The 57671-nt window shown below is 39.2% G+C and carries 53 protein-coding genes, 2 pseudogenes and 2 riboswitches (2 of these 57 only partly in view); of the genes and pseudogenes, 40 read left to right on the top strand and 15 right to left on the bottom strand.

Annotated elements, in window-relative coordinates; genetic code table 11:
• On the bottom strand, positions 1 to 172 hold the 5' end (the start) of the coding sequence (locus ACIQXH_RS07805) for a C40 family peptidase (protein ID WP_402872482.1). It extends 1013 nt beyond the left edge of the window; 172 of the gene's 1185 nt are visible here — the first part of the coding sequence; it begins with the start codon at positions 170 to 172; its stop codon lies off the left edge, out of view.
• 472 nt (positions 173 to 644) lie between these two features.
• Positions 645 to 746: riboswitch (purine riboswitch) on the top strand.
• Positions 747 to 934: 188 nt separating this feature from the next.
• Here ACIQXH_RS07805 and ACIQXH_RS07800 point away from each other — a divergent pair.
• A complete protein-coding gene (locus ACIQXH_RS07800) occupies positions 935 to 2128 on the top strand; it encodes a NupC/NupG family nucleoside CNT transporter (protein ID WP_402872485.1) in 1194 nt (397 codons plus the stop codon).
• 290 nt (positions 2129 to 2418) lie between these two features.
• Here ACIQXH_RS07800 and ACIQXH_RS07795 read toward each other — a convergent pair whose 3' ends face one another.
• Entirely contained in the window at positions 2419 to 2793 is a 375-nt protein-coding gene (locus tag ACIQXH_RS07795) for a Na-translocating system protein MpsC family protein (RefSeq protein ID WP_402872487.1), read from the bottom strand.
• A gap of 246 nt (positions 2794 to 3039) precedes the next feature.
• Positions 3040 to 3180, top strand: a riboswitch (cyclic di-AMP (ydaO/yuaA leader).
• 493 nt (positions 3181 to 3673) lie between these two features.
• Between ACIQXH_RS07795 and ACIQXH_RS07790 the strand changes: the two genes are divergently transcribed.
• From ACIQXH_RS07790 to ACIQXH_RS07770, 5 genes are all read left to right on the top strand, one after another.
• Positions 3674 to 3748, top strand: a complete 75-nt coding sequence (locus ACIQXH_RS07790; RefSeq protein ID WP_402873169.1) for a potassium-transporting ATPase subunit F — start codon at positions 3674 to 3676, stop codon at positions 3746 to 3748.
• Between the two features lie 25 nt (positions 3749 to 3773).
• Positions 3774 to 5447: a potassium-transporting ATPase subunit KdpA gene (kdpA, locus tag ACIQXH_RS07785; protein WP_403122915.1), complete on the top strand. Its 1674-nt coding sequence runs from the start codon at positions 3774 to 3776 to the stop codon at positions 5445 to 5447.
• Between the two features lie 22 nt (positions 5448 to 5469).
• The gene (kdpB, locus tag ACIQXH_RS07780) at positions 5470 to 7509 is read left to right on the top strand and encodes a potassium-transporting ATPase subunit KdpB (protein WP_403122912.1); all 2040 of its coding nucleotides are present in this window, start codon (positions 5470 to 5472) and stop codon (positions 7507 to 7509) included.
• A gap of 24 nt (positions 7510 to 7533) precedes the next feature.
• Positions 7534 to 8091 carry a potassium-transporting ATPase subunit KdpC gene (gene kdpC, locus ACIQXH_RS07775; RefSeq protein ID WP_403122910.1) on the top strand — a complete coding sequence of 186 codons (558 nt, stop codon included), beginning with the start codon at positions 7534 to 7536 and terminating at the stop codon, positions 8089 to 8091.
• 65 nt (positions 8092 to 8156) lie between these two features.
• Positions 8157 to 10481: a universal stress protein gene (locus ACIQXH_RS07770; protein ID WP_403122908.1), complete on the top strand. Its 2325-nt coding sequence runs from the start codon at positions 8157 to 8159 to the stop codon at positions 10479 to 10481.
• Between the two features lie 198 nt (positions 10482 to 10679).
• On the opposite strand, the gene ACIQXH_RS07765 is transcribed toward ACIQXH_RS07770, so the two are convergent.
• Positions 10680 to 11462 (bottom strand): SDR family oxidoreductase, encoded by a 783-nt coding sequence (locus ACIQXH_RS07765; RefSeq protein WP_403122905.1) that lies wholly within the window; start codon positions 11460 to 11462, stop codon positions 10680 to 10682.
• Between the two features lie 200 nt (positions 11463 to 11662).
• On the opposite strand from ACIQXH_RS07765, the gene ACIQXH_RS07760 reads away from it, so the two are divergent.
• Entirely contained in the window at positions 11663 to 12004 is a 342-nt protein-coding gene (locus ACIQXH_RS07760) for a winged helix-turn-helix transcriptional regulator (RefSeq protein ID WP_403080180.1), read from the top strand.
• 370 nt (positions 12005 to 12374) lie between these two features.
• Here the strand turns inward: ACIQXH_RS07760 and ACIQXH_RS07755 are convergent, their stop codons facing one another.
• Both ACIQXH_RS07755 and ACIQXH_RS07750 read right to left on the bottom strand, forming a co-directional pair.
• A complete protein-coding gene (locus tag ACIQXH_RS07755) occupies positions 12375 to 12860 on the bottom strand; it encodes a DinB family protein (protein WP_403080178.1) in 486 nt (161 codons plus the stop codon).
• An 84-nt stretch (positions 12861 to 12944) separates the two neighbouring features.
• The gene (locus ACIQXH_RS07750) at positions 12945 to 14360 is read right to left on the bottom strand and encodes a PQQ-dependent sugar dehydrogenase (protein ID WP_403122902.1); all 1416 of its coding nucleotides are present in this window, start codon (positions 14358 to 14360) and stop codon (positions 12945 to 12947) included.
• A 236-nt stretch (positions 14361 to 14596) separates the two neighbouring features.
• On the opposite strand from ACIQXH_RS07750, the gene ACIQXH_RS07745 reads away from it, so the two are divergent.
• On the top strand, positions 14597 to 15265 hold the full coding sequence (locus tag ACIQXH_RS07745; RefSeq protein WP_402872511.1) for a YybS family protein: 669 nt from the start codon (positions 14597 to 14599) through the stop codon (positions 15263 to 15265).
• 241 nt (positions 15266 to 15506) lie between these two features.
• On the opposite strand, the gene ACIQXH_RS07740 is transcribed toward ACIQXH_RS07745, so the two are convergent.
• Positions 15507 to 16697, bottom strand: a complete 1191-nt coding sequence (locus tag ACIQXH_RS07740; RefSeq protein WP_402872514.1) for an oxalate decarboxylase family bicupin — start codon at positions 16695 to 16697, stop codon at positions 15507 to 15509.
• Positions 16698 to 16851: 154 nt separating this feature from the next.
• A complete protein-coding gene (locus tag ACIQXH_RS07735) occupies positions 16852 to 17745 on the bottom strand; it encodes a LysR family transcriptional regulator (protein WP_402872517.1) in 894 nt (297 codons plus the stop codon).
• A 235-nt stretch (positions 17746 to 17980) separates the two neighbouring features.
• Between ACIQXH_RS07735 and ACIQXH_RS07730 the strand changes: the two genes are divergently transcribed.
• From ACIQXH_RS07730 to ACIQXH_RS07695, 8 genes are all read left to right on the top strand, one after another.
• A complete protein-coding gene (locus ACIQXH_RS07730; RefSeq protein ID WP_402872520.1) occupies positions 17981 to 19783 on the top strand; it encodes an assimilatory sulfite reductase (NADPH) flavoprotein subunit in 1803 nt (600 codons plus the stop codon).
• Positions 19784 to 19808: 25 nt separating this feature from the next.
• The gene (gene cysI, locus ACIQXH_RS07725; protein WP_403080173.1) at positions 19809 to 21539 is read left to right on the top strand and encodes an assimilatory sulfite reductase (NADPH) hemoprotein subunit; all 1731 of its coding nucleotides are present in this window, start codon (positions 19809 to 19811) and stop codon (positions 21537 to 21539) included.
• A gap of 1083 nt (positions 21540 to 22622) precedes the next feature.
• Positions 22623 to 23300, top strand: a complete 678-nt coding sequence (locus ACIQXH_RS07720) for a GntR family transcriptional regulator (protein ID WP_402872526.1) — start codon at positions 22623 to 22625, stop codon at positions 23298 to 23300.
• A 26-nt stretch (positions 23301 to 23326) separates the two neighbouring features.
• Entirely contained in the window at positions 23327 to 24223 is an 897-nt protein-coding gene (locus tag ACIQXH_RS07715; protein WP_403080169.1) for an isocitrate lyase/PEP mutase family protein, read from the top strand.
• On the top strand, positions 24216 to 24665 hold the full coding sequence (locus tag ACIQXH_RS07710; RefSeq protein ID WP_402872532.1) for a GlcG/HbpS family heme-binding protein: 450 nt from the start codon (positions 24216 to 24218) through the stop codon (positions 24663 to 24665). The genes ACIQXH_RS07715 and ACIQXH_RS07710 overlap by 8 nt, the downstream gene beginning before the upstream one ends.
• 11 nt (positions 24666 to 24676) lie before the next feature.
• Entirely contained in the window at positions 24677 to 26098 is a 1422-nt protein-coding gene (locus ACIQXH_RS07705) for an FAD-dependent oxidoreductase (protein ID WP_402872534.1), read from the top strand.
• A 13-nt stretch (positions 26099 to 26111) separates the two neighbouring features.
• Entirely contained in the window at positions 26112 to 26840 is a 729-nt protein-coding gene (locus ACIQXH_RS07700) for an SDR family NAD(P)-dependent oxidoreductase (RefSeq protein ID WP_403122899.1), read from the top strand.
• A 76-nt stretch (positions 26841 to 26916) separates the two neighbouring features.
• The gene (locus tag ACIQXH_RS07695; RefSeq protein ID WP_402872540.1) at positions 26917 to 28230 is read left to right on the top strand and encodes an MFS transporter; all 1314 of its coding nucleotides are present in this window, start codon (positions 26917 to 26919) and stop codon (positions 28228 to 28230) included.
• A 335-nt stretch (positions 28231 to 28565) separates the two neighbouring features.
• Here the strand turns inward: ACIQXH_RS07695 and ACIQXH_RS07690 are convergent, their stop codons facing one another.
• A complete protein-coding gene (locus ACIQXH_RS07690) occupies positions 28566 to 29588 on the bottom strand; it encodes an NAD(P)H-dependent amine dehydrogenase family protein (RefSeq protein WP_402872543.1) in 1023 nt (340 codons plus the stop codon).
• Between the two features lie 143 nt (positions 29589 to 29731).
• A complete protein-coding gene (locus ACIQXH_RS07685; RefSeq protein ID WP_402873173.1) occupies positions 29732 to 30637 on the bottom strand; it encodes a LysR family transcriptional regulator in 906 nt (301 codons plus the stop codon).
• Between the two features lie 316 nt (positions 30638 to 30953).
• On the opposite strand from ACIQXH_RS07685, the gene ACIQXH_RS07680 reads away from it, so the two are divergent.
• From ACIQXH_RS07680 to ACIQXH_RS07650, 7 genes are all read left to right on the top strand, one after another.
• Positions 30954 to 31925 (top strand): TAXI family TRAP transporter solute-binding subunit, encoded by a 972-nt coding sequence (locus ACIQXH_RS07680; protein ID WP_403080166.1) that lies wholly within the window; start codon positions 30954 to 30956, stop codon positions 31923 to 31925.
• Positions 31926 to 31986: 61 nt separating this feature from the next.
• Positions 31987 to 32508, top strand: a complete 522-nt coding sequence (locus tag ACIQXH_RS07675; RefSeq protein ID WP_402959164.1) for a DUF1850 domain-containing protein — start codon at positions 31987 to 31989, stop codon at positions 32506 to 32508.
• Entirely contained in the window at positions 32501 to 34489 is a 1989-nt protein-coding gene (locus ACIQXH_RS07670) for a TRAP transporter permease (RefSeq protein ID WP_403122896.1), read from the top strand. The genes ACIQXH_RS07675 and ACIQXH_RS07670 overlap by 8 nt, the downstream gene beginning before the upstream one ends.
• A gap of 264 nt (positions 34490 to 34753) precedes the next feature.
• Positions 34754 to 36826 carry a gamma-glutamyltransferase gene (gene ggt / locus ACIQXH_RS07665; protein WP_403080165.1) on the top strand — a complete coding sequence of 691 codons (2073 nt, stop codon included), beginning with the start codon at positions 34754 to 34756 and terminating at the stop codon, positions 36824 to 36826.
• A 224-nt stretch (positions 36827 to 37050) separates the two neighbouring features.
• The gene (locus ACIQXH_RS07660) at positions 37051 to 37206 is read left to right on the top strand and encodes a hypothetical protein (RefSeq protein ID WP_402959161.1); all 156 of its coding nucleotides are present in this window, start codon (positions 37051 to 37053) and stop codon (positions 37204 to 37206) included.
• 23 nt (positions 37207 to 37229) lie between these two features.
• Entirely contained in the window at positions 37230 to 37898 is a 669-nt protein-coding gene (locus ACIQXH_RS07655) for an SOS response-associated peptidase (protein ID WP_402872563.1), read from the top strand.
• 326 nt (positions 37899 to 38224) lie between these two features.
• On the top strand, positions 38225 to 38563 hold the full coding sequence (locus ACIQXH_RS07650) for a hypothetical protein (protein WP_403080163.1): 339 nt from the start codon (positions 38225 to 38227) through the stop codon (positions 38561 to 38563).
• A gap of 115 nt (positions 38564 to 38678) precedes the next feature.
• On the opposite strand, the gene ACIQXH_RS07645 is transcribed toward ACIQXH_RS07650, so the two are convergent.
• Positions 38679 to 38840 (bottom strand): Spo0E family sporulation regulatory protein-aspartic acid phosphatase, encoded by a 162-nt coding sequence (locus ACIQXH_RS07645; RefSeq protein ID WP_402959208.1) that lies wholly within the window; start codon positions 38838 to 38840, stop codon positions 38679 to 38681.
• A 233-nt stretch (positions 38841 to 39073) separates the two neighbouring features.
• Here ACIQXH_RS07645 and ACIQXH_RS07640 point away from each other — a divergent pair, with 233 nt between their 5' ends.
• Positions 39074 to 39346: an HU family DNA-binding protein gene (locus ACIQXH_RS07640; protein WP_402872569.1), complete on the top strand. Its 273-nt coding sequence runs from the start codon at positions 39074 to 39076 to the stop codon at positions 39344 to 39346.
• Positions 39347 to 39486: 140 nt separating this feature from the next.
• Here ACIQXH_RS07640 and ACIQXH_RS07635 read toward each other — a convergent pair whose 3' ends face one another.
• Positions 39487 to 39687: a cold-shock protein gene (locus ACIQXH_RS07635; RefSeq protein ID WP_402872572.1), complete on the bottom strand. Its 201-nt coding sequence runs from the start codon at positions 39685 to 39687 to the stop codon at positions 39487 to 39489.
• 698 nt (positions 39688 to 40385) lie between these two features.
• On the opposite strand from ACIQXH_RS07635, the gene ACIQXH_RS07630 reads away from it, so the two are divergent.
• The 5 genes from ACIQXH_RS07630 to ACIQXH_RS07610 all read left to right on the top strand — a co-directional run bounded on the left by ACIQXH_RS07630 (position 40386) and on the right by ACIQXH_RS07610 (position 43851).
• Positions 40386 to 41780 carry a sugar phosphate nucleotidyltransferase gene (locus ACIQXH_RS07630; RefSeq protein WP_402873178.1) on the top strand — a complete coding sequence of 465 codons (1395 nt, stop codon included), beginning with the start codon at positions 40386 to 40388 and terminating at the stop codon, positions 41778 to 41780.
• A gap of 72 nt (positions 41781 to 41852) precedes the next feature.
• Complete coding sequence (locus tag ACIQXH_RS07625; RefSeq protein ID WP_402872575.1) at positions 41853 to 42617, top strand: glycosyltransferase family 2 protein; 765 nt, start codon at positions 41853 to 41855, stop codon at positions 42615 to 42617.
• A gap of 196 nt (positions 42618 to 42813) precedes the next feature.
• Positions 42814 to 43044: a GDP-mannose 4,6-dehydratase gene (locus ACIQXH_RS07620; protein WP_402872577.1), complete on the top strand. Its 231-nt coding sequence runs from the start codon at positions 42814 to 42816 to the stop codon at positions 43042 to 43044.
• 82 nt (positions 43045 to 43126) lie between these two features.
• Positions 43127 to 43231 (top strand): GDP-mannose 4,6-dehydratase, encoded by a 105-nt coding sequence (locus ACIQXH_RS07615; RefSeq protein WP_402959154.1) that lies wholly within the window; start codon positions 43127 to 43129, stop codon positions 43229 to 43231.
• 254 nt (positions 43232 to 43485) lie between these two features.
• On the top strand, positions 43486 to 43851 hold the full coding sequence (locus tag ACIQXH_RS07610) for a GDP-mannose 4,6-dehydratase (protein ID WP_403080187.1): 366 nt from the start codon (positions 43486 to 43488) through the stop codon (positions 43849 to 43851).
• Here ACIQXH_RS07610 and ACIQXH_RS07605 read toward each other — a convergent pair.
• Positions 43831 to 44729 (bottom strand): annotated as a pseudogene (locus tag ACIQXH_RS07605) (glycosyltransferase family 2 protein); the annotation flags it as partial. The gene ACIQXH_RS07610 and the pseudogene ACIQXH_RS07605 overlap by 21 nt on opposite strands.
• A 320-nt stretch (positions 44730 to 45049) precedes the next feature.
• Here ACIQXH_RS07605 and fbpA point away from each other — a divergent pair.
• From fbpA to ACIQXH_RS07550, 11 genes are all read left to right on the top strand, one after another.
• Positions 45050 to 45211, top strand: coding sequence for a Fur-regulated basic protein FbpA (gene fbpA / locus ACIQXH_RS07600; RefSeq protein ID WP_402872581.1), 162 nt, complete (start codon positions 45050 to 45052; stop codon positions 45209 to 45211).
• 61 nt (positions 45212 to 45272) lie between these two features.
• A complete protein-coding gene (locus ACIQXH_RS07595; RefSeq protein ID WP_403080161.1) occupies positions 45273 to 45473 on the top strand; it encodes a Fur-regulated basic protein FbpA in 201 nt (66 codons plus the stop codon).
• Between the two features lie 188 nt (positions 45474 to 45661).
• Positions 45662 to 46093: a hotdog family protein gene (locus ACIQXH_RS07590; protein ID WP_402872589.1), complete on the top strand. Its 432-nt coding sequence runs from the start codon at positions 45662 to 45664 to the stop codon at positions 46091 to 46093.
• 5 nt (positions 46094 to 46098) lie between these two features.
• The gene (locus tag ACIQXH_RS07585; RefSeq protein ID WP_403122892.1) at positions 46099 to 47430 is read left to right on the top strand and encodes a sigma-54 interaction domain-containing protein; all 1332 of its coding nucleotides are present in this window, start codon (positions 46099 to 46101) and stop codon (positions 47428 to 47430) included.
• A gap of 409 nt (positions 47431 to 47839) precedes the next feature.
• A complete protein-coding gene (locus tag ACIQXH_RS07580) occupies positions 47840 to 48994 on the top strand; it encodes an acyl-CoA dehydrogenase family protein (protein ID WP_402959150.1) in 1155 nt (384 codons plus the stop codon).
• Positions 48995 to 49010: 16 nt separating this feature from the next.
• A complete protein-coding gene (locus ACIQXH_RS07575; RefSeq protein WP_402872598.1) occupies positions 49011 to 49415 on the top strand; it encodes a hotdog family protein in 405 nt (134 codons plus the stop codon).
• 14 nt (positions 49416 to 49429) lie between these two features.
• Positions 49430 to 50230 (top strand): 1,4-dihydroxy-2-naphthoyl-CoA synthase, encoded by an 801-nt coding sequence (menB, locus tag ACIQXH_RS07570; protein ID WP_402872601.1) that lies wholly within the window; start codon positions 49430 to 49432, stop codon positions 50228 to 50230.
• Positions 50231 to 50248: 18 nt separating this feature from the next.
• Positions 50249 to 51886 (top strand): AMP-binding protein, encoded by a 1638-nt coding sequence (locus ACIQXH_RS07565; RefSeq protein WP_402872603.1) that lies wholly within the window; start codon positions 50249 to 50251, stop codon positions 51884 to 51886.
• A 51-nt stretch (positions 51887 to 51937) separates the two neighbouring features.
• Positions 51938 to 52684 carry an SDR family NAD(P)-dependent oxidoreductase gene (locus ACIQXH_RS07560; protein ID WP_402872605.1) on the top strand — a complete coding sequence of 249 codons (747 nt, stop codon included), beginning with the start codon at positions 51938 to 51940 and terminating at the stop codon, positions 52682 to 52684.
• Positions 52685 to 52798: 114 nt separating this feature from the next.
• Positions 52799 to 53977, top strand: coding sequence for an acyl-CoA dehydrogenase family protein (locus ACIQXH_RS07555; RefSeq protein WP_402872608.1), 1179 nt, complete (start codon positions 52799 to 52801; stop codon positions 53975 to 53977).
• A gap of 4 nt (positions 53978 to 53981) precedes the next feature.
• A complete protein-coding gene (locus tag ACIQXH_RS07550; RefSeq protein ID WP_402989518.1) occupies positions 53982 to 54731 on the top strand; it encodes an SDR family NAD(P)-dependent oxidoreductase in 750 nt (249 codons plus the stop codon).
• A 205-nt stretch (positions 54732 to 54936) separates the two neighbouring features.
• On the opposite strand, the pseudogene tnpA reads toward ACIQXH_RS07550, so the two are convergent.
• The 3 genes and pseudogenes from tnpA to ACIQXH_RS07535 form a co-directional block, all read right to left on the bottom strand.
• Positions 54937 to 55419 (bottom strand): annotated as a pseudogene (gene tnpA / locus ACIQXH_RS07545) (IS200/IS605 family transposase).
• Between the two features lie 225 nt (positions 55420 to 55644).
• The gene (locus tag ACIQXH_RS07540; protein WP_402872616.1) at positions 55645 to 56658 is read right to left on the bottom strand and encodes a FecCD family ABC transporter permease; all 1014 of its coding nucleotides are present in this window, start codon (positions 56656 to 56658) and stop codon (positions 55645 to 55647) included.
• Positions 56658 to 57671, bottom strand: partial view of a FecCD family ABC transporter permease gene (locus ACIQXH_RS07535; RefSeq protein ID WP_402872618.1) — the 3' portion only. 27 nt of this gene lie beyond the right edge of the window; the window shows 1014 of its 1041 coding nt (coding positions 28-1041); its start codon lies off the right edge, out of view; the stop codon is at positions 56658 to 56660. The genes ACIQXH_RS07540 and ACIQXH_RS07535 overlap by 1 nt, the downstream gene beginning before the upstream one ends.

Here is a 57671-nt window from a genome sequence, read left to right as displayed (position 1 = left end):
AAAGTTTATTTTGCGATTTTAATTTTTGAACGGTTGTATGATTTGCTTTAGCAATTTTATATAGACTATCACCTGATTTTACATGGTATGTACTAGCATAAGCTGAATTGCTGGCAAATAGGGTACCTATGATAGAACCCGCGATAATGAAAGATTTTTTTGAACTATTCATAAAAAGGAAGATTCCTCCTGATATTCTATAATATTATTGCACTATTTTTATAGCGCAATAATATTATAAGGCAATTAACCCAATAAAATATTAAAAATAGAAAAAAATTCTGATTTAAACATTAAATTATCATTGCTTATATTACAGGGATGTTACGAAGTGTCGGAATGTTGATGTGAGCAAGTGAAGGGTGAACCCTATTACCTATAAGGTTTCAATAATTTAGAAAATATATATATTGCAAGTCAATGATTTATTTTTGTTAAAGGTACCCTTAAATGGATTGATTGCTACATTGCAATTTTGAAAAGGTAAAATGTAACACAATATACAAGATGGCCTTATATATTTTAAACGATATACTTCGCCATAAATTGTCTGAAAAGAGTATAGTAGTAGAATGATTCCGACTATTTTAAAGCATATTGTAATAGTTAATACTTTCATTTAGAATAATACCCATTACTACGAATCATCATCATATAAATATCCTTGTATAATATCAGTGATAAGGTCTGATAGTTTCTACCTGGCTGCCATAAAAAGCCGGACTACAGGGAAGCATGAATAAAAGAGATGAAACAGTTATAGGTAGCATTTTGTAAGTCACTTTGTGATTCTTGCAGAAGGTCCCACTATTACTTTGTTTTTTTGAAGAGGCTCTTATTTTTCATGCTTTCTGTCCAGTGGCCGAAAGCATGAAAAATAAGGGCTTTTTTATGTATGCATTCAACAGTAAAAGATAAAGGAAGAGGGTGCCGTATGTATTTCTTATTGAATATTCTAGGGGTATTGGTTGTCATGGGTATCGTATACTTGTGCTCACCTAATAGAAAAAACGTGAAGTGGAAAATCATTCTTACGTTGCTTGGCATTGAATTGATTATTACATGGTTCATGTTGTCGACCACCATCGGAACATGGGTCATTAAACAGATTGCTACTTTCTTCACCTGGTTGATTGCATGTGCTAATGAAGGAATCTCTTTCGTTTTTCCTTCTGTTATGGCAAACGAACAAGTGGATTTCTTTTTCAGTGCGTTGATGCCGATCATTTTCATTATTACGTTTTTTGATATTCTATCGTATTTCGGCATACTGACCTGGATAATAGATAAAGTCGGTTGGCTCATTTCGAAAGTGTCCGGTTTACCGAAACTGGAGAGCTTCTTTTCTATTCAGATGATGTTTCTTGGAAATACGGAGGCTCTCGCTGTTATCAGGATGCAATTAAGTTCTTTAAAGGATCAGCGTTTGCTGACCTTTGGAATTATGAGTATGAGCAGTATAAGCGGTTCGATTATAGGTGCGTATTTATCCATGGTTCCGGCTGAATTTGTATTCGTCGCTATTCCATTGAATTGTTTAAATGCCTTGCTTATAGCCAATATGTTAAATCCTGTTACTGTCAGTAAAGAGGAAGATGTCGTATATATTCCTACAAAAGAGGAACGTAAAGACTTCTTTTCAACCATTTCAAACAGTATGCTAGTTGGAGTCAAGATGGTGATCGTCATTATGGCCATGGTAATCGGCTATGTCGCATTAACGGCTAGTCTTAACGGTATTTTAGGGCTTGCGGTAGATGGATTAACAATCCAAAAAATCTTCTCTGTCATCTTTAGTCCATTCGCTTTCTTGTTTGGATTAAATTGGGAAGATACGATGTATGTTGCTCAATTAATGGGAATCAAACTGGCAACGAATGAATTTGTAGCCTTGCTCGATTTGAAAACACAGATTAGCGGTTTGGCCCCGCATACAGTAGCTGTGGCCGTTACGTACCTGACCTCATTTGCAAACTTTAGTACAGTCGGCATGATTTACGGAACGTTCAATTCGATTCTAGACGAGGAGAAATCGAATATCATTGGAAGAAATGTTTGGAAGCTATTGCTTAGTGGAATGGCAGTCTCCATGCTTAGTGCCATGATTGTTGGATTGTTTGTTTGGTAACGCTGTGTATTATAGTTTTACTAGAAAACCTTAAATATTGTGGCTTTAATACGTGAATGAAAAACAAATTAGCCAAGTGATTTTTAGGTATAAATGATGTTAATCCCTTAATCGGTAAGATTAAGGGATTGCTTTTTTTACATGAGTATAAAAAGAAACCAATAGTCACGTTTCCGATAAGGTGAAGGCGTGAAATACATTAGAGATGTCATAATAAAAGCATGAAGAGCAGAAATTTTGTCCATGTTTCTGCTCTTCCAATTGAGTCAATGTCAACTAAATCACCCCACTCATTTTAGATTTTCTAGGTATTTCTCCAAATCCTTATCAACTATGAAAACTTCGATTCGTTCACCCGTTTTGGTACTAATGTCACTGTGTGAAGAAAGGACTTTACAACCTGTTAGATCCTCGACAATTTTTTCATAATCCTGACTGTACATTTCACGTAGAAGAGAGCGCATTTTTTTTACAAGCTTCTTTCCAGAATCCTGACTGACGAGGTGTTTTTCTTCGACAGTCAAGACTCCTTTAAAACGAGTGATCAGCATGTCATTAATGATGTAGGTTTTAACTTCTTGTGGCCCTCTGCCAATTAAATCACGCTGGAATTTAATGAATGCTGCACTAATTTCGGCTTCAATTTTCTTTTTTTGGTTTAACATAATGCCTCCGATTTTTTTCATCGATCGTATATGGGATTCATCATAATGCCGGATTCAAGTTTTTGTCAATGCAAGTTTGTATATATATTAAAATATTAGAAATATATAGGATTAATGAGTAAATAATACTTTTATATAGAAAAACAGAAGTATATGGTCGAATATGAATCTATTTGCGAATATATGGAATTTTAATGGGGTTTACAAAGGTTTGCTGATGAGCGTAGAATATGCTCATCAATAACAATTTGATATCGGCCAAATCTCAAGTAATTGAGAACGGAGGACCCATTATTTATGGGGTTAATTCTGCTTTTGCAGAAGGGATGTGAACTCTTTCGCCATCCTACCCGTCAGCTAACTTCGTCGGCTAAAGCGAAGGAGGTCATAAGACCACCTTGATCCAGGAGGCTTTTTTGTTGTGTTTGTAGCAAAATAGCAACCTGTCATTTCAGTAGGTCTTTTTTATTATGCCTATAATTACATGAAAAGGTTTCTTGGAAGACAGATCGCAAAGAGCGCTGAAAAGCTTGCTGGGCGATAAGTAGACCAATGAGTACTTTTTCTCCACTAATACTGTTTGCTTTTGCAAATATTCTTGTTTGGATTGTGAATCATTTTTTTCACTATTGAAACTAGGATAGCCATGCAATGCGGACTATTGGAGAAGGAGTAAGCATTGGTCTATTTTTTGTGTTCTTTTGGCACCAATTTCTCCACTAATCGTGAAGGAGGTAAATTGTAAAGATTTTTAAAAAAGTGAAAGGAAGGTTCGGATGGATGCTATAACTATCTTTCTAATGGGTACACCCTTTTTACTTTTCTATGGATTCATTCATTTTGTAACAAAGTTATAACGAAAAAAGGAGAGGAGTAGAACATGTTATTCATTCTTATTGTCCCAGCGGTTACCGTGTATTTAATTCACGCTTTATTATACCCAGAGAAATATTAATAGAACGATAACGGAGGAAATGTAAATGGATTTTTTACAAATCATTGTGGTGTTGTTTTTGGTAGTGATCCTAGCCATACCATTGGCCCAATATTTAGCGGCAGTATATTCCTTTGAAACCACAAGGCAAGATCGTATGTTCGGGTGGTTAGAACGAGGCATTTTTAAAATATCTGGTATTAAGACATTTGATATGAATTGGAAGCAATATGCACAGGCATTACTCCTAAGTAACTTAGTCATGTTTGTCATCTCATACATGATTGTACGGCTTCAGGGAGTTTTACCGGGTAATCCAAGTGGGATAGCCAACATGGATCCGTCATTGGCATTCAATACGGCAGCAAGTTTTCTTACTAATACCAATTTACAGCACTATAGCGGAGAATCCGGACTTTCGTATTTATCACAAATGATTGTCATCATCTTCTTGATGTTCACGACACCAGCAACCGGTCTTTCCTTATGCATCGCTTTTTTCAGGGGTTTGACCGGTCAGAGGAGTTTAGGGAACTTTTATGTAGATTTAATTCGTTCGATCACTCGGGTGCTACTGCCTCTCTCCATTTTTGTCAGTTTGGTTCTGGTATCCCAGGGGGTACCACAGACCCTTGGTTCTACGGTAATGGCTACTACGTTAGAGGGAGCCACCCAACATATTGCAAGAGGACCTGTGGCTGCATTGGAGTCAATAAAGCACCTTGGCACAAACGGCGGTGGATTCTTCGGTGTCAACTCGGCGCATCCATTTGAGAACCCTAATGGATTTACGAATGTATTAGAGATTTTATCGATGTTTCTCATTCCTGCTGCCCTTCCATTAACATTCGGATATATGGCGAAAAATAACAAACAAGGATGGATCTTATTTTCAGCAATGGGACTCATGATGCTTGTTTTCCTAAGTGTGAATTACGCTAGTGAACAAAATGGCAATCCCCGATTGGAGGCAATAGGCCTTTCACAAGAGAGTGGAAACTTAGAGGGGAAAGAAGTCCGATTTGGGATGGCTCAGAGTGCCCTATTTACAACGGTGACTACAGCTGCCACTACAGGTTCAGTTAATAATATGCATGATACGCTGACACCGCTCGGTAGTATAGCGCCACTGGCCATGATGATGCTGAACTGTGTATTTGGCGGTGATGGGGTAGGCACGATGAACATTCTTATGTATTCCATATTGGCTGTATTCATTGCTGGACTGATGGTCGGGCGTACACCAGAGTTTTTAGGTAAGAAAATTGAAGGGCCGGAAATGAAATTAATAGCCATGACGATCCTTCTACATCCGTTAATCATTTTGGTACCATCTGCTATTGCACTAACGGCACAGATGGGGACATCGGCCATTTCAAATCCAGGTTTCCATGGGCTCTCTCAAATTGTATATGAGTTTACTTCAGCTGCAGCCAATAACGGTTCTGGTTTCGAGGGCTTAGGGGATAATACACCTTTTTGGAACATTTCCACAGGTTTGGTCATGTTGTTTGGCCGTTATTTTTCCATGATAGCCATGATTGCTGTTGCTGGATCATTACTTGCTAAAAAACGTGTCCCAGAGACGATGGGTACATTTAAAACAGATAATCCTACATTCCTTGTCATTCTTTTATGTACGGTTTTAATTATTGGAGCTTTGACTTTCTTCCCGGTGATCACCTTAGGTCCTGTCGCAGAATGGTTATCGATTAGATAAACGATGAAAAGGAGTAGTACAGATGAATAAGATGCGTAATGAAAAAGTAAATAATGAACTGCTTTTTGAAGCAATAAAAGATGCTTTCAAAAAAATGAATCCGAGAGCCATGGTACGAAACCCAGTCATGTTTGTGGTGGAAATTGGATTTGTCTTGACCCTATTTCTAACTATATTTCCCGATTTATTTGGTGGAATATCAGATAGGGGATATACCAGTGCAGTGACTTTCATTTTGCTCCTGACCATCCTGTTTGCCAATTTTGCTGAGGCATTAGCGGAAGGTCGTGGTAAGGCACAAGCGGATAGTCTGAAAAAGACAAAGCTTGATTCAAAAGCAAAGTTAATCCAAAAAGATGGATCCATAAAGATAGTCGATGCCACGGAACTGCAAAAGGGTGACATGATTTTAGTGGAGGCCAATGATTTAATTCCCAGTGATGGGGATGTCATTGAAGGGGTGGCTGCTGTTGACGAATCTGCCATAACTGGTGAATCTGCGAATGTCATAAAAGAACCAGGTGGTGACTTCAGTTCCGTTACTGGAGGAACAAAAGTGATGAGTGACTATATAAAAATAAAGGTTAGTAGTGATCCGGGGGAGTCATTCCTGGATCGAATGATTGACTTGGTAGAAGGGGCTAAACGGCAAAAAACACCGAATGAAATTGCCCTTAGTACACTCCTTGTGAGTTTGACGCTTATCTTTTTGCTTGTTTGCGTGACACTCGTACCCATTGCTTCCTATATTAAAGTGACATTGCCAATCGCCACTTTGGTGGCATTATTGGTATGTTTGATCCCAACAACCATAGGGGGACTTCTTTCAGCGATAGGCATAGCTGGTATGGACAGAGTGACACAATTCAATGTGATTGCCAAATCGGGCAAATCGGTAGAAGCTGCAGGAGACATCAATACTATCATTCTCGATAAAACAGGCACGATCACACATGGTAACCGGATGGCTCATGACTTGCTGCCGGTTCAGGGTGTGAATCAGAAGGAACTTACTACATTCGCAGCCTATTCATCCTTGCATGATGAGACACCGGAAGGCCGCTCTGTTGTCGAATTTGCCAAAAGATCAGGATTACTTGAAAAAGAATTAGAAAAAAGTGACTCGGAAGGCATTGATTTTACGGCTGAAACGAGGATGAGCGGGACAGATTTTTCCGATGGAAGAATCGTCAGAAAAGGTGCCGTCGATTCAATAAAGAACTATATAAAACAAGAAGGCGGAAACATTCCCAGCGATTTGCAAGACATTAGTGATGAGGTAGCAAGCCAAGGGGGAACTCCCTTAGTCGTCGCAGAAGGAAATCGGATCCTAGGTGTCATTTATTTGAAAGATACTGTTAAAGCAGGTATGAAAGAGCGATTTGATGAATTAAGGAAAATGGGCATCAAAACCGTCATGTGTACCGGGGATAATCCTTTAACGGCCGCCACGATCGCGAAAGAAGCCGGGGTAGACGATTACATTGCCGAGGCAAAGCCGGAAGATAAAATTGCTGTAATTAAGCGCGAACAAGCAGAAGGCAAACTTGTCGCGATGACCGGGGATGGCACGAACGATGCCCCTGCTTTGGCACAGGCAGATGTGGGGCTAGCAATGAATACAGGAACGAATGCAGCCAAAGAAGCAGCAAACATGGTGGATCTGGATTCAGATCCTACGAAAATCATTGAAGTAGTGGCGATTGGAAAACAGTTACTCATGACACGTGGAGCATTAACAACATTCAGCATTGCCAATGATGTGGCTAAATACTTTGCGATCATACCAGCTATGTTCATGCTGGCTATCCCTCAAATGAATGCCTTAAATATAATGGGATTAGCCACACCACAAAGTGCGATATTATCAGCATTGATATTCAATGCCATTATTATCCCGCTCCTGATCCCGTTAGCCATGAAGGGGGTAAAATATGTTCCAATGAGCGCTTCAAGATTATTAACGAAGAATTTGTTCCTTTATGGATTAGGTGGCGTGGTCGTTCCTTTCATTGGCATTAAATGTATAGACCTAATTCTAGAACTGTTTAAAGTAGCCTAAAATCAAATATAAGGGTGAGAATAGATGTTAAAAAATATTCGTGTAGTTTTGGTGTTATTCATGATATGTGGTATGGCTTATCCGTTACTCATAACAGGGCTTTCACAAGTGATGATGCCTGCACAAGCTGAAGGCAGCTTAATTAAAAATGAAAAAGGGAAAACAATCGGCTCAGAATTAATCGGTCAATCTTTTGAAGAGGCTGGCTATTTTCATGGCCGGGTTTCTTCTATAGAATACGACGCTGCAGGTTCAGGCTCGCCAAACTATTCATCATCTAATGAAGAAATCATCAAACGAACCAAAAGTGAAATGGCCGAATTTCTAAAAGAGAATCCTTCTATTGAAAAAGAGGAAATACCTTCTGACCTGATGACGAACTCTGGGTCAGGTCTTGATCCAAATATTTCTCCAAGAGGAGCACTTGTTCAGGTTCCGCGTATCGCAAAAGAGAGGGATATATCTGAACAAAGTTTATATAAACTAGTCGAAGAATATACGGAGAATCGTTCATTTGGACTTTTCGGCGAACCTCATATTAATGTGTTGAAATTGAATATGGCTTTGGATGGTCTAAATTGATCGAGTTTAGGAGGGTCCTGTTCACTCTCCTATCACTCTAGAAAGGGATCTGGGGGTAGTTTTATATGAACGAACACTTTAGAAGGAAAACACTAGATGAAATTCTACAATCTATTTCCGACATCCAAAAAGGCAGACTGAAGATCATACTCGGATCTGTTAGGGGGTCCGGGAAAACCTATCATTTGCTTATGGAAGGAAATGAGTTGAAAGGGCGTGGCATTGACGTAGTTATCGGGATCATTAGTGATGGGTGTAACCAAATGACAATGGAGCAAGTAGGTTGCCTAGAGGCAGTGCCCACAATTGAATGGAAGAGTAATGGACTTATCAGGCAAGATTTACATGTGGATGAAATTCAAAAAAGAAATCCTGAAGTGGTTTTAGTTGACCAACTAGCTCACAAAAACCGGCCGTCTGCTAAAAACCCGACTAGATTAGAAGATGTTATGGAATTAATTAAAAGCGATATCAGCGTTATCACCACAATAAATATTTATGAATTGAAAGGGGTAAAGAAAGTTGCTGAACACCTACTGAATCTCCCGCTTCATGTAAGTGAGATCCTGCCCGAGAATACGTTGACTCTGGCTGACGAAGTACGCCTGCTAGATGTGACGCCCGAAGCAATACTTAAACGTCTGCAAGAAGGAAAAATCATGGAAAACAACAAGAAAACAGAAGCCGATATGAAACTATATAATCGAGATAACTTAGCGGTTCTTAGGGAGCTGTCACTCCGTTTTTTGGCTGGGGAAGTAGAAGAAGACCTTACTGAACATAGAGAACAGGAAGGGTTAATGGGACCATCAGGTGCTTCTGAACGAATCTTGGTATGTGTACAATACCATTGGAATGGCTCCATTTTAATTCGAAGAGGCGATCAAATAGCCAAACGGTTAGGCGGAGATTTAGTGGTGGTTTGCTTTATTCCAAGTCAAAAAGAGCTATCTAAAGAGGAGTCGTTATTTAAAAGTTCCATACAAAAACTTATCGTTAAGCTTAATGGGAAGTTTGAAGAAAGAGTCATAAATGGGGGTGATATTGCAAAAGAAATCGTTGAATATGCCATGAAGCACTATATAACCCGAATTATCCTGGGTCAATCCAAAAGGACAAGATGGGAAGAAATCATCCATGGTTCTATAGTCAATAAGATATTGGGCCAAACGAAAAACATTGATGTATGTGTTATAGCGGATAGGGCAAGAGGAGAAGGGGAAAGGGTATTGCCTGCCGTTCAGTCAAAAAAAAAGAAAAAAAATCCATACCGAAGACTTTCGCCTGAAGAAATAAAAGAAAAAATACAGGGAGTGAAAAGAGGAACATTGAAGGTGTATATTGGTTCCGCTCCTGGCGTGGGGAAAACATATACCATGCTGAGAGAGGCCAATCAATTAAAGAAAAATGAAATTGATATTGTGATTGGATTATTGGAGACACATGGTCGTAAAGAAACGGCATCCCAAGTTGACACGTTAGAAACAATACCCCGGAAACAGGTTCCGTATAAGAACGTCGTGTTAGAGGAAATGGATCTGGATAGAATCATCATCCGTAATCCTGAAGTTGTGCTGGTAGATGAATTGGCTCATACAAATGTGCCAGGAAGTAAAAACCAAAAACGTTATCAAGACGTTTTGAACATATTGGAGTCTGGGATATCCGTTATATCTACCATGAATATTCAACATGTAGAAAGCTTGAATGATAGTGTAGAGCAAATTACAGGGGTTCGCGTACGTGAAACGGTTCCAGATAGGATTCTGCAATTGGCCGATGAGCTTGAATTAATTGATGTCTCCCCTAAGGCGCTTAGGCAGCGAATGGAAGAAGGGAATATTTATGCCATGGATAAGGTGGAGCAGTCCTTGAACAATTTTTTTAAGACTCGAAATCTTATCGCCTTGAGAGAACTTGCACTCCGTGAATTAGCAGATGATGTAGACGATAGGTTAGAATCATTCAAGCGAAAAGAAGGGGTAAGGGGACCTTGGAGAAAAGCAGAAGTAATTTTTGTTTGTGTAAACCTTAAACCTGATTCTGAGCGTTTGATTAGGAGGGGTTTCCGGATAGCCTATCGACTTAAAGCAACGTGGTATGTAGTGTTTGTGCAGGATCAACGAACACTACCTCATGACAAGCAAATAGTATTGGATAAAATAAAGAACCTTACGAAACGATTAGGTGGTACTTTCGAAATGTATTCAACAACCAACAGGCGAATGGTGGTAAGTGAAGTCACTAAACAATTACAAGATAAAAAAGCTACACAAGTCATCATTGGACATTCAGCAAAAGAAAGGTGGAAAGAAATCATCGAAGGTTCGATTGTTGCACAACTTTTAAGAGAAGCGAGACACCTCGATGTTTTAATTGTGGCGGATTGAATGGAGGTTAATGAGTGAGGGTATATTCATTTTGATTTAATAATAAATATCACAAGACCGAAGTAAAGAGAAACCCCAAACAAAGCAGGTTTCTCTTATTCTAATTAAATGGACCAATAGAAAATTGATTTTTATTTTCTTTTGCTTTTTCGTTTATTATGTCGCATAAAACCCATAACCTCTAGTCGTTTTTTGCTTTTAAAGCCTGCTTCCACCAGAGGCATCAATAACTTGCCCTGTAATCCATCGTGCTTCCTCGGATGCTACAAATGCAACGACATCCGCCACATCTTCAGTGGTCCCGACTCTAGAGAATGCAGAAAATGCCGCCGCTCCGGCACGTCCTTCTGGGGTGGCGAGCATCTCCACGTTCATATCAGTCGCCGTAATTCCCGGGGCCACTGTATTCACAGTAATGCCTTTGGATGCAAAATGGGGAGCTAAGGCCAAAGTAAGTGTGTCTATGGCTCCCTTGGAAGCGGAATAAATGGTATGCATGGGACCAGCCACACGAGTAAAGCCAGAAGAAATGTTAATGATTCGTCCACCGTTCCGAATAAATGGGCTAGCTGCTTGAGTAATGAAGTACGGAGCTTTAAGGTTAACATTCATGATATCTTCAAACGTTTCAATCGATGTTTCTTCAAATGGAATGGCCGGTGAGATACCTGCGTTATTGATTAAGATATCTAAGTGTACAGTCCCCAACTCCGAGCGAGTAGCATCTTCAAATGCGGTCCAAAGCTTTTTTATACCGGAAATACCAGTGGTTAAATCTCCTTGCAGAGCCACATCTTTTGAACCCAAGGACTTGACATCATCCACAACTTTTAAAGCAGCATCCTTATTATTGGCGTAATGAACACCTATAAATGCCGCTCCGCCAACAGCTAATTTTTTGGTTATTTCAGCCCCTATCCCACGACTTGCCCCTGTAACCAATGCCACTTTACCATTGAATTTTCCTTTATTCGTCGACATATCATCTACTCCTTTAAAGATAAATTGAATGCATAATCAATATTAAAAGATTATAATCATTCTGAATAGTACGATATTTGTGTGTCGTTACGATCAAAGGGGATATTAAGAAAGGCGGACAACAGTTAAATGCAGGCTTGTTTTTTAGCATGACGAATAGAGGTAATATGAACTTAGAGTAAAGGAAGAGGTGGAGTTCCATGATTGAATTAACAAGTGCTGACTTAACTTGCCCGTTCACTACAGCTCAGAAAGTATTGTCGGGTAAATGGTCCCTCGTAATTATCTTTCATCTAAAGAACGGACCCATACGATTCAACGAACTCTTAAGGAAATTTGACGGCCTAACGCACTCGTCACTGACTAAACAACTGAGGCAGCTGGAAAACTTTCAACTTATTCACCGTGAGGTCTATCATCAAGTTCCGCCAAAAGTGGAATACTCCCTAACCGAATTGAGGGAAAAGCTCTTCCCAACGATTAATGAGCTCACGGAATGGGGAAGCAAGTATATCGATAATTGCAAGAGTGTTGAAAGATAACCGAAACCAGGCCACATTACGTTTGTAGTCGGTCGTTCATGACTTATTCGAATGCATTGGGTGGATTAAATGGAAGCATGGGCGGCATGATGTCACAAACCCAATAAAACCCCTTGATAATAAGGGGTTAGAAGGTTTATATGAATGATATACAAAACTAAGTCGGACATAACCTGAACCGCCGTATACCGAACGGTACGGACGGTGGTGTGAGAGGTCGGAGGCTAGGCGCCTCCTCCTACTCGATTATTCAACTAATGTCCCTGTTTGAATAAGTACATTCACAAACACCTTTAGCTCCAAAAAAACTAGAGCATCGTATCCGTTAATAAACAGAAACAGAAACTGAATAAACTAATATCTATTTGAATTATTTTTTAGAATAAGAGGAAAGACCCCGTCCGATAAGGTTTGCGGAAACAGGCTTTCTTCCCAATTCTCTTGCCCAAATTGATAGTTGTCCTATATGATGAATTTCGTGAACAATGCTATGTCTCATAACTTCGCCCCAAGTATCCGTTACAATTTTTCCATCTGGCAGGGTATCGTAAAATGATTTATTTTCCATACTTACATCCCAGTTATTCACAAATTTTTCCACTTCTAAATGAAATTCTGCGTCCAATTTTCGAACCTTATTCAAGCTTTTATAATTATGGAAACTCTCCTGAAAATCAGTTTTCCCCTGTAAGAGACGTATCCAGCTCCACTCGACATCAATAATATGGAAAAGTGTATGTAATATACTTCCCATTCCACCTGTTCGGTTTTGCAAAAGCTCATCTTCACTTAACTCTTCACACCAACGATACCAGTCTTCTCTTACCATCCAGTTATATCTGAAAAGTGTTTTCAATAAAAACCCTCCACAATAAGAAAATAATAAACTGATTTCACAAGCCCTCAATGGCTTCAGGGTGTTTTTGCTTTGATAAGTTCGTCACGGAATAATTTCAAAAATAGTACCTTGGTTAAAATCATTCACTTTCATCGAACCATAAACCCCTAAATATAGTGTAGTTTGATCAAGATTTGTTCCCAAGCTCACATAATAAGCTGATTGGGAACCAAAATTATAATCGGTTTGAATCACGTTATAATCATTTAGTTTACAATCTTCCCTTATACTAGTGTAAGCTAAAACCCCTCTAGACGGAGATTGACTTTCTTCCTTCTGGGCAAGATCAGTAAACACAACATTTCCTGCTAAGGCGGGGATTTTATCCCCCATATAGGGTTGCACTCCTGTCAGTGCAGTTCCTCCAAATTTATCGGGTCGGGGATCTTTATGAAAATAACTAGTCACAGGTTCAAGACGATTTCCTGAAACTTTTAGTGCCTCATCATAATAAGCAATTGTTTTCTCTTCCAAAGTTGGATTCGCAGAGCAACCCTTTACAATTGGAGTAGGGAGGATACCTTCCCACGCTCGCCAGCCAAAGTTAATCAATCCTTCTTGACCCGCTTCAGATTTCATGAGGAAAGCTCGAGCAAGATGGGTAACCGGTATTGGTTTATACGGACCGAATGAAAAAATGGACTCTACCACATCCTGTCCGACATTTCCCACATATTTGATGTACTGATTATTAAATCTTTGAAATGAAATGCCAGGTATATTACGTACGCCTTTAACAATCATCGTAAGTGTTTCCTGAATAGGTAGGGGAAGTTCATTGAACCGTGTGACGATGGGGGGATTTCGGATGAATGTATTCTTACCTACATCAATTTCAATTATTTTACCGGCGATTTCCATGTCGTTCTGGCTTAAATTGAATGGATCAAACCCTGACCCACCATCCCCTGTGGTTAAAACGAGTTTTCCTGTTTCAGGTGAAAAGTTTAAGCTATTTACACCATTATGATTAGAAAATGGTCTTCTTATGTTTAGTAATGTCCGTCGTTGTTGAGGTTCACCATTCGAAGGTAAAACCCATTCTTCCAAAGTATCAATATGGTCATATTGAGTTTCTCTATCGTCCCACTTTAGGTTTAACGTCCTTAAATCGCACGGGTTAGGTGAAAAAGGATCAGGAAGAGCACCAGGGCCCTGTGCTCCAGCTACTGAATAATGAAGGTAAAACAGACCGTTATCATAAAATTGGGGATGAAAAGCTAGTCCTAGCAAACCGCGTTCATCATATCCACCTCTAGAAGCACCTAGTTTTACGATACGCAGGCGAATATCAATAAACGTCCGTATAACTCCGTCTCTTATATAAAAAATTTCCCCTACTTGGGTTGCGATGAATATTGTTTCTTTTGAGTCACCCGGGAGTATCGCTGTTTTCAAAACAGTCGGTAAATTTATCTTACTTACAATGGGCCGTAAACCAACCTTCACTCTTTTCAATAAATTTACACTCCTTCTTCGTTTTTCTTTTATAAAGATATGATTAGAACTGTTTTATTAATACCAAATAATGAAGGAGCGAACTAGGAGTTGACCATCTTTTCGTAGCCAGCTAGAAAAAGAGGTTGTCATAATGTACTATGCCTTCATAAATCAGTTATCTATCGTTAAGTTGGATAGATAACCAGTGATTTTTAGATAAAACAGTGAATAATATAAGGTTAGGTTACTATTTGATGGAGGTGGGATTTCTGAAGAGGGTAAAAAGTATAGCCGTACAGTATTGGCAGCATCCTTTTTTTGAAATCAAACGTGACCTTACGGAATGGTTACCTACCACTAAACTAATACTCACCGCGATATTAAGTTCGTTTGCAGCCATATTTCAATCAGCAGGGGGATATATGCCCGGCATTGGTTTTGTCGTAAGTGCGATGACGACAGTACCTATATGTTTAGCAACGATTGTATCGGTCAGATACGGATTTCTTTCTTATTCTGTGACAATCCTTCTGGTATTGTTTATCCAGCCTAGCGAACTACTTATTTTTTCCTTCACAACGGGTATTCTAGGATGGGTACTTGGTGTTTCCTTCTATAAGTCGAAAACAAGGCTTATGGTTGTTTTCTTGTCGGGAGTTACCTTATTTATGGGAATCATAGCGATTCTTTTCATTTTCCGCTTTCCTGTGTTAGGCCCAGGCTTTGGTACGTCTTTTCATTTTCCATCCTTATTTCTCATAGCGGTTTTCAGTATTCTGTATGCATGGATAGCAGCAGAAGCTTGTTCGTTTGTTCTGAAGAGATTGGCTCAAACCCTGCCTGATAGAGTGATCAAGCCGGTGAATGATGTTCAGGACAGGAAAATCAAGAAAAAATGTAAAAGTGAAAAAATAGAGCCGTAGCGAAGCTGCTTGGGCTCTATTTCCTGTGAAACTTAAGAAAAATGGTTTGGCTATCGAGAATAGACTCCTGGAGTACTTCATTTAACGAAGCAACAGATCCACCTACAAGTAAAGTGAGAAAGTAGATCACCAGGCGTTCGAGAGAAACAGAGCGTTCTAACAAGAGGAAACAGGGTTCCTTTATTAAAGGGACCCAGTTCGAAGAAGTAATCGTATTTGTTAGATGAAAGGTTTCTTATCATTATTCGAAATCATTGTACGTATATCCAGGGAATTTGACCACTTCCCATTTCTTTTTCCTTAATGCGTCCAACACTTCAGATCCCACATTTAAATTACTTTCCACAATTTCTTTAGGAACCAATGCCATCCACTGTGTTAATGAAATATCGGCATATTTGGGGCTTTTGAATACTTCTAGGTACGTAAGCGTCTCGCTGCCTGTATTTTGGATATAATGTCCAAAGCAGAACGGCATGTACCCAACATCTCCTGCTCTTACATCAAACGTACGAGCTGTTCCATCAGCTGCATAACCGGTCATCCGTCCTTGGCCAGTCAGGAAGTATTGCCATTCATCATTATTCGGATGCCAGTGTAATTCCCTCATGGCACCCGGCAAGACTTCGACAAGAGCTACAGATATATTTTCCGACACGGGGAAATTGGTGGAATCCGCAACACGGACTGATCCCCCTGGAGATGTAACAGGTTCTTGACCAAGGAGGCTATGCGTAAAATTCCGGGTACCGAAAGGATCTGGAATCGCTACTTGATCGATTGGACCGGGAACTTCCCCTTGATAAATGTACTTTTCCTGCTTCGGGATATCTTTAAATGCACTTTCCGGTACACCAAAATTAGCAGATAGAACTTCTTTAGGGGTATGGGCGAACCAATCTGAGATTGCGAAGGTGTCTAAATCCGAGAAAGCCCCGTTATCAAACACCAATAAAAACTCACACCCTTCCTCCAAACCTTGAATCGAGTGGGGGATGCCAGGTGGGAAATACCATAGGTCGCCAACACCAACGTCTGCAATGAAGTTTTTCCCATTCTGGTCTACAGCGGTTATCCTCGCTCTGCCTGCAAGCATAAAACTCCATTCGACTTCTTTATGCCAATGCAGTTCCCTTACGCCACCTGGCGTTAAACGCATATTAACTCCTGCAAGTGTCGTGGCGACCGGCAATTCACGTATTGTAATCTGTCTTGACCATCCACCATGCTTTAAAACCATATTCGTGTCGGAGAAGGAAAACCGTAAATTCGGAACAGTTCCCTCATCCGTCACTGGGGGCACAAGCATATCCGGATTTTCCAATGCTCGTAAAATATCACGTGGTCCGAGATCTGTTGCACCAGCACCGTCAGCTCGAATCGGTTCAGGTATTCTATCCGCATACACTGTAAAATCAATCGGCTTCGTCAATGATTTACCTCCTTAATCCATCCCGTTTAATTGAAATTAAACAGTACTACATGATATATATTACTCACATTACTTTTCAATGCCAGTAAGAACAGGTTGCATTTGGAAGTTAATACTTATATGACGTTTCCTCCCTTTATATTTCGTTTGATTCTTATTGTGTTGGCCATTTTTGTTTTAACGAACTTATAAAAGTTTGAACGTTTTTCTTATCTTTCATAATAGGAGAGTAAACATAGGAAAGCGTACGTGGAAACGTCTCATTTTTCACCTGTAAGATAGAAAGGGTATGATGCTGTACATCTCTTTCTATGACACTACGGGACAGGAGAGAGAGGCCCATTCCATTTTTTATAAGTGTTTCTTTAATTCCTTGGTTACTACTGATGGTCAGGAGCGACTTGACTTTCAGCCCGTTTGAACGGATAAGGTGGTTAAGGTATTCACGGGTACCCGATCCTACTTCTCGAGTGACCCATGCCTGATTTTGCAGGTCGGATATCGTTAGATCTTTTTTATTAGCTAGTTCATGTTTGTTGGAGGAAACGATAAATAATTCATCTTGCATGAAGGAGTGCACGGAAAGCTCCTTTTCATTGGTCTGGCCTTCAATCAAGCCTATATCCACTTTGTATAACTGGACGGATTGAACGATTTCTTCCGTATTTCCTATCATGACTTGAAGCTCGAGTTCGGGATAGTCATTTTGCAGATCGATGAGTAAAGAGGGGAGTATATACTCGCCAATTGTAAAACTAGCACCAATCTTTAATTCTCCTTTTATCGTGTTGTGACGCTCCTCGATGTCTCGTCTCGTTTGTTCGTAAATCGTGATCATCTGCTTTGCCCGCTCGTATAAAATTTCTCCGGTTGGGGTGATTTTTATATATTTTGGCGATCGCAGAAGCAATTTTGTCTGAAACTCTTGTTCCAGTTTTTTTATATGTAAACTAACATTGGGCTGTGACATTAGAAGTCTATCGGCAGTTTTTGTGAAATTTTTGACTTCGACAAGGGTTACAAACGTTTTTAATGCATCGTAATACAAATATATCCCACCTAATCATTAGTATTCCTAATAGTTTAAATAACATATATATATTTTACTAATGATTTTACATCTGGTAAAGTTTAACTAGAAATATATAGAATTGAAAAAATGTCGTTTCATTATTGTTATGCTTGTATACTAGAATAAAAGGTTATGCGACTATAACAATAATTATTTGAATATTCGTTATACATAAAATGATAGTTATTATTCTTTTGCGAGGTGGAAATCGTTGCAACTTCAGGTAATGAACAGTCCGTTTAACCAAGAACAAGTAGAACTTCTTAATCGTCTTTTGCCAACTTTGACAGAAACGCAAAAAGTTTGGCTGAACGGTTATTTGTCTGCGACGCAGTCTTTTTCTGCGATAACAGAGGCACCATCACAAGAACTTCTTGTTAGAAAGACAATATCAAAAGAAGTGACCATTCTCTACGGGTCCCAGACAGGCAATGCCCAAAGGATTGCGGAGAACGCGGCTAAGAAGTTAGAGGAAAAAGGCTTTCAAGTAGCCGTTTCCTCCATGAGTGATTTCAAGCCGAATCAGTTGAAGAAAGTCAAAAACCTTCTTATTGCAGTTAGTACACATGGTGAAGGTGACCCGCCGGATAATGCTTTGACGTTTCATGAATTTGTGAATGGAAGACGTGCACCGAAACTGGATGATCTCCATTTTTCCGTGTTGTCGCTTGGTGATAGCTCGTATGAGTTTTTCTGCCAAACGGGCAAGGACTTCGATGAGCGTTTGGAAGAGCTTGGTGGCAAAAGGCTTTATCCACGCGTTGATTGCGATTTGGATTATGATGAACCTGCAACGGAGTGGCTAGAAGGTGTTATTGCGAGCTTAAGTGAGGCCGGGGAAGCGGCTATTGTTGCTCCTGCTGAGCAATCAGTTGCTGGTGAATCCGTATATTCGAGAAAAAATCCATTCAAAGCCGAAGTTCTGGAAAACTTGAATTTGAATGGCCGAGGTTCAAATAAGGAAACATGTCATCTGGAGTTGTCGCTAGAAGGCTCTGGACTCACATTTGAGCCTGGTGATAGTCTTGGTGTATATCCAGAAAATGACCCTGCTCTTGTAGACCTTATACTTGAGGAGATCGAGTGGGAGCCTGAAGAAAAGGTGACCGTAAACAAACAGGGAGATGTTCTTTCGCTTAAAGAAGCACTCAGCTCCCATTTGGAGATAACTGTTTTGACTAAATCGCTTCTTGAACAGGCGGCACAGCTTTCAAGCAATGAAAACTTACGGGAGCTAGTGTCACAAGGAAAAGAAGAAAAACTAAAAGCCTACCGTCAAGGAAGAGATTTACTTGATTTAATCCGTGACTTTGGTCAATGGGGGGAATCGGCACAGGAGTTCGTCTCCACTCTTCGGAAAATGCCGGCCCGTCTTTATTCGATTGCGAGCTCTTTATCCGCGAATCCAGATGAAGTCCATTTAACAATCGGAACAGTGCGGTACAATACGTATGGACGTGAACGAAATGGAGTTTGTTCTATATTATGTGCGGAACGGTTACAACCAGGTGACACCTTGCCAATCTACATTCAATCTAACCAAAATTTCAAGCTGCCGAGTAATCCAGACACCCCAATCATTATGGTAGGACCAGGTACAGGTGTTGCTCCATTCCGTTCGTTTATGCAAGAACGTGAGGAAGCGGGAATACAAGGTAAATCGTGGATGTTTTTCGGGGATCAGCATTTCGTGACGGATTTCCTTTATCAGACCGAATGGCAAAAGTGGCTGAAATCAGGTGTGTTATCTAAGATGGATGTTGCGTTTTCGCGTGACACCGACGAAAAAGTATATGTACAGAACCGCATGCTTGAACATAGTGGCGAGCTATTCAATTGGTTGCAAGAGGGTGCTGCTGTTTATATTTGCGGTGATGAGAAAAATATGGCACATGATGTCCATGAAACCCTTATAGGAATTATCCAAAAAGAAGGCAGCATGAGCCATGAGGAAGCGGTAAGCTATCTTAGCAACATGCAAAAAGAAAAACGCTATCAGCGAGATGTATACTGATTTCGGATGGAAAGGAGATAAAATAATGGTGGATCCTTTATTAAAATCAATACTAAAAGCACCAGACGGCCCGCCTAGTGACGTCGAGGAGATAAAAGAAAGAAGTAATTACTTGCGTGGAACGCTCATGGAAGTGATGCAAGACCGAATAAGTGCCGGTATTCCCGATGATGATAATCGTTTGATGAAGCATCACGGCAGTTACTTGCAGGATGATCGGGATCTTCGAAATGAACGACAAAAACAAAAGCTTGAACCAGCTTATCAATTCATGCTCCGTGTACGCATGCCTGGAGGTGTGGCCCAGCCAGCTCAGTGGCTTGTCATGGATGAACTTGCCCAAAAATATGGAAACGGCACGTTAAAGCTGACAACACGTGAAACGTTTCAAATGCATGGCATTTTAAAATGGAATATGAAAAAGACGATACAGGATATTCATGCGTCCATGCTTGATACGATTGCAGCATGCGGTGATGTGAACCGAAACGTCATGTGCAACTCAAATCCCTATCAATCAGAGATACATACGGAAGTATATGAATGGTCAAAAAGGTTGAGTGACTACCTATTGCCTCGAACAAGAGCCTATCATGAAATTTGGCTTGATGAAGAGAAAGTGGTCGGAACACCGGAAGTAGAAGAAGTGGAACCGATGTACGGACCGCTTTATTTACCACGGAAGTTCAAAATTGGAATCGCTGTTCCGCCATCGAATGACATCGATGTATATTCACAAGATTTAGGCTTCATAGCAATCGTTGAAGATGCTAAACTTGTCGGATTCAATGTAGCGATAGGCGGGGGCATGGGCATGACCCATGGCGACACTGCGACATACCCTCAGCTTGCCAAGGTAATCGGCTTTTGTACACCAGACCAAATTTTGGATGTGGCGGAAAAGGTCATTACGATTCAACGGGATTATGGAAATCGTTCCGTCCGAAAAAATGCCCGATTCAAGTATACGGTTGATCGACTTGGCTTGGAAAATGTAAAAGCCGAACTGGAAAACCGTCTTGGCTGGAACTTGGCTGAAGCGAAGAAATACCATTTCGATCATAATGGGGACCGCTATGGCTGGGTGAAAGGCGTGCAAGGTAAGTGGCATTATACCCTGTTTGTCCAAAGTGGCCGTATTGCCGATTTTGATGATTACAAGCTGATGACCGGCTTGCGTGAAATTGCGAAAGTCCATACAGGGGATATCCGGTTAACAGCCAATCAAAATCTGATCATTGCCAATGTCTCCAGTCAAAAAAAGAAAATAATTAATGAACTGATGGAACAATACGGTTTGACGGATGGCAAGCATTATTCAGCACTCCGTCGTAGCTCACTTGCATGCGTAGCTCTTCCTACATGCGGATTGGCGATGGCGGAAGCTGAGCGTTATTTACCGGATTTACTTGAAAAAATCGAGAGCATTGTTGATGAAAATGGTCTACGGGATAAAGAAATCACCATCCGTATGACGGGCTGCCCTAACAGTTGTGCCCGTCCAGCCCTCGCAGAAATTGGTTTTATCGGGAAAGCCCCCGGTAAATACAATATGTATCTCGGAGCGGCTTTTGATGGCAGCCGACTCAGTAAAATGTACCGCGAAAATATTGGCGAAGAAGAAATATTAAGCGAATTGCGTGTCCTGCTTTCACGTTACGCAAAAGAACGGCAAGAAGGCGAACACTTTGGAAACTTCGTCGTCCGCACTGGTGTCATTAAAGCAACAACAGACGGTATGAATTTTCATGCATAACCAAATAGTATTTGAGACAGGACTTGTGCCTGTCTCTTTTTTTGTGATTTTTGTTAAAAAATCCAAGAGAAACTGATAGTTGAGGGATGAGGTTTGAAGCAGGTTCTCAATAATCCCAGAAGGAGAATCAAGAACAACAAAAAAGAAAAGTATGAACGGGCATAAAAGAAAAGAATGCAGGAGAAATTGGAACGAATCAAAGAATATCCTGATGTAACGAAGCCCCCCAAAAGGATTTCATTGCAAGGCGAATCATGAGATATTTCAGTAAATAAAAAGTATGCCAGCCAAATAGAAATGCAGCATGAGGAGGGCACCCTCTTACAGGATATTGGTACAAGCAAGCATATAAAAAAAGCTAGGGGAATAAGCGATGAGTAAATGCAGTAACGCTATCTTATAGATGAAAAAGCTATCTTTTAATCGGATTCACTAATTTCATCGGAAAGATGTTTCATAAAATGGTTATCGATTATTTAAGAGTAGATTTTTTTTAAGATACTCAAGATTTATTGGAAACGGAGTATCTATTTAGGTTATTTTCGTTCAAAAACGATACAAGAAAAGTGACTGGCTTGCCACTGTAAACACAGATGGCACCCCTTCTGAGCAAAAAATCACCCGTCTTTAGATTGGTTTTTCAAGACAATAATCAAATCTTTGTTTACTAAAAGAGTTTCAAGGACGCTCATATGATTTACTTATCACCATACGACTTTGTTCTCGCTCGTTACGCTGTACTGGCGTGGGAAAATTACGGTCACACCGAAACACACTCGGTGGTTTTTTATGACTTTTAAACGAAATACTCAATTGGGCTGTCGCATTGCAGCAGTTAACTGAGCTTCTTCAAGAGAACGAATAAAAAAATACAGAAATTATTTCAATGGCTTGTAGGTTTACCTAGCTATATCAGGGCCTACCTGCCAAATTTGGTGTGCGAAAACTTAAGTTAATAATTTAGTTTTAATTAAAAAAATAAATATTCAAGAAAGAAGTTGACAATTAATGGAAAAATATGTTTAATTTAATTAAGGTATAAATGTATACAATTATACTAAATACAGAGAGGAGGGGGTTACAATGGATCTTTCCTCATTGGAAAGTAAAAGGTATTCAGCAAAAGATTTTGTCTATATGGAATTGAAGAAACTTATAATTTCTGGACAGTTAGAGCCTTCTCAACAAATCAATGAAAAAGCCTTAGCGGAACAACTTGAGATTAGTCGTACACCTATTCGCGAAGCTTTACATCGAATTGAGCTCGAAGAATTAATCGTACGCCTCCCAAATGGTCGTATTAAAGTAGCTCCTGTTTCAGTCCAAGAAGCAAAAGAAATCTTTACAGTTCGTAGTTTATTAGAGGGTCAAGTCGCAAAAGAAGCTGCAATAAAGATTTCCGAAAGGGAATTATCTGAACTGAAATTGTTCACGGATTTATTAGTTCAAGCTGCTGAGCAATCTGACAGTGATAAAGTAATTTTATATGGGGATAAAGTACACCACTTGTTGTACGATATTAGCGGAAATCGAACAGTTGTAAAAATCTTAAATAATATGAATGATCATATTATGCGCTACCGTGGACTAGGTCCTAAGACAAATAAATATCGTAGTTCTGCTGCTGCGAAAGAACATCTAGCGCTTTACAAAATTATTGAGCTAAAAGATGGCGAACAAGCTGAATTATTAATGAGAGAACATATCGAAAATAGTTTAGATGCAGCAATTCAATCAATAAAAGTTCATCTAATCAAATAGATAAAGCTTAAAAAGGAGGTTCTATATTGGATAAAAAATTACGTTTACGTGAACTCATAAATGCCCCTAACTCATTTATGTTACCTGGTGCATATGATTCAATGTCAGCTTGTTTAATTGAAGAGTTAGGATTTCAAGCAATTTATGCTACAGGTGCAGGTATTTCTAATGCCCAACTCGGTTGGGCTGATGTAGGTCTTACTAGTATGAAAGAAGTGCTAGATATCGTAGCGCGTATGACTGATGTTACTAATATACCAATTATCGCTGATCTTGATACAGGATTCGGTAATGCTATTAACGTAATCCGTTCGGTTCGAGAGTTTGAACGAGCTGGGGTAGCTGGCATACAAATTGAAGATCAAATATCTCCTAAAAAATGTGGTCACTTTAATAATAAAAGTGTTATTTCTAAGGAAGAAATGATTTATAAGATTCATGCTGCAGCAGATGCACGACAAGATGAGAATCTAGTAATTGTCGCAAGAACAGATGTACTAGCTGTTAATGGTATTGAGGATGCTATTGATCGAGCTAAAGCGTATAAAGAAGCTGGGGCGGATGTTTTATTTATTGAGGCTCCTACTTCAATCGAACAAATGAAAACGATTACAAGCTCATTGAAACATATCCCGCAACTTATAAATCTAGTTGAAGGAGCTAAAACCCCACTCATTACGCTAGATGAAGCTCATGAGTTAGGATATCAAATTGTACTTTGTGCTAATACCGTTTTACGCGCATCAATACAAGGAATTAAAAACGCTTTAAATATTCTGAATTTTGAATGTTCTCAAAAAAATCTAGGCGAAGCTATCTGCTCTTGGGAGGATCGTCAAAAACTATTTAAACTAAATCAAATTAATATTTGGGAAGAAAAATACTTATCTATCGATCCTAAGGAGGAAATAAAAAATGTCTGAATTACAATTAGCTGTTGAATCTAAAAATATTAGCATTGAACTTGCAACAAAAATGTTAGAAGTCGCCAAACAAAAAGGAATGGAACTAGGTATCAACTTTAGCATCGCAATTGTAGATAAGCCAGGTAATTTAAAAGCATTTGCAGCAATGGATGGTGCACCTGTATTAAGTTTAGAAATTGCCCAAAACAAAGCCTTTTCTGCCGCTACCTATAATCGCGCTACACATGAATGGTACGATAGATTAAAAGATGATCCACCTTTACTGCATGGTATTGTACACACAGAGCGTCTTGTGATTTTTGGAGGTGGATATCCAATTAAATTAGGCGAGGAATTAATTGGAGGAATCGGTGTTAGCGGCGGACATTATTCACATGACATGCAAGTATGCAAAGCTGCTTTAGCGATTATTGAAGAACTTACTTTAAGCAAAGAATAGGGGGATAAAATATGACATCAAATCTCGACTATGACATTGTTGTAATTGGTTGTGGAGTTGCAGGAACTTCTGCCGCTTTAGCTGCAGCAGAACAAGCTGAAGTTTTAAATAAGAAACTTAAAATTGCTATTTTAGAGCGCTCTGATTTTGACCATCGTGGAGGAAATTCGCGTTGGACTGCATCATATATGAGAATGAAAAACTTGAATGAAGTAGCAGACAATTTTGTGGAAGATATGCTTGCTTTTTCCGATAATTTTTCAGATCTTCGTTATGTGGAAACACTTGCTCAAGAAGCAGGACCAACACTTCAATGGTTAAATCAACATGGGGTCGAATTTGATTATTTACCGACCATGTTTTTAACTTCAAATAAACCGAGGCTACTACCCGTTGGAGGCGGCCGTGCCATCATCGATACGTTAGCTAGAAAAGCTGGGATCCAAGGGGTTGATATCATTTATGAAGCAACAGCATGGAATATTTCATTAAATGAAGATGGTGCAGTAAGTCGGTTGAATATCCGAGTTAAAGGTGGAAACTCACTTGAGTTAAAAGTGGGGTCGGTTGTTTTAGCTGCTGGTGGTTTCCAAGGGAATCAACGTATGATGGCTCAATATATCGGTAGAGATGCTCACAAAATTCCTGCTGTGTGTAAAGGTGGATATTTCAATAGCGGTGAGGCTATTGAAATGGCACTTTCAATCGGAGCAAAAAGCGCGGGACAGTTTGATTCTTTCCATGCTGAACCGGTAGATCCTCGAAGTAAACGAGAAGAAGCTGCTGTAATGCTCTTCCCCTACGCTATTTTAGTAGATCAAAATGGTAAGCGCTTCCTTGACGAAGGGAAAACAACTATTGATGAATATTACGAAGAAGTCGCTAGAAAGATTTTCTATGATTTACCTGGACATGTTGCCTATATGATTAGTGATCAAACTATGTATGATATTCCAAATTATGAACAAGCTCTAGAAACAGATAAACCTGCAATTGTAGCTAATACTTTAAGTGAATTAGCTGAATTACTTAATATTTCTGCTGAAAATCTAGAGGAAACAGTTCAAGAATTTAATATGGCTGTACAAGACGGGATTTTTGATCCTCTTCAGAAAGATGGCAAGAAGGCGATTGGTATTACACCTGAAAAATCAAATTGGGCTATACCAATTACAACGGGACCCTTTATTGCGTATCCTATTGCTTGCTCAAATGTATTTACTAATGGCGGTCTTGCGACAAATACTGATGGTGCTGTCTATTCAAACGATGATGAGTCAATTCCTGGATTGTATGCTGCCGGCGAAACAGCAGGTCTTTACTATGGAAAATATCCTGGTGGAACATCTGTATTACGTGGGTTAGTTTATGGAAAACGTGCAGGTACTCATGCTTCATCTTATGTGATAGATACTTTAGGTGTAAAAGTATAAGGGGGAAGATAGAATGTCAACTTTAACAGGAAAAGTTGCCGTTGTAACTGGCGGTGGTCGAGGTATTGGTAAAGAAACAAGTATTCTATTAGCGCAATTGGGAGCCACACTAGCTGTTTTATCAAATGATCAAGAAGAGATTAACAATACAGTTACCCAAATAATTTCTAATGGAGGCAATGCTAAGGCCTATTTTTGTGACTTAACCTCACGAGATACCATCGAACAAACGTTTAAACAAATTGAGACTGATCTGGGGCATGTTGATATTCTAATTAATAATGCTGGATCTATGGTTATCAAACCTTTCTTAGAAACTAGCATTGAAGAATGGGATAGCATACAAGATTTAAATGTTAGAGGTATGTATTTAGCGACTCGTGCAGTAGTTCCAAACATGATTAAACAACTTGAAGGTATTATTATAAACATTTCCTCTATATGGGGATTAAAAGGCGGACCGGATCGTAGTGCCTACATTACAGCAAAACATGCGGTTATCGGTTTCACCAAGGCATTAGGAGAAGAGTTCAAGCCCTTTAACATCCGTGTAAATGCCGTATGCCCTGGACCCGTAGCTACAAAAATGATGGAAGACTTAGCGCCTACTGTTAATAAAGATAATTGGTTACACCCTATTGATATTGCTGAAATCATTGTTGATTTATGCCTTGAAAAAACCAAAGCTGTTACAGCAACAGCTATTGAAGCGTTTGGAATTGGAAGACCAGTAAATACATGAGAAAACTTTACGCTCTTTAGTCGAACTGCTAAAGAGTGTATACACTTTCTAATAATCAATCAGGGGGGACTTGTTTATGACGAGTAACGTTCAACCACATAATGAAAAAATGGATAAAGGAAAATATAAAATTTTTTTTGGTGCTTATATTGGCTGGGTTTTTGATTATTATGAAGTGTTTGTGTTAAGTTTCCTTGTAATTCCTATGGCAACTGCTTTACAGCTAACTACTGGACAAATAGCGTCAGTTTTTTCAGTTCAACTTGCTTTCCTAGCGATTGGTGGTGTTTTTTTTGGTTATTTAGGAGATCGAGTAGGGCGTAAGAAGATTTTAATCGCAACATTAGTTATTTTCTGTATAGCCACGTTAATGCGTGGATTTACATTCAATTATGAGTGGCTAATTGTTTGGACTGCTATCGCTGGGTTTGGTTTAGGAGGTGAATACGGTGCAGCTCAGGCACTCGTAAGCGAATCAGTTCCTTCTAAACAACGTGGATTTTGGAGTAGTATGCTATATGGTGGCGCCTATTTGGGGATTTTCTTGGGAGCAACTATGGGTGGATTTGTACTCCCCTTAATCGGATGGCGTTGGACATTCATTATCTCTGCTCTTCCAGTTTTATTTGCTCTTTGGCTCAGAAAAGATGTAGAAGAATCAAAAGTTTGGGAGGAAGAAGTGAAAAATAAACAAAAAGCTAGTGAAAAAGTCGATTGGCGTAAAAAGTACGGTTTAAGACGCTTCTGGAAACCATTCACAATTGCTTTAATTGCTGCAGTATTACAATATTTCGCTTACTATGGAATTACAAATTTTCTTCCAACGTATTTAGTAAAATACGAAGGATTTGAAATGGGTGCGGCGGGATGGTGGCTATTCTTTACTGCATTCGCAGGTCTAGTTGGATCATTTATTGCCGGTTATACAGCGGACAAATGGGGAAGAAAAATAACTTTAAGTTACCTTGGCCTTGTTGCAGCTCTTGGTGGTATCGCCCTTTACTTTACATGGTCTAGTTTAATTAACTCACTATGGATTTTAGTTCCTATTTTCTTTTTATACTTTGGTTCAAATGGAGCATCTGTATTTGGGTCATTATTTAGCGAAATCTTCCCTACAGATGTTCGGGCTACAGGTATTTCATGGGCTTTACAAATTGGACGCGGACTTTCAGCGATACCCCCCTTAATCACAGTAGCTATATTCCCTGTGTATGGGTATGAACCAATTATCTTAGGCGGGGCCGGTTTATTCTTCCTATTAGCTATTTGGGCTTGGGTATTCCCAGAAACCAAAAATCGTCGTTTGGATTATCTAGATGACGAAACACAAAAAGTGGAAGAATCCAGTGGAAATCCGGAACTTCAAAATAGGACATCATTAACTTAATTTATTAAAATTGTCATAAATCTTTTCTGGATGAGTAAGTTTAGGTGATAATTTTCACTTACTAAGTGCTATTTTGCACATGCGACTTTAAAACCCAGCTACCTTCACAGGAGATTAGCTGGGTTTCTTCAATATGCAGAAGGAAACGCTATGAAGTTGGTTTACGCTGATCAGAATGAAACGTTAGGCTTATTTCCATATACAACCCCCGAATGCACAGACAGAAAAGTCTTCGATTCGGGGCTTACGCTATCTTTAGGTTAGGATATTTTTAAAGAATAGCAGAGACATTCATATAGCAGTTACTTATAAATGGATATGTCGTTTGTCTAGACTCATATTGGTACAAATTCAGATTGCTGACTGTTTCTTGGCAGGCCGATGTCAGCCATGGTAAGTAACCCTGGTTTTCGAATCGCATCAATTTGTTTAGCTGTATTAATAACCATGGAGGCAGTAGCAGTATCACCGAATACTCCATTTGGTATGATTAATCTTTGTGTTTCGTTTCCTTCAATTATAATCTCATCCTCTTGGTTAATTCCTACAGACATGTTCAAGTCCAAGCAGATTTCCTTTCCGGTAGAGGTCAAAGCTCTTGATACTTGGTGTAGCCCACTAACCGCCCCTTTTTTTAGAGACGTAAGTGGAACGGTTATATCTTCGGTGGCAATTGTTGGCTCAATGGTATTATTTATACTGGTAAGTTCCCAATCTAGCCCATATGCAATTAATCTAACAGATTCTTCAAGCCCAACATGCCCGATCTTATCCTGTTCAGCCAGTGCCTCAAATTCTCCTTTTGTCATACCGATTCCAACTTTTCTTTGTAAGGGGAGGCGGCGTTTCGAAACATCCACCTTACGATTGACAAGGACTCTGTTTACCGTTGTGACAACGGTTGAAAAACAGATCGCCATGGTATCCATGATGAAACCTGGATTAATGCCAGTCCCGATGACACTGAGCCCTTTGCTCTTTGCATATATATCTATCTCCTTTGCCAGCTCAGGATAGCGCTGCCACGGGAAAGAAAGCTGTTCACAGGTAGAAACCACTGAGAACCCATGATCTAAAAGTTCCTTGATTTGCGGCCAAACGTGGTTTGCATTGGAACTGGTCGCATGAAGGGCAATTGGATGCTCTACACTGGTTTTTACTTCATGAATACTGGAGACCACATGTACATTCATTTTATTTTCATTTATGATCAGCCCAATATCCTTTCCAACCTTTTGGGGATCAATATCTACAGCACCAATAATCGATTGAGGATTTGTAAGATATGCACTACGCAGAATTTCCATGCCGATAGGACCCAAGCCAAATACGGAAAATTTCGAAATACCACTTACCATTTATTTATCATCCTTTCAAATGTTGTATAACCGAATGCTAACATTGAAGGGAACATAACAAAAATAGTAAATTTTTATATACATATAAACCTTGATTATAAAAGGGACAAGTTGTACTTACTTTAGTTCTTTATCCTTATAACTCACAACGAAGTATTAGATTGGAGGGTATGTATGATTTGATTTATCAAGAAAGGTGTATGTTCGCTACTTTTCCAAACAGCTGATATTGAGCTAGACAGATTCATATTTTCGATGTTTAAGGCCTTTACCTTTTTAGTTCCTAACAAATCAATCATATCTTTGGGCATGAGGGCAACACCTAAATTATTCGAAACTAGGTTTGCAATCGTTAATAGCTCGGATCCTTCACATAATTTTTTTGGAGAAAACCCAGCAATCGAACATGCCTTTTCCAAAAGAAATTGAAGAGAGTGGGCTTGTACTGCATGATAATGAATAAAGGGTTCATTCTTTGCCTCAGTTAAATATATGGATTCTTTTTGAGCTAACCGGTGTTCAAAAGAAACGACTAATTGCAATGGAGATTTGTTGAATTCAATCATATTTAGCCCTTCATTTGTCAGTATATTGGCATGTATGGGTGTTCGGATAAAACCAATTTGATATTTTTGCTGTTTGACTAGCTTGACTGCTCTTGCGGAGGTTGTCTCTTGAAGATCTACTTCTACTTCAGGAAATTCAATACGTATCTTTTTCAATAAATTTGGTATATAAATACTTGCTGCTGATGGTATTGTGGCAATTTTTATTTTTGGTTTGGGGACAATTTTGTTTTCAACGATATTGCTAACTGTTTTTTCGATGTCATCGAAGGAAGGAGCGAGCTTCTTGTAGATATATTCCCCTTCTTCAGTCAATGTGATTTTTCTTGTTGTGCGATTTAGAAGCTTAAAACCTAATTGTTTTTCAAGTGATGAGATTTGTTGGCTTAAGCCAGGTTGGGAGATATGAAGGACCTTGGAGGCTTTGCTGAAACTAAGGTGGTTTGAAACCTCAATAAAATAACGTAGGGATAGGAAATTGATAAAATCACTCCTTTTGTTTAAGTGGTATCAGAATAACTGGATACAGCCAATAAGAAGGTATTTTATAATCAATAGTTATAAGTTTATAACAATAATATATTTCTCAAATGCAAGAGTCAATATTATCTTTAAAGAAGGATATAAAAAAACTGAAAATTTAGTCAAATATAAAGTGGGTTAAAAAAACGCACGATAATGACTGTGAGGATATGGGTTAAATTCCCATATGTAAAATGAAGGAAATTAGAGTTGGTCACAGAATACTATTAATATCGTCGCATTTAAAGATGATGAAATTGAAAAAGGAGGGATTTTTGTGAAGGGATGTAAAAGCCTTTTTTTATTCGGAATGATCATGTCCTTACTATTTATTACTGCTTGCAGTAAGGGGAATGAAGGGACCTCTGGAGACGAAAGACAAAACTTGAGTCTATTAACAGGTGGGACTGGTGGTACATATTACCCACTTGGTGGCCAGATCGGAAATATCATCACGGATAATACCAATGCGAATATCACACCACAAACCTCCGGGGCTTCTGCAGAAAACATGGAAACCTTAAGAGCTGGAGAAGCTGAGATAGCTTTCTCGCAAACGGATATTGCTGCATATGCAGTTGAGGCCAAAGAAATGTTCAAAGGGAATCCCATTGATAATATCCAGGCAATTAGCTCTTTATATCCAGAAACTGTACAGCTTGTAACAACAGCTAAAAGTGGGATCAAATCAGTGGAAGATTTAAAAGGAAAGAAAGTATCGGTTGGTGCCCCTGGATCAGGTGCATACATTAATGCCATGCAAATTCTAGCGCTTCATGGGTTAACGGCTAAAGATATAAAAGCCCAAAATCTCTCCTTCGACGAATCGACCGACGGAATACAAGCTGGGAATATTGATGCAGCATTTATAACAGCAGGTACTCCAACTGGTGCAGTAGAGGCACTTTCTGTTCAAAATGATATTGTTGTCCTACCAATTGCGGATGAAAAGATTAAAGAGTTGGTTAAGAAATATCCATATTATGCGGAGGATACCATTCCGAGCGGCACTTATAAGATTAAATCAGATGTAAAGACCGTTGCCGTGAAAGCCATGTTGGTTGTAAGAAAAGACATGGACAAAGACTTGGTGTACGAAATGACTAAGGCTATTTATGACAATACAGACAAAATCACGCATGCAAAAGGAAAATTAATTACGGCAGAGACGGCACTTGAAGGATTAGGGGAAATGGAGTTGCATCCTGGTGCAGCTAAATATTTCGAAGAAAAGGGAATTGCCAAATAAATGCTACGATAATCGATAGTTCGCTATCGATTTCGTTGTTTCTTGAAGTTTGGAGGTTTCGATGAGCAGCAATTTTTTTAAGAGATTCGTGTTTTTTATTATCCCTCTATTTCTGTTCAGTGCTTTACTTGGTTTCATACCATATAAACAAGTCCTTGCGTTTTCCTATCAAGATCAAGAAGAGTTGTTGGCTTATTTACCTTTGAAAAGAGAAAAGACGTTTCAAATAGAGTATACACATTCCATTCACCTCTCGGACGTTCTCGAAACCTATCAGCTATCAAGGGACTCCATTAAGCAAACCGAGCTGGCATATGAAGACTTTGCTGTAGGCATGCCTTCTAATGCAGAGGGAGAGGAAGTCTTTGAAGAAAAAGACGGTGTATATCATATCAAAAATATGAATCGAACATTTGAATATATTGATTTAAGAATAGGGCAGGTTGGAGCCAATCATCGCTTAATCTATAGAAAACAAACTGTATTATTATCACGATTTATTAAGCCGGGAACATGGATCAGAATTTCAACGAAAAAAATTTCCTTTTGGGAGCAATTGGATGGGGTGAATATCAATGGATGATGATAAAGGAAAAGTGCAGTACTTAACAGAGGAAGAGCAGCAGAAACTTTTAGAGAAATACGATCCTGAAGCAGGGACCAGGAAATTAAAAGGCATATTGGGGTATATTTCTTTTTTCGGTCTCTTAGCATTTTCTTTATTCCAATTGTATACAGCCATCTTTGGGGTTTTTACAGCACAAATTCAACGGACGATTCATTTAGGTTTCGCGCTATCTTTAATCTTTTTATTATTTCCTGCAAATCGGAAGAAACGCCAAAAAGGCAAGCTTCAAATAGCATGGTACGATATGATTCTAGCAGTATTAAGTATCGGAGTCGGAGCGTACTGGCCCTTGTTTTTCGACGATTTGGTCATGAATGTCGGTCGTTTAGGTACGTTGGATTTCACGGTTGGTTTACTGGCCATTTTACTGGTGTTAGAGGCAACGAGGCGTGCAGTAGGGATACCTATAACGACAATAGCGGTGCTATTCATTTTATATGGTCTATTTGGTCAATATATGCCTGGTTTCCTTTCGCATCGCGGTCTAACTTTCGAGCGGATGGTCCAAACGATGTTTTTCTCTACAGAGGGGATTTTAGGAACACCGCTGGCGATTTCATCTACCTTCATTTTCCTATTTTTACTATTTGGTGCCTTCCTTATACGAACCGGGGTTGGTCAATATTTCAATGATCTCTCAACTGCGATTGCAGGTAGAAGAGTCGGCGGACCTGCGAAGGTTGCCATTTTTTCAAGTGCATTACAAGGAACCATCAGCGGCAGCTCGGTAGCGAATGTTGTCACTTCAGGGTCATTTACGATTCCGATGATGAAAAATCTGGGTTACAAAAAGGAATTTGCTGGGGCAGTAGAGGCATCTGCTTCAACAGGTGGACAATTAATGCCACCGATAATGGGAGCGGCAGCGTTTCTAATGGTCGAGTTTATTGGGAATGGCATCACGTATTGGGATATAGCAAAAGCAGCCACCATTCCAGCCATTCTTTACTTTACAGGGATTTGGATCATGACCCATTTTGAAGCAAAAAGGCTTGGATTAAGGGGATTGACGAAAGAAGAAATGCCGAACAAGAGAGAAGTGATAAGAAAAGTTTATTTATTGATACCAATCGTTGCTATCGTTCTCCTTCTGATGTCGAATATAACAGTTACACATGCCGCATTGTATTCCATTCTTATCTCGATTATTGTAGGGTTCATTAACAAAGATGTACGGATGAAATTTAGTGATATCATTCATGCCTTAGTAGATGGGGCTCGAACGGCATTGGCAGTAGCGGCTGCAACGGCTAGTGCGGGTATTATCGTAGGGATTGTCACAAAGACAGGACTAGGTCTAAAGCTGGCGAATGGATTAATCGATTTGGCTGGTGGCTACTTAATACCAACACTTATGCTTACAATGGTCGCGGCCTTAGTATTGGGAATGGGGTCACCGACAACTGCTAACTATGTAATTACCTCTACCATTGCGGCACCTGCCATCATTTTACTGGGTGTACCGGATTTATCCGCGCATCTATTCGTTTTCTATTTTGGGATTATTGCAGATATAACACCACCAGTGGCACTAGCCGCTTTCGCAGCAGCCGGGGTTTCTGGTGGAGATCCCTTAAAGACGGGGATCCAATCGTCTAAATTAGCCATAGCGGCCTTTATTATTCCTTACATTTTCGTACTATCCCCACAAATGCTGATGATTGATTCAACTTGGATGGAAGTGGTATGGGTCGTTTTTACGGCAATGACTGGAATGATTGCTATCGGGGCCGGGGTCATCGGTTATTGGATACGCGGAATGCATTGGTTAGAAAGATTCCCAGCCATTATTATCGGCTTACTATTAATTTATCCTGAAACCATTACGGATATCATTGGATTAGCTTCCTTTGCCGTCTTGCTTGCTTTCCAATATTTCAAGAAGCAAGACAAAAGGAACATGCCGACCATTTTAGATAATAATCATAATATTTAGGTAATGGACTGAAGACACTAGACGGTGGCTTTTACCCAACTACATCATTTATCAGTTAAGGAGGTGAGTGTGTAATATGAGGTTGAGCCACCGTCTTTAATTTATATAGTTTATAATTTTGATGTTTAAAAAGTCTGAAGTCTACTTGAGTTATCTCCATGATAAACATAGGAACTGTCTCCAACTTTAGAATCTTAACCAGAAGAAAGGTATAGGTTTTTCTAAGTGAACAGGATTAATATCCGTTTTGAAAGGGGACTTTATATGACCTATTTTAAGAGTTTAATTATAGCTGTTTTCAGTATCTTTTTAGTTGTCTCTACCGTTATTGCAAGTGTGCCCGGGGTAGATAAGTCAATGAAGCAAGGAACAAAAAAGGGAATCGTTTCGGTTTCCCATCCCATAGCAGCGGAAGCTGGTAGAAAGATTTTAGAGCAAGGCGGAAATGCTGTTGATGCAGCAGCAGCCATTCAGCTGTCATTAAATGTAGTGGAACCGATGATGTCGGGAATTGGCGGAGGGAGTTTCATCATGATTTATAGTAAAGAGGAAGATAAAATTACGATGATTGATAGCCGTGAAACAGCTCCAAAAAACGTTACACCTAAACTTTTTCTAGATAAAAACGGAAAAGTTATACCTTTCAGTAAACGTCATATTACAGGAAAGGCGGTAGGGGTCCCTGGAACCTTAAAGGGAATGGAAATGGCTCTTGAGAACTATGGCACGATGAGTTTATCAGAAGTAATAAATCCTGCGATCAAACAAGCGGAAAAAGGAGTGAAAGTAAATTGGTCCGCAGCTCAATATATTGATGAAAATAAAGCGAAGCTTCTAAATAATCCTGCAGCTGCCAAAGTGTTCATTCCCGGGGGAGAACCATTAAAAGAAGGTGATAAGCTCATCCAACCGGATCTTGCCAAGACATTCAAAATTATTCAGAAACAAGGGCCGGATGCACTTTATTCAGGGGAAATCGGTGAAGCGCTTGTCAAGGAAGTTAAAAAACGAGAGGGCGTCATGACCACGGATGATTTGAAAAGGTATGAGGCGAAAGAAAGGGAACCGATTCGATCGAATTATAGGGGATTTGAAGTCGTGGGTGCCGCTTCGCCGAGTTCAGGTAGTTTGACGGTCCAACAAATTTTAGAATTGATGGAAGGGTATGATGTGAAGAAGATGGGAATTAATTCCCCTGAATATCTTCATTATTTAACGGAAGCCATGCATTTGGCATTTGCTGACCGTGCAGCATACATGGCTGATGAAGATTTTTATGAAGTTCCTAAAAAAGGGCTTTTAGATGAGGAGTATATAAAGGAAAGAAGAAAACTAATTAATCCTAATAGATCAACTGCAGAAGTAAAAGAAGGAGATCCATGGGAATATGAAGGAAAAGAACCTTCTTCCATGCCAACTGTGGTGGAGAATCATCCTGAAGGTCAAACCACCCATTTCTCGGTGATGGATAAGTGGGGGAATATGGTGTCATATACGACTACGATTGAACAAGTGTTCGGTACTGGCATAATGGTACCGGATTATGGTTTCATGCTAAATAATGAAATGACAGATTTCGATGCTACACCGGGGGGCGTTAATCAGGTAGAAGCAGGAAAACGCCCTAGAAGCAGTATGTCACCAACTTTTGTCTTAAAAGATGGAAAACCTTTTCTTGCCTTGGGCTCTCCTGGGGGAGCTACCATTATTGCATCCGTGTCTGAGACCATCATGAATGTAATCGATCAGGGGCTACCAATCCAAGAAGCCATCTTATCACCTCGTATATACTCAGCGAACTATCCCACTGTTCGATGGGAGCCGGGAATTGAACAAAATACAAAATTGGAGTTAATGGCAAAAGGTCATGTCTATGAAGAAAAACCTCAGCATATTGGAAATGTGCAGGCCGTCGTATTCGATTATGAAACGGGAAAAATGTATGGTGCGGCGGATAATACGAGAGAAGGAACAGTTCTTGGAGTAGATAAGGGATACTATAAGTCGAAAAAAGCTCCTGAAATTAAAGAAGAGAAGCCAGGTCCATTCACATTAAAAGTAAATGGTGTACCTTTTCCGTATACAGCTAAACAAATGAAGATAATAGATGGTAAGCCTTATATTCAATCGGATAAATTGCTACTTGGTTTAGGCGTAATAGGCACAAAAGATTTAAAGACCTATAAACCAGATCAAAAATCATTCCTACCCGTTTTAAGGGTCGGAAAAGTATCAGGATTTAAAGTGGAGTGGAACGAAGAAGATAAAGTAGTATTATTGGAAAAGGATCCAACTGATTACGAGGATATAGACGATGATGGGTCCATCACCAACTAAGTTTATTAAGAAACCCTCCATTAAAGCCAGCCATGCTTTTATGGAGGGCTTTTTCATGCCCAATGATAAGGAATGGGTTCTAGTAACATGGTCATATAATTGTCCAATTTGAAAAGGAACAAGGAGCAATGAAACAAGGGGGACGATCACTAATTCGTTTTGTTTTTACCTTTGGTGGATAATGTATATAATACGGGTAACAACCAATTGAAGGGAGACTTATTATGAATGAATATAAAGTGACAGTGAAGAATGGAAGTATGGTAATTCTGACGGATGTTATCAAAGCTGAAGATGAAAGGGAAGTTCTAGGTACACTATTGATTAACAGTGAATTGTTCAATCAATCATTTACCGATATTAATATTCTAGAGCGTTAACATAAAATACAGTAGGTGATAGTATGTGTGGACGGTTTACCCTTTTTACGGGCATTGAAGAAATCATTGATCGCTTTGATATACAGGCTGCTTTTAATGAAGAGTACCATGCAAGCTATAATGTAGCTCCGACGCATTCCGTTCTATCTGTCATTAATGATGGTAATAAGAACCGGTTAGGGTATCTCCGATGGGGATTAATTCCGTTCTGGGCTAAGGATGAAAAAGTTGGCTACAAGATGATAAATGCCAGGGCCGAGACAATTGCCGAGAAAGTCAGTTTCAAGAATGCTTATAAAAAGAAACGGTGCTTGATTCTTGCCGACTCCTTTTATGAGTGGAAGAAGGATCCTGAACGTAAAATACCAATGCGGATTAAACTTAAGAATAATGATCCATTTGGAATGGCAGGTCTATGGGAATCATGGAAATCACCGAAAGGTACGGTTTATTCTTGTTCAGTTATCACCACGACGTCAAATGAATTGATGACAAGCATTCATGATCGTATGCCTGTCATTCTTAATCCTGAAGATGAAAAGGTTTGGCTGGACCCAACCATTCAGGATACGAACTATCTCCAACAATTCCTAAAGTCTTTTGATGCCGAACAAATGGAAGCGTTTGAGGTATCATCAGATGTGAATTCTCCTAAAAACAATTCTTCCAACCTAATAGAACGGATTTGTTGAGAACTTTTATTATGTAAAACAATATACGGCATATTTTGATAGAAATCGGTCCATAACAATTCTAGCCTATTGAATTGCTGAAAAGTTGATATAGTTGACAGAAAAAATAAATAATTATCATGCGACAATCCGGTTTAAACCGGTAGTGTTTTCTATTTCAATAAGATAAATGGGAGTGTAGATCATTACTACATTCATCATTCATATCTAGTTAATTCAACCTTAACTCTTGCAGTTAGGGTTTTGTTTTTGCCTATGTAGTAAAATTCAAATCAAGGATGTTCACTGTAATTTAGATACCACACACATATTGAAATGAGTTGTATATGGGACAAGCCTTTAAAATACACTTAGGGAGAACCTCATTAGAATCTTCAAGTGTAACTCCTTTACTTTTGTTAGAGGATGGAAGAGGAGACGGGGCTATTTCCAGTGATGGTAAAATCATGGGCACCTATCTTCATGGCATCTTTCATAATCGTCTGTTTACTAGGTCCTTATTCAATCAAATTCGTCGGGAAAAAGGGTTGGGGTTAGATGAAGTAGAGGATAATGTGCAAAGTGATTCAGAGCGACGAGAGGAAGCGTATGATCTCTTGGCTGCCCATTTGGAAGAAAATATTGATATGGATACAATCTATCAATGGCTGCAAATCGAAAATTAAAAATGACACCTGGAAATATAGATGGTTACATACTCTAGCAGAAGAGAGTCTAGAGTATGTAATTTTGTAATGGAAAGAGCTCTGTTGCCTATACATAGATATAAAACGTTTTATTTTACTGATAGCTTAGTGGTTCTTGGTTATGTAAAAGTAAGTTATGCAGCTTATCAAGTTCTTGGCTTATATGTAAAGTTTTTGGAGCGGTGAATCCATGGTTTAAAGCTGTATAGATTAATTCCTTCCTCAAAATTTCTATTTTTGTATGTAGTAGTTCCATACTTTCCAATGAAAATCCCTCAAGTTCTTATACTTTTTTGTCATGTATCTATTATTACATAAATTAGGATGACTTGCCGGTATTTTGCTTCAAATTGATTTCTACCATCAAAATGCATAAAATAAGGATTAAATTTCCTTTTTTCGGCCATATTAAGTGACAGACCTTTAGTTAATATGGTATGGTGTGTTTTCTACATACTTTATAGAATTAAAAGGATGAGGTGTTTTAATATGAATAAAACAGAATTAGTCACAACTGTAGCAGCACAAGCAGAATTAACAAAAGACGACGCTAAAAAAGTAGTGGATGCATTGTTTGAGACAATCACGACTACGCTAGCTAAAGAAGAAAAAATTCAATTAGTTGGATTTGGTACATTTGAAGTACGCGATCGTGCAGCACGTACTGGTAGAAATCCGCAAACAGGTGAAGAAATACAAATTGCAGCTAGCAAAGTTCCTGCATTCAAAGCGGGTAAAGAATTAAAAGAAGCCGTAAAATAAGGGGTTCCCTTTATTTTCAAATCTCTGGAGTTAGTTAGTCTCCAGAGATTTTTTTGTTTTTTAATTGCTACATAAGTGGATTTTATTGATTTAGAGCATAAAAACAGGCCCTGATTTTCAGGGCCTGTTTATTAGTTTAATTAAAGTTTGTTTACGTTTGTTGCTTGAGGCCCACGTTGACCTGATTCTACTTCAAATTCAACTTCCTGGCCTTCTTCAAGAGATTTATACCCTTCCCCTTGAATAGCTGAGAAATGAACGAATACGTCGTCTCCATTTTCACGCTCGATAAATCCAAATCCTTTGTCACTATTAAACCATTTTACTTTTCCACGTTCCATTTAAGTACCTCCTAGCATGGTAAAACCTGCATTATTATCTTACATCATTATAATATCCATTTTAAAAGCATTTAAACTTAAAAAATAAATTTCCTTCAAATAAAGGTAGATCATTTCTTTACTTTTTCTTCTTATGATGAAGTATTTTTTTGAACGTTATAAAATGAAATGTAATAAATTCCATTCGTAACTGATTTGATAAGTGGTTTAACACCATTATAAAATGTAAACTTTGCCTTGGTATTAGATATTAATAGCGATTCTTGGCAATGGAACAGTGACATTAGCAGGTGACGTCTTATTAAATGCTGGAGATTTCGTCGGATTATTTTATGAATCTGATGGGGTAACTTTAGGAATTGATTTAGGCCGAGATGATAATAGTATTGTTTGGTCAGCTCATCGCCTCATTCAAATTAGAGAAAGACCTTGTTAATAAGCTTCTAATGTTAGGATGATATCCCTTAGTGGGCGATCTTCCTTTTTGTATTTAGGCTAGATAGTATTGGAAAATAGCTATGAATGTGAAAAATGAATGACAATATATAAAATATAAGCAGGAGAAGTAACCCTCTCATTTTGCTTACATATTATACATAATTCAGAGAAATTCAAATTTGCTCTTTCTATATCAGAAGAGGTAAATTGTCATATCAATGTGAAACGTTTTACACTAAATGTCTATAGGAGTGAAAGATTTGCGCCTTATTTTATTATCTGGAGGTTCGGGAAAGCGCCTCTGGCCTTTGTCGAATAGTTCCCGTTCTAAACAATTTTTAAGACTATTGCCATCTGAGCAAAAAACAAATTCAAAAGTATCTATGATTCAACGTGTGTGGAACCAACTGGAAAACGTCAATCTAGCTGATCGTACGATTATCTCCACAAATAAATCTCAGGTTGATATGATAATTAGCCAATTAGGTAATGATGTACCTCTGATTATGGAACCAAGTCGAAGAGATACTTATCCGGCTATTGTTTTAGCCTCTCTATATTTATATTCAGTAGAAAGTGTAGACCCTGAGGAAGTGGTTGGAGTTATGCCCGTCGATCCTTTTGCAGGAGATGAGTTTTTCGAGCATATGATTACTTTAGAGAAGGTTTTGCAACAATCAATGGCTGATTTAGCTTTAGTAGGTATTGCACCTACTTACCCATCAGAAAAGTATGGTTATATAGTTCCTATTGCCTCACAAAATACAAAACATGAAGAAGCTTTTCAAAGAGTGAGTTATTTCACAGAAAAGCCAAATCATGACAAAGCTAAGCAATTGATAAAAGAGGGAGCATTATGGAATGGTGGGATTTTTGCCTTTAAGCTGGGATTTTTATTAAATTATATTAAAACGCAGGGACTTCCACTTAGCTATGCTGAAGTATTTAACCAGTTTAATCGGTTACCGAAAAATAGTTTTGATTATGAAGTGGTTGAAAAATCAAATAATATTATTGTTGTCCCTTATAACGGTGAATGGAAAGATCTTGGAACCTGGAATACTCTTACAGAGGAAATGAAAACGCCGATAGTTGGCAAAGGAAGTATTGGTCCGGATTGTCGAAATGTCCATGTGATTAATGAATTGGATATACCTGTATCTGTTTTGGGTGTTTCAGATCTTGTTGTGGTGGTTAGCCCTGATGGAATTCTTGTTACAGATAAAGAGGCCAGCCAAAGAGTCAAGGAAATTTCTCTTCAAATTGAAGAGCGTCCGATGTATGAAGAGCGTCGATGGGGTTGGTACCATGTATTGGATTATACAAAATTTGATGAAGCCAATGAAGTTCTAACTAAGAGAATTGGTATAACAGCTAATAAAAACATCAGTTATCAGAGACACTTCCATCGTAGCGAAGTCTGGACAATTATCAATGGAACTGGGTTATTTGTTCTTAATGATATAATCCGGGTAGTGAACCCGGGCGATGTTCTTGAAATTCCTTTAGGGGCTGCCCATGGTATTAAAGCACTTACTGATTTGGAAATTATTGAAGTGCAGTGTGGTACGGAACTCATCGAGGAAGACATCCTCCGTATTTTTATGACTTGGGAGGAAGTGGAGGCCAACTGTACACACCTAGAAAAAGAATGACCTCTCAGTTTTGTACAAGTAAATAAACATCAGATTAATAAAAAACGTTAATGGAAGGCTGTGTTTTATTAAATGGAAACTAATGAATTTGTAACCATTGCCATTCTAGCCAAAGAGAAAGCTCACGTTTTGCCCATGTACTTGGACTTAATTGAGAAACAAACTTACCCAGCATCTAAAATTAAACTTTATATACGTACAAATAACAATCGAGATCAAACAGCGGTATTACTAGAACAGTGGGTAGAAAAAGTAAAAGACAAATATTCAGAAATCCATATCGACTCGAGTGATGTAGTGGAGCGTGTACAGGATTTTAGACCACATGACTGGAACCCGGTGAAATTGAGTGTGTTGGCACGTCTCCGACAAGAATCGATTGAATGGGCTTTAGCTAGAGGGACGCATTACTTTGTAGTGGATTGCGATAACTTTATTATCCCGGAAACACTTCAAACGCTTCTAGATACGAGATTGCCAGTAATAGGTCCCCTGTTAAGGAATGGCGATGACCAATTAAGCAATTATTCAAATTACCATTACCTTGTAGATGAAAATGGTTATTACAAACATTCCCCTTTATACTACGATATATTAACTGGGTCAATTAAAGGACTTATTGAGGTCGAGGTAATTCATTGTACGTACTTGGTTCGAAAGGAAGTATTGAATCAAGTCAGTTATTTGGATAATAGTGGACGATTTGAATATGTAATATTTAGTGACAATTTAAGAAAAGCAGGAATCCCCCAGTACATCGATAACCGTCTGAATTACGGAAAACTCACTTTTTGTGATACTGAAGAAGAATTCAAATCAAAAAACATTTCTTTATAGTCCTACTTCCATTCAAAGCAGAAGGTTAATGGTTAGTATGGACGTCTCCCCTCTCCTTAATTAAACTCCAGATATTCAACAGTAATAAATTCATATATAAAGGTTACCTTCTGCTTATTTTTATTGACTGTTATCGTTAAAGCCGAATGATTTTTTTATGTAAACTAAAAAAGCATACGATTTGTAGAAGAAGCAGATGAAAAGTGCAATAATTACTGGGCAGGATGGAGCTTATTTGGCTCGCTTTTTATTAAACAAAGTATATGGGCTAATGGCTCGGAGAAGTACAAGTACAATTTGGAGATTAGCATTTCTGGAAATTCAAGACGAAGTGGAATTAATTGAAGGAGATATGACTGACCTAGCTTATTTAATAAAGGCGATGGAAATTTCCAAGACAGATGAATTGTATAATTTAGCAGCATAGAGTTCTGTTGGAAAATAATAGGAATATCCTATGCTTACAGCAGATGTAACAGGGGTGGTGTCGTCAATTTATTGGAAGCGATATGGTTTACCAATCCTGCCGTAAAGTTTATCAAGCATCGACAAGCGAGATGTTTGGATTGATCCAAGAAGAAAAACAATCCGAATCCACTCCTGATTGCATCTAAATCCACCTTATTTAAAATTTCTTCGATACTATTTGAATCCATGAAATCCAATGACTGTATAGCTTTGCTAATCCGTAAGGACTTCTCGGATAGAAAGCTGGTGAAGTGGGGCTGCAATTAGCGAAGAAAAACAAACTAGCATTAGTACATGTTAGACCCTTTAATCGTTTTGGGACTGGTCAAGCGGAAGGGTTTGTTGTGAGCGATTTTTCAGCTCGAATTGCCAAATAGAATATGGTCTAGCCTAGCCTGTTATTTATGTAGGGGATCTATCTTCACGACGGGATTTCACCGATGTTCGGGATATTGTAAGGGCCTATGCATTATTATTGGAGAGCGAAGTGGAAACAGGAATTTATAATGTAAGTTCAGAGATTCCAAGAAAGGTTGAGGACATTTTGTTGAACTTAATAAGTATTTTGGTACGTGACAACAACATTCAAGTAGATCCAAACAAGTTCAGACATTCCGAAGTACCAATCTTTATTGGCGATTCTTCGAAAATAAATAACTCTGTTCATTGGAAACAGGAACGTGATTTTTATGCTAGTTTGAAAGAGACTTTAGATTGGTGGAGAGCTAAAATTAGGGGGAAAACTGACTTTCCATGGGTTTTCTAAGTGTTCTAATATATCCGCCAAAATAATCGTATCAAAGGTAGCGGTTGGATATGGAAGGTCCGATGATTCAATATTTAGCGTATCGACACGTTCATAATGATTCTTAACAGTACGAGATTAACAATTTCAGGTCTTGGATGAACGTAATAAGTTAGATCAACTTTCCACTTATCAAGAAATCTCTGCCGATTTAAATGATATAAATGTTGGATGTTGATATCTTGATTTGCTGTAAAGGTGGCATGGCCATGATGATGTACAAATGAATCATAGGCTATTCTCAATTGATAACCTTCTATAAGTGTACGAAGACATAAATCGTCATCTTCAAAGGACCCATATTCAAACCGTTCGTCAAAACCACCGATTTTATCAAGCACTTCTTTTTTCACTAGTAAGCAAAATCCTACTAAACGCATGACTTGCTTAGACTTGCCAATATTTTTTTGACAGAAATCCGCTGAAAAATCATCGATACCGTCAATGTCGCTATAATCCACTGCAATTTGCTGTGGGCCACTTACATAATTACTTACGGGTCCGACCATGCCTATTTTTTTGTCACTATAAAGCAAGGTGAGCATGGATTGTAGCCAATTTTGTGTCACGATTGTATCATTATTTAAAAATAAAACCGTATCGCCCGTTGCGATATCAAGCCCTTGGTTACAGCCTTTTGCAAACCCGGCGTTCTTTTCATTGAAGATGGTCTTTAAAGAGGGAATACTTTTTAAATGGTCGACTGTCCCATCTGAAGAGCCATTATCAACGACGATAATTTCTATATCTTTGTCATCGGTATGTTCTTTAATGCTGGTAAGGCACTGTTTGGTTAAAGGTAATTCGTTATATGTGAGAATAACAATACTGGTTTTCAGTATTACCTCCACCTTTCATAGTTAATATTCAATTAAATATATGTGGGCGTTAAAGATTTAGTGAATCCTTCCAGGTGTTCGTTAAGCGATATAGGTGGAAAAGATAGAAATTTCTTAGGGCAAGATTCATGCATCCACCTATAATTCGCACTTGACAAATGGGTTTAATGAGCTTAGTATTTACTTACAATTACTAAGACTGCTGACCAGATTACTGGAGGCTTCCCATTCAAGTGGATGGAAAGCCTTTTACATTTTTATGCCTTTGAATGATTAAATTCATATGGGAACAAAGGACGAATCAAAGGAGGAAAGAAATATTGGGGATATTGCTTGAAAAGACTTTAGAAAAGAAAAAGTTTCTAATTGATCAATTAATAAGTAAAGGCATTTATAAAAAAAATAATATACATCTTTATGAATTAAGGTTATGTGAATTAGAAGAAGAGTATCTTAAAATTCAAATCCAAGAAAATAAATAGATTATGGATGTGGAAATACATGTAGGTATTTTAAATATGTGATAAAAAAGGAGAGGGTTGTGTGGGGGATACGATAAGGAAGGGTATGGAAGAAAGACGAAAAAAGTTAATTAATAAACTGAGTATCGCTTATCAAGATGAAAGCATGGAGCAACTGTTGAAGTTATCTTTAACTGAATTAGAAAATATGCATAGCAAACTTTTGTTAGAATACCATCCACATAATGATGTAGGTTCTCTTCGCTGGTCGAAAAAGAAATAAAGTCATTTTTGTAAACGCTTTCTTACTGTGCCTGGATAGGTAGCATCCATTAAGGATGCTGCTTTATTATTTGTTCCGAACGATGTATTTGCATTCTATTTCGGCTTTCCTTTGTTTTTAAAACCATGTATAGTTATCGTTATATATAATTGAATATTATGAAAGTTCAAATAGAAAGAAGGGGAAGTATGAACTTATCGATTTCTGAAATGTTCATCGGGCAGATTGCAAGGTTGCAACGTACATTTAGTATTTCAGACGTAAGGATATGTAGTGAATTAACAAATGACAATAGCCCGATTTATCAATTGAATAAAGAGGAGTGGAAAAGCAATTACGACCAGCCAGTCATTCCTGGTCTGCTAACGGAAGGGTTAATCACCCAAGTGATTAGTGAAAAACTTCCGGGTAGTGCCTGTGTTTTATTACAAAAGGAATTAATCTTTTATCATCCAGTGCACGTTGGTGATTTAATTACGGCGGAACTTGAAGTAATTGATATTAATATCGATAGAAATTGGGTTACACAAAAGGTCACTTGCTATAATCAAACGGGAATCGAAGTGATTAAAGGACAAGTTGTGATTCTACTCTTAAAAAACGATCAAGTTGTTTTGTGATGTATATGGAAAAAGTGATACATGAATTAAAAAGTTGGGGCTCAATAGAAGTGAACCTAAAAGGGAAAGTACTTGGTGTTAGTCCAGATTTTTTAGAACATTTTAGTGTCATGAAGGATGATGTAATAGGTAAATCAATCATGAATATCATTCAAACCTCTCCGAAAAGTCCTCTAGAAAGTCGTGATTCGAGGAATGTCTTCTCTGGTGTCATTTTTGGCCAGGCGTGTTTTATTAGGATCACTAGAAAAGATCAAAATAACGTTTATCACGTCATCATACGGCAAGAAGAGTTAGAGCATGCCGATTTATCATTTTATGCAAATGCATTGGAAAAGTATAAAAATAGGAAAAAATCCAGTATTGAAACAAATAAGTATGACTTCGAAGGGATTATAGGAAATAGTCCTGCAATCGAACGGATTAAGGAACTGGCGGCTAGAATTGCAATAAGCAATTCAACTGTACTCATAACTGGGGAAACGGGAACAGGAAAAGAACTGTTTGCTCAAGCAATACACGGTTTGAGTACAAGAAAGGCCCACCCTTTCATACCCATAAATTGTGCTGCCATTCCGGACGAATTATTTGAATCTGAGGTCTTTGGGTACGAACCTGGTGCCTTTAGTGGAGCAAAAAAGGAAGGGAAGCCAGGGAAAATAGAATTAGCTCAGAACGGTACGCTTTTCTTGGATGAAATATCAGAGCTTCCTTACCAGGCCCAAGGAAAGCTTTTACGTGTTTTGCAGGAACGGGAAGTAGAAAGACTGGGTGGAACAGGGAGTAAAAATATCGATGTTCGTATTATTGCGGCAACGAATAGGGATTTAAAAACGCTCATACAAGAAGGAAAGTTTCGTCAGGATTTATATTATCGTTTGTATGTGTTTGAATTGAAACTTCCATCATTGAGAGAGCGAAAGGAAGATATTCTTCCATTAGGCTATTATTTTATCAATCACTTCAATAAGATTTTAGGATGTGATGTAAGGGAGATAGATCCCACGCTTCAAGAATGGTTGACTTCCTATAATTGGCCTGGGAATGTCCGTGAGTATCAAGCATTTATCGAACGCGGGATGAATTTTGCTGAGGGGGCGACATTGAAAATGGATTCTTCACTTCTGGCTCCTCACATGAATGTGCGAGACTCATATGACGGCTCAAAAGAAAACGCTTACTTTGGGAGTTTGGATGAAGTGGTAAGAAATGCTGAAGCATTGGCTATCCGGCGTACATTAAAGGAGTGTGGCGGAGATCGTTCTTTAGCCGCTCAAAAACTTAAGATTCATATTGCGAGCTTATACAGAAAAATATCGAAGTATAACCTGAAATAGCATGGTTATTAAATGGTTTTTACACAAAGGGGCTGTCTAATAAGTCCTTATGCCAGTGAATTTCGCAAAAACAAAAAGGCAGAAATGTTGTTAAATCAACGTTTCTGCCTTTTACTATTTATTCAATTTCGGTGTAATTACACCTTTTGGGACAGCCCCTTTGTGTTTCAGTTTTGTATTTCGCATTTCTGTTTTGCAAGTTTGCGAAAAGTAGTAAAACTGATAAAATACTTTTCTTTTAAAACCCTCTAAAGCACAAATCCATCTTGGCACGCATCTTGCAATATAGAATAACAACAAGGGAGAATTCCCTCTTCCTTTTAAGAGGCATGAAACGATATGTAGATTCGTTTTGAACAGTTGATGTTCTTCACCAGACTTACAATTCTGAAAAAAAGGGAGGAATAAGATGATGGATTTTACATTTACGGAAGAACAAGAGCATTTTCGAAAAATGTTGAAGGAATTCGCCAAAGAAGAATTGCTGCCACACTATACTAAGTGGGACCGAGAAGAAGTCACGCCAAGGCATTTGTGGAAGAAGCTTGGTGAATTAGGGGTAAATGGTTTGCGCATCCCCATTGAGTATGGGGGTAGCGGAGCTGACTGCGTCACCACCGGGATTGCTGCTGAAGAGATAGGGCGTGGGGATTTCAATCTAACCTATGCAGTCATGCTGAATGCATTGATTGGCGAAATTATAACCAATCATGCTAGAGAAGAATTGAAAAACGAATGGTTACCCAAGATTGCAAGTGGGGAGAAGATTGTTGGCATTGCCATTACGGAGCCTTCAGCGGGTACAGATGCCGGGGGAATCAAAACAACTGCGGTACATAATGGAAATGTATATGTCCTTAATGGTGAAAAGTCGGGAATAAGTGTAGCGACTTGTGCAGATGCTTTCGTTTTATTCGCCAAGACAGAACCTGATTTGGGGAATCAAGGAATAAGTGCATTCATTGTTCCATCCGATCTTCCTGGAGTGGAATGCAAAGGGTACAAAGACATGGGGAATATACCAATTGGCAGGGGCTCCATTTATTTGAATGATGTTGAAGTTCCAGAGGAGTATATGATTGGACTTCAAAATAAAGGTTTTTCCCAAGTGATGAATGGGTTTGACCTAAGTCGTTTATTAATCGGGCTGCAATGTGTAGGGGCTGCTTCGCAAAGTCTCGATGAGACGATTGAACACGTTAAAGTAAGACAATCTTTTGGTAAACCATTGGCGACATACCAAGGGGTTTCATTCCCCATCGTGACTCATTTTACCCAATTGGAATTGGTGAAATGGCAGGCTTATCGTGGACTTTGGCTTCGTGATCAAGGTTTGAAACATAGTAAAGAATCTGCTTCAGTAAAGTGGTTAGGCCCCAAATATAGTGTGGAAGCCATTCATGAATGCTTATTGTTGAACGGGCACTATGCTTATACGAAGGAAATGCCCTTAGAACAACGTTTGCGGGATGTGATTGGATTAGAGATTGGTGATGGAACTGCACAAGCCAATATGATGGTCATTGCAAAAGACATTATCGGAAAAGAATTCCGGTCTTATTAGAATAGAGGAGGGAGGAATGGATAATTTAAATCGCTATTTTATTGGTCAAATCGCCAGAGTGCAAAAAACCTTTACAGAAGATGATGTGACAGGGTGGAGCTCTCTGACACATGATTACAATGATGTGTATGGTCTTGATATTTCTAAAAGGGATGGAAGGCCCTCAATGGTCCCAGGAATTTTAAGCGAGGGGCTCATCACGGAGGCAATCAGTAAGGAATTACCTGAAGGGCCATGTGTCATCATTCAAAAAGAACTGGTGTTCATTCAACCGGTACAAATGGATAGCACGATTACTGCCGAGATAGAGATCATTGATGTCGATGTACAGCGACATTGGATAACGATGAAAGTGAGATGTATGAATGAACAGCGTATTGACGTCATTCAAGGGAAAATCATGATAAAACTATTAAGTTAGGGAGGAATTAAACGATGGAATTAACTGATGTTTTATATGAAAAAACGGAGGGCATAGCAAAAGTTACGATTAACCGTCCTAAAGTCTACAACGCTTTTCGTGCAAGAACGATCCAGGAACTAATCTGGGCTTTCCGTGACGCATGGGATGATAACAGAATTGGTGCAGTAATTTTGACAGGGACCGGTGAAAAGGCGTTTTGTGTCGGTGGTGATCAAAAAGAAAAAGGAGAAGAAGGAGGGTATGATCATTCCGGTGGCTTAGGAGGTGGGATGGGATTAGAAATTGAAACCCTGCACCAAACCATTCGAAACATCCCAAAGCCTGTCATCGCGGCAGTGAATGGATATGCCATTGGAGGAGGCCATGTCCTACACGTCATCTGTGACTTGACAATTGCATCAGAAACGGCAAAATTCGGGCAAAGTGGCCCAAAAGTAGGGAGTTATGATGCAGGATTTGGTTCTGCGTATCTTGCCCGGATAGTCGGTGAAAAGAAAGCGAGGGAAATTTGGTATTTGTGTGAACAATATTCCGCACAGGAGTCAAAAGAGATGGGACTTGTGAATAAAATCGTCCCTGCAGATCAGTTGCAACATGCGGCAAAAGAATGGGCGATGAAGATTCTTGAGAAGAGTCCGACTGCATTGAAAATGCTTAAGTATTCCTTTAATGCTGATAGTGCAAACATCCAAGGGATATCCCAGTTATCGATGGGTAGTTTAGCGATGTTTTATAACACACCAGAATCAGAAGAAGGAAAAAATGCTTTTCTTGAAAAAAGGCCAGTGGATTTTAAACAATTCAGAAGATGATGAAGGGGATGAACTCTATTGAAATTCGATACGATTTTGAGTCAGGAATATGTGGAAAAATACCAATCTATTTGGCCAAATCGAACGATTCTGGATTATTTACATGATGTGATAGAGAACAATCCGGAGAAGACGGCAATCATTGATAAAAAAAGCCGTTATACGTATAAGGAGTTAGGAAAGCTGGTCGATCGGGTCGCTTTAGGTCTCATTCATATAGGAATGGGAAAGGGAGACGTCATCTCTTTTCAACTACCAAATTGGAATGAATTCATTATTCTCCATTATGCCGTCACTCGGATAGGGGCGATAAGCAATCCCTTGATTCCCATTTATCGTGATAGGGAAATTGGATTCATGGTGGAGATGGCGGAATCTAAGATGATTGTGGTTCCGGATCGTTTCCGTGACTACTATTATCCTGACATGATTGAGAGGCTAGCTCATCGGTGGCCTTCATTAGAGCATGTTTTTGTGGTCGGTGAAGAAGTACCGAATGGAATGAAAGCGTTCTCTTCCCTACTTGAGGAACCATGGGAAGAGCGGATGGATGTTTCCATTCTAGATGCCATCAAGCATGATCCGAACGATATTACAGAAATCATCTTCACCTCGGGAACGACCGGGAGTCCAAAAGGGGTCATGCATACACATAATACGCTTTGTGTATCAACAAATTATTGGATTGACCATCTGCGTTTAACATCGGATGACGTGCTCTTCATGGCATCCACCTTTGCCCATCAAACGGGATTTGGGTATGGTGTGCGGTTACCTACCCATTTTGGAGGTACTGGTGTCTATCAAGACATTTGGAACCCGAATGAGTTTATTGAGTGGATCGAGAAGGAGAAGATAACGTTTACTGCGGGTGCAACACCCTTCCTGCAAGATACCGTTCAATTGGAAGGGATAGAAAGGGGTCATATTCAATCTCTTCGAGCCTTTGTAGCTTTAGGTGCCCCAATTCCTAGACAGCTTGTGAGAGAAGCGAAAGAAAAAGTCCCATTCAAAATATTGTCGGGATGGGGACAAACGGAAAATGGTTTAGTGACATTGACAAGACTTGATGATTCGGAAGAAAAGTTAACGAGTACGGATGGAGCCCCTTTTCCCCATATGGAACTCAAGATAATCGATTTTAAAGGAGAAAGTTGTCCTCCTAATGTAGAAGGTGATTTACTCGCAAGAGGCCCTGCGATGTTTGTCGGGTATCTCAAACGAATGGAAGACACCATAGCGGAACATAAGAATGGTTGGTTCATTACCGGTGACCGGGCGGTAATGGACGAGGATGGATATATCCGAATTTCCGGTAGAAATAAAGACATCATCATTCGAGGCGGAGAAAATATCCCGGTTGCATATGTAGAAAACGTATTATACGAACATCCCGATGTTTCAACCGTACAGGTTATTGCTGTACCTGATACACGCCTTCAGGAAAAAGCATGCGCTTGTATCAGCATGAAACCAGGGAAGGTTCCCATTACAATGGATTCAATGAAGGAATTTCTCTCGAAGAAAGGCTTAGCTAAACAATATTGGCCAGAACAGCTAGAAATTTTGACGGAATTCCCACGTACCCCAAGCGGGAAAATTCAGAAGTTTCGTCTGAGGGAAATGATAAATGAAAAGATTGGAGACAACATTTAAGGCCAGGGTAAATGATCGATTAAAAGAAAATGAAAAAATGGAGGGATTGATATGACTAAACGAGTCGCTTTTATCACGGGGGCAGGAAGTGGCATTGGCAGAGAAATCGCAAAAAAACTGGCTTCAAGAAATATGAGAGTGATTGTGGCAGATATCAATAGTCAGAATGCGGATGAAACGGTTACTTTAATCGAGCGGGAGGGGAATGAAGCTAAATCCGTTTATTGTGATGTAACGAATTTGGATAGTGTAAAAAAAGCTGTGGAAGATTCGGTGGGCCATTATAAAAAGATTGATGTATTGGTCAATAACGCAGGGTGGGACAAGGTAGAACCGTTCTTAAAAAGTGATCCAAGCACGTGGAAAAGACTCATCGATATTAATTTACTCGGCCAAATTCATACGTGTAAGGAAATTTTACCGCTTATGATAGAAAATAATTATGGGAAAGTAGTCAATATTGCTTCAGATGCTGCAAGGGTCGGCTCTAGCGGGGAAGCGGTCTATTCCGCAGCAAAGGGTGGTGTCATTGCTTTCACGAAGACAATTGCAAGAGAAATGGCCCGTTATAAGCTTAACATCAATTGCATTGCCCCAGGACCAGCGGACACTCCATTATTTCAAGAGATTGGTTCGTACAATGAAGGGATCACAGGGGCCTTGGTAAAGGCGATACCATTCCGTCGTTTGGCTCAACCGGAGGATATTGCGGGTGCTGTTGCGTATTTTGTTTCGGATGAAGCGGGATACGTCACAGGGCAAACCCTATCTGTCAATGGAGGATTAACGATGGCTTAACAAGCCCAATGAGTAAGGGTTTTCCTTGTAGAGTTGAATGACCTATAAAGAATGCATGTTTCATAGAATGGAAGGAAACTAGATAGGGAATGACTTATGAAGGGAGTGGATTTTTTGGATTTTGAATTTTCAGACGATGTTACCTTATTAAAACAGGGTATCCGAGAGTTTATTGATAATGAGGTAGAGCCATATGCTATGTTAATTGAAGAAAGTGATGAAATTCCAGAAAGCATTTTACGGAAATCCAAAGAAATTGGTCTATTTGGTCTTAGTATTCCTGAGTCATATGGTGGACTGGGAATTGATATGGTGGGAAAATGTGCCATTCTGGAAGAGCTAGGGAGAACGCATAACGGCTATACCACTGTCATTGGCGGACATACGGGGATCGGTGGCGTCGGAATAGTAGAGATGGGAAATGATGCACAGAAACGAAAATATCTTCCCGATATGGCATCGGGTGAAAGAATCGGGGCTTTTGCTTTAACTGAACCCAGCGCAGGATCGCATGCTACCAATCTTAAAACGACCGCGATTAAAAGAGGTGATAAGTATATCTTGAATGGGAGCAAGCATTATATTACCAATGCGCCTATTGCGGACATTTTTACAGTCATGGCAGTTACGGACCCATCAAAAGGGGCAAAGGGCATCACTTCCTTTATTGTCGAAAAAGATTTTCCTGGATTCCACATAGGAAAAATCGAGAAGAAAATGGGACTTCATGGATCGCATTCTTCAGAGATTTTTTTCGAAGATTGTGAGGTGCCTGTTGAAAATGTTTTGGGTGATGTAGGGCAAGGGTATGTTAATGCATTGAAAATTTTAGCAAATGGACGTGCGGGAATGGCAGCAAGAAACTTAGGTTCGTGTGATAAGTTACTTGAGATGTCGATTGAATTTGCTCATATGCGAATTCAATTCGACAAGCCAATCTTTGAGCAGCAAGTCATTCAACATTACTTGGCCGAGATGGCATTGGATACGGAAGCACTCCGTTCAATGACTTATCGTGTAGCGTGGATGGTAGATCAAAAAAGGAACGTTATTAAAGAAGCAGCCATGGTTAAATTATTAGGGTCGGAAACGTATAATCGGGTGGCAGACAAAGCTCTCCAAATACATGGAGGGATTGGCTATATATCTGAATATCCAATCGAACGTTTTTATCGGGATGCACGTATTACCAGGATTTATGAAGGGACTTCTGAAATTCAAAAAAATATCATAGCGGCACAGCTGCATAAGCAATACCAAAGAAAATCAGGGAGTCAAAGGATAGGGGTATAGAGCTATGGATCTTAACCTTAAGGGGAAAAATGTTTTAATAACGGGTGCAGCCAAAGGGATAGGTAAGGAAATTGCTTTAGCAGCGGCAAGAGCTGGTGCCAATATTGCTCTCCACTACCATGAATCACAGAAAGAGGCAGCAGAAACAGCAGAAAACATTAAAAAATGTGGAGTGAAACTTGTACTTGTACAGGCTGACCTTTCCAGGTTAGAGGAAGTCCAAGAAATGAAAGTGGTCACTAAACGTGAACTGGGAATCATTGATGGTGTCATTAATAATGCAGGATGGACACAATTTAAATCATTTTTTAAATATGAACCGGGTGAATGGAAAAAGGAAATGGAGGTTTGTTTTTATGGAGTCCTTCATTTGGCACATACATTTATGCCGGATATGATGGATAACAATCAGGGCAAATTCATTAATATAGTGGGAGACTCCGCCCGGACTGGTGATAAGAACCTAATCATATCAGGTGCAGCGAGAAGTGGGACTATCTCTTTTCTAAAATCCCTATCCCAAGAAGTAGGCAAGAGCAATGTTCAGTGCAATACCATTTCACTAGGATTAATCGATCAAGGTCAATCATTTGATACCGTCATGTTAGAAAAGCTAATCAAGCAATACCCGATGGGACGATTAGGAAAGGTGGATGACGTGATTGGAATTACCCTCTTTTTGTTGTCCAATTGGTCTGATTGGATAACCGGTCAGGTTATTCCTGTAAACGGAGGACATAGTATGATCGGTTAGAAAATATGCGGGTAACTCTGTATCCTTTAAAGGTGTTCATAAAAAGCAGGCTTCATCATTTTACTAGGCAAAATAACGACCACCCGTGATAACGGGTGGTTTTCTCTGCGGCTGAAAGCCTTTATTACTGACCAGGCCCTAAAGGGCCCCTGATTGGTTCGCCAAATGTACTACTTTTACTGGCCAGACCTTAAAGGCCTTCCACTCACTTCCTTTTCTTTTTCTGTATCTCTTCACCTGTGAATGGATCAATATATTCCATCATACTTAATTGTTCCGCGACTATATCATCTTGTATCTGGTTCCGTATGTATTCTTCTATTACCTTTTTGTTTCGTCCAACTGTATCTACATAATATCCCGTACATCAAAACTTTCGGTTTCCATACCTGTATTTCAAATTGGCATGACGGTCAAATACCATCAAACTACTTTTCCCTTTTAAATAACCCACAAATGAAGATACACTTATTTTTGGTGGAATGCTCACGAGCATATGTACATGGTCTTTACATGCCGTTGCTTCAATGATTTCCACGCCTTTCCTTTCACATAGCGTGCGCAATATTTGACCGATGTCCTTTTTTATCCTTCCGTAAATCACTTGTCTTCTGTACTTCGGTGCAAATACGATATGATACTTACAATTCCAGGTAGTGTGTGCTAAACTATTAGTGTCTTTTGACATAAAACTCCTCCGTGATGCTGATATTTTGGTTGGCGAACCAAAAATATTTTAGCACCATGGGAGAGTTTTTTTAATACCATGCTGAAAGCTTTTTAGAACCCTAGGCCTAGCCTAGGGTTTTCTTTTCTACAAAAGAAAAGCTGTCGAGATTTTCTCGACAGCCTGACGAACTTGCTGGCATAGAAGTTCGTTTTTCTATTTAATGGAGTTATGATCCTGTTATTGTTACATGCTTTTAACTAGTAAATAAATAAAATAAGGTGCTCCCAAAATGGAGACAACGATACCTACTGGAAGTTCCATAGGGGCCAGGATGACTCTGCCTATCGTATCAGCGGATAACAGAAGAAGACCGCCCAATGCTGCCGTCATTGGCAGTAATCTCGTATGCCTTGGTCCCACTAATTTTCGGGCTATGTGTGGAGCAATCAAGCCTAAGAAAGTAATACCGCCACCAACGGATACACACGCGCCTGCTAAGGCCACTGAAATAAGCAATAATAGTCTGCGTTCTTTTTCGATAGGGAGACCAACCCCTATGGCAATTTGGTCACCTAATCCCATAACATCAAGTATTCTTGATTTATAGAAGGTTATCGGAATCAGGATGAGCAACCATGGTAATAAAGCCCAAACAAATGTCCAGTTCGTCCCCCAAATGGTCCCTGCCAGCCAAACGATGGTCTTCATGAAATCATTTGGCTCCATTTTCATCTGAAAAATGACCAAGCCTGCCCCAAATGCTGCATTTATACCGATACCGACCAACAATAACCTTACAGGTGTCACTCTTCCATTTTTCCACGATAGTACATAGATTAAGAAAGCGGCAAGAAATGCACCAAGTAAAGCGGTGAAAGGCATGATGAATATGGATGCCCAGCCCGTTAAGAAAGTAGTTCCCCGAAAGAAGAACATATACAATACAACGGCAAACCCTGCGCCTGAATTGATTCCGATAATCCCGGGGTCTGCTAAGGGATTTTGGGAAAGTCCTTGTAAAATGGCCCCTGAAATGGCAATTCCCATTCCGACAAGTATTGCCATGACTATACGCGGCAAACGAAATTCAAAAATGGTTAACTCGTTCTGAGGGGTGCCATCGCCCAATAGAGTTTTGATAACATCCCCTAAAGGAATTTTTATGTAGCCTGCATTAATGCTGATGAAAAAAACAAGTACGATTAAAAGGATGCTTGTAATAAGCAAAGACTTAAAGTGATTCCCCTTTTTGTACATTACATTCCGCTCCCTTCTTTACGAGCTAAATATAGGAAGAAAGGGACACCTATGATGGCCGTTATGGCTCCAACAGGTGTTTCAAACGGCGGGTTAACCAAGCGTCCTAAGATATCCGAAATTAGCAATAAGGTTCCGCCCAAAACAGCAGAGCAAGGAATGATCAAACGATAATCATTTCCTACTAAAAATCGCACAATATGCGGGATGACCAATCCAATAAAGCCGATCATTCCGGCAATCGATACTGCTGCACCTGTTAATAATAACACCACAATCGTACCAATGAACTTTATCAGGGGAATGTTTTGCCCAAGCCCTCGTGCCACTTCCTCACCCAGGCTAAGGATGGATATGGAACGTGAAAGGAATAAAGCCAACAAAAGCCCTCCCAGAATAAAGGGTAGAGCAAATGAAATGTGCTGTGGTTGGACGCTCGAGATGCTCCCTACAAACCAAAAGCTAATATCTTTTGAGACGTTAAATTTGATACCAATCGCTGTGGAAAGGGAACTTAGTAAGGAAGCAATGGCTGAACCGGCCAACGCCAACTTGACTGGAGTACTTCCACCCCTGGAAAGCGATGTGATTCCGAAGACAATGGCAGCACCCAATCCTGCACCAGCAAAAGAAAACATCATTAAACCTATATAGGTCATGCCAGGCAGAAAAGCGAGGGCAATCGCTATTAAAAAGGAAGATCCTGCGGTTACTCCCATAATGGAAGGATCGGCCAATGGATTTCTTGTCATACCCTGCATAATGGCTCCAGATACGGCTAAGGCAGCTCCTACGCATACTGCAGCAATGGCCCGGGGAAATCTTAATTCTCTAATGATGACATGAGATGAATTATTCTGATCAAATTCAAATAAGGCATTAAACACATCGCGATAATTTAAATCTGCAGCTCCAAAATTAACGGACAAGATAATGGAAATGACCATACCGCCCAAACCTACTAGTAGGATAACCATACTCACAAAGAGATTCTTATTCGTATGAAGCAATGT

It is taken from the genome of Peribacillus sp. NPDC097225 (assembly GCF_044761955.1).
Classification (GTDB): Bacteria; Bacillota; Bacilli; order Bacillales; family DSM-1321; genus Peribacillus.
The sequence above is the reverse complement of the archived record's forward strand: the minus strand, read 5'-3'. Positions and strand labels throughout refer to the sequence as shown.

Bases quoted from the DNA above. Each gene is read 5' to 3' on its own strand.
- ACIQXH_RS07800 (WP_402872485.1), top strand. From the start codon at position 935: ATGTATTTCTTATTGAATATTCTAGGGGTATTGGTTGTCATGGGTATC.
- ACIQXH_RS07795 (WP_402872487.1), bottom strand. From the start codon at position 2,793: ATGTTAAACCAAAAAAAGAAAATTGAAGCCGAAATTAGTGCAGCATTC.
- kdpA (WP_403122915.1), top strand. From the start codon at position 3,774: ATGGATTTTTTACAAATCATTGTGGTGTTGTTTTTGGTAGTGATCCTA.
- kdpB (WP_403122912.1), top strand. From the start codon at position 5,470: ATGAATAAGATGCGTAATGAAAAAGTAAATAATGAACTGCTTTTTGAA.
- kdpC (WP_403122910.1), top strand. From the start codon at position 7,534: ATGTTAAAAAATATTCGTGTAGTTTTGGTGTTATTCATGATATGTGGT.
- ACIQXH_RS07770 (WP_403122908.1), top strand. From the start codon at position 8,157: ATGAACGAACACTTTAGAAGGAAAACACTAGATGAAATTCTACAATCT.
- ACIQXH_RS07765 (WP_403122905.1), bottom strand. From the start codon at position 11,462: ATGTCGACGAATAAAGGAAAATTCAATGGTAAAGTGGCATTGGTTACA.
- ACIQXH_RS07760 (WP_403080180.1), top strand. From the start codon at position 11,663: ATGATTGAATTAACAAGTGCTGACTTAACTTGCCCGTTCACTACAGCT.
- ACIQXH_RS07745 (WP_402872511.1), top strand. From the start codon at position 14,597: ATGGAGGTGGGATTTCTGAAGAGGGTAAAAAGTATAGCCGTACAGTAT.
- cysI (WP_403080173.1), top strand. From the start codon at position 19,809: ATGGTGGATCCTTTATTAAAATCAATACTAAAAGCACCAGACGGCCCG.
- ACIQXH_RS07720 (WP_402872526.1), top strand. From the start codon at position 22,623: ATGGATCTTTCCTCATTGGAAAGTAAAAGGTATTCAGCAAAAGATTTT.
- ACIQXH_RS07710 (WP_402872532.1), top strand. From the start codon at position 24,216: ATGTCTGAATTACAATTAGCTGTTGAATCTAAAAATATTAGCATTGAA.
- ACIQXH_RS07705 (WP_402872534.1), top strand. From the start codon at position 24,677: ATGACATCAAATCTCGACTATGACATTGTTGTAATTGGTTGTGGAGTT.
- ACIQXH_RS07700 (WP_403122899.1), top strand. From the start codon at position 26,112: ATGTCAACTTTAACAGGAAAAGTTGCCGTTGTAACTGGCGGTGGTCGA.
- ACIQXH_RS07695 (WP_402872540.1), top strand. From the start codon at position 26,917: ATGACGAGTAACGTTCAACCACATAATGAAAAAATGGATAAAGGAAAA.
- ACIQXH_RS07690 (WP_402872543.1), bottom strand. From the start codon at position 29,588: ATGGTAAGTGGTATTTCGAAATTTTCCGTATTTGGCTTGGGTCCTATC.
- ACIQXH_RS07675 (WP_402959164.1), top strand. From the start codon at position 31,987: ATGAGCAGCAATTTTTTTAAGAGATTCGTGTTTTTTATTATCCCTCTA.
- ACIQXH_RS07670 (WP_403122896.1), top strand. From the start codon at position 32,501: ATGGATGATGATAAAGGAAAAGTGCAGTACTTAACAGAGGAAGAGCAG.
- ggt (WP_403080165.1), top strand. From the start codon at position 34,754: ATGACCTATTTTAAGAGTTTAATTATAGCTGTTTTCAGTATCTTTTTA.
- ACIQXH_RS07660 (WP_402959161.1), top strand. From the start codon at position 37,051: ATGAATGAATATAAAGTGACAGTGAAGAATGGAAGTATGGTAATTCTG.
- ACIQXH_RS07655 (WP_402872563.1), top strand. From the start codon at position 37,230: ATGTGTGGACGGTTTACCCTTTTTACGGGCATTGAAGAAATCATTGAT.
- ACIQXH_RS07650 (WP_403080163.1), top strand. From the start codon at position 38,225: ATGGGACAAGCCTTTAAAATACACTTAGGGAGAACCTCATTAGAATCT.
- ACIQXH_RS07645 (WP_402959208.1), bottom strand. From the start codon at position 38,840: ATGGAACTACTACATACAAAAATAGAAATTTTGAGGAAGGAATTAATC.
- ACIQXH_RS07640 (WP_402872569.1), top strand. From the start codon at position 39,074: ATGAATAAAACAGAATTAGTCACAACTGTAGCAGCACAAGCAGAATTA.
- ACIQXH_RS07635 (WP_402872572.1), bottom strand. From the start codon at position 39,687: ATGGAACGTGGAAAAGTAAAATGGTTTAATAGTGACAAAGGATTTGGA.
- ACIQXH_RS07625 (WP_402872575.1), top strand. From the start codon at position 41,853: ATGGAAACTAATGAATTTGTAACCATTGCCATTCTAGCCAAAGAGAAA.
- ACIQXH_RS07620 (WP_402872577.1), top strand. From the start codon at position 42,814: ATGAAAAGTGCAATAATTACTGGGCAGGATGGAGCTTATTTGGCTCGC.
- ACIQXH_RS07615 (WP_402959154.1), top strand. From the start codon at position 43,127: ATGGTTTACCAATCCTGCCGTAAAGTTTATCAAGCATCGACAAGCGAG.
- ACIQXH_RS07590 (WP_402872589.1), top strand. From the start codon at position 45,662: ATGAACTTATCGATTTCTGAAATGTTCATCGGGCAGATTGCAAGGTTG.
- ACIQXH_RS07585 (WP_403122892.1), top strand. From the start codon at position 46,099: ATGGAAAAAGTGATACATGAATTAAAAAGTTGGGGCTCAATAGAAGTG.
- ACIQXH_RS07580 (WP_402959150.1), top strand. From the start codon at position 47,840: ATGATGGATTTTACATTTACGGAAGAACAAGAGCATTTTCGAAAAATG.
- ACIQXH_RS07575 (WP_402872598.1), top strand. From the start codon at position 49,011: ATGGATAATTTAAATCGCTATTTTATTGGTCAAATCGCCAGAGTGCAA.
- menB (WP_402872601.1), top strand. From the start codon at position 49,430: ATGGAATTAACTGATGTTTTATATGAAAAAACGGAGGGCATAGCAAAA.
- ACIQXH_RS07560 (WP_402872605.1), top strand. From the start codon at position 51,938: ATGACTAAACGAGTCGCTTTTATCACGGGGGCAGGAAGTGGCATTGGC.
- ACIQXH_RS07550 (WP_402989518.1), top strand. From the start codon at position 53,982: ATGGATCTTAACCTTAAGGGGAAAAATGTTTTAATAACGGGTGCAGCC.
- ACIQXH_RS07540 (WP_402872616.1), bottom strand. From the start codon at position 56,658: ATGTACAAAAAGGGGAATCACTTTAAGTCTTTGCTTATTACAAGCATC.